At 69.0% G+C, this 57373-nt stretch carries 50 protein-coding genes and 4 pseudogenes (2 of these 54 running past the window's edge); 27 read left to right on the forward strand and 27 right to left on the reverse strand.

The features are described from left to right. Nucleotides 1-73, reverse strand: the start of a protein-coding gene (locus EJ357_RS01320; protein WP_126387797.1) for a polysaccharide deacetylase family protein. Its footprint begins 1388 nt before the window's first position; 73 of the gene's 1461 nt are visible here — the first part of the coding sequence; it begins with the start codon at nt 71-73; the stop codon falls past the left edge of the window. 876 nt (nt 74-949) lie between these two features. Then, nucleotides 950-2068: an AI-2E family transporter gene (locus EJ357_RS01325; protein WP_126387799.1), complete on the reverse strand. Its 1119-nt coding sequence runs from the start codon at nt 2066-2068 to the stop codon at nt 950-952. A gap of 313 nt (nt 2069-2381) precedes the next feature. On the opposite strand from EJ357_RS01325, the gene EJ357_RS01330 reads away from it, so the two are divergent. Both EJ357_RS01330 and EJ357_RS01335 read left to right on the forward strand, forming a co-directional pair. Continuing rightward, entirely contained in the window at nt 2382-4034 is a 1653-nt protein-coding gene (locus EJ357_RS01330) for a serine/threonine-protein kinase (RefSeq protein ID WP_175647260.1), read from the forward strand. Nucleotides 4035-4820: 786 nt separating this feature from the next. Further along, on the forward strand, nt 4821-7859 hold the full coding sequence (locus EJ357_RS01335; RefSeq protein ID WP_175647261.1) for a CHAT domain-containing protein: 3039 nt from the start codon (nt 4821-4823) through the stop codon (nt 7857-7859). A gap of 338 nt (nt 7860-8197) precedes the next feature. On the opposite strand, the gene EJ357_RS01345 is transcribed toward EJ357_RS01335, so the two are convergent. Then, nucleotides 8198-8713, reverse strand: a complete 516-nt coding sequence (locus EJ357_RS01345; protein WP_126387805.1) for a hypothetical protein — start codon at nt 8711-8713, stop codon at nt 8198-8200. 22 nt (nt 8714-8735) lie between these two features. Further along, entirely contained in the window at nt 8736-9806 is a 1071-nt protein-coding gene (locus EJ357_RS01350) for a DNA polymerase III subunit beta family protein (protein ID WP_126387807.1), read from the reverse strand. A 403-nt stretch (nt 9807-10209) separates the two neighbouring features. Between EJ357_RS01350 and EJ357_RS01355 the strand changes: the two are divergent. Continuing rightward, nucleotides 10210-10585 (forward strand): annotated as a pseudogene (locus EJ357_RS01355) (hypothetical protein); the annotation flags it as partial. Here the strand turns inward: EJ357_RS01355 and EJ357_RS01360 are convergent. Then, nucleotides 10569-10754 carry a hypothetical protein gene (locus EJ357_RS01360; protein ID WP_126387811.1) on the reverse strand — a complete coding sequence of 62 codons (186 nt, stop codon included), beginning with the start codon at nt 10752-10754 and terminating at the stop codon, nt 10569-10571. The pseudogene EJ357_RS01355 and the gene EJ357_RS01360 sit on opposite strands and share 17 nt — an antisense overlap. A 491-nt stretch (nt 10755-11245) precedes the next feature. Between EJ357_RS01360 and EJ357_RS01365 the strand changes: the two genes are divergently transcribed. After that, nucleotides 11246-12472, forward strand: coding sequence for a PP2C family protein-serine/threonine phosphatase (locus tag EJ357_RS01365; RefSeq protein ID WP_126387813.1), 1227 nt, complete (start codon nt 11246-11248; stop codon nt 12470-12472). Nucleotides 12473-12684: 212 nt separating this feature from the next. Next, nucleotides 12685-13053 (forward strand): hypothetical protein, encoded by a 369-nt coding sequence (locus tag EJ357_RS01370; protein WP_228472893.1) that lies wholly within the window; start codon nt 12685-12687, stop codon nt 13051-13053. On the opposite strand, the pseudogene EJ357_RS01375 reads toward EJ357_RS01370, so the two are convergent. Both EJ357_RS01375 and EJ357_RS01380 read right to left on the reverse strand, forming a co-directional pair. After that, nucleotides 13023-13304: pseudogene (locus EJ357_RS01375) on the reverse strand (transposase family protein); the annotation flags it as partial. The gene EJ357_RS01370 and the pseudogene EJ357_RS01375 overlap by 31 nt on opposite strands. Nucleotides 13305-13475: 171 nt before the next feature. Further along, nucleotides 13476-14030, reverse strand: a complete 555-nt coding sequence (locus EJ357_RS01380; RefSeq protein ID WP_228472894.1) for a hypothetical protein — start codon at nt 14028-14030, stop codon at nt 13476-13478. Between EJ357_RS01380 and EJ357_RS01385 the strand changes: the two genes are divergently transcribed. Both EJ357_RS01385 and EJ357_RS01390 read left to right on the forward strand, forming a co-directional pair. Further along, nucleotides 14010-15197, forward strand: a complete 1188-nt coding sequence (locus tag EJ357_RS01385) for a M20 metallopeptidase family protein (protein ID WP_228472895.1) — start codon at nt 14010-14012, stop codon at nt 15195-15197. The genes EJ357_RS01380 and EJ357_RS01385 overlap by 21 nt on opposite strands. Nucleotides 15198-15574: 377 nt before the next feature. Further along, nucleotides 15575-15940: a hypothetical protein gene (locus tag EJ357_RS01390; protein ID WP_126387815.1), complete on the forward strand. Its 366-nt coding sequence runs from the start codon at nt 15575-15577 to the stop codon at nt 15938-15940. A gap of 253 nt (nt 15941-16193) precedes the next feature. On the opposite strand, the gene EJ357_RS01395 is transcribed toward EJ357_RS01390, so the two are convergent. The 4 genes from EJ357_RS01395 to EJ357_RS01410 all read right to left on the reverse strand — a co-directional run bounded on the left by EJ357_RS01395 (nt 16194) and on the right by EJ357_RS01410 (nt 20163). Continuing rightward, nucleotides 16194-16961, reverse strand: a complete 768-nt coding sequence (locus EJ357_RS01395; protein WP_126387817.1) for a class I SAM-dependent methyltransferase — start codon at nt 16959-16961, stop codon at nt 16194-16196. A gap of 350 nt (nt 16962-17311) precedes the next feature. Then, entirely contained in the window at nt 17312-18148 is an 837-nt protein-coding gene (locus EJ357_RS01400; RefSeq protein ID WP_126387819.1) for an alpha/beta fold hydrolase, read from the reverse strand. Between the two features lie 165 nt (nt 18149-18313). After that, nucleotides 18314-18979, reverse strand: a complete 666-nt coding sequence (locus tag EJ357_RS01405; protein WP_126387821.1) for a DUF4097 family beta strand repeat-containing protein — start codon at nt 18977-18979, stop codon at nt 18314-18316. 701 nt (nt 18980-19680) lie between these two features. Further along, nucleotides 19681-20163 (reverse strand): MarR family winged helix-turn-helix transcriptional regulator, encoded by a 483-nt coding sequence (locus EJ357_RS01410; protein ID WP_126387823.1) that lies wholly within the window; start codon nt 20161-20163, stop codon nt 19681-19683. Between the two features lie 118 nt (nt 20164-20281). Here EJ357_RS01410 and EJ357_RS01415 point away from each other — a divergent pair, with 118 nt between their 5' ends. Then, complete coding sequence (locus tag EJ357_RS01415; RefSeq protein WP_126387825.1) at nt 20282-21016, forward strand: dienelactone hydrolase family protein; 735 nt, start codon at nt 20282-20284, stop codon at nt 21014-21016. Nucleotides 21017-21226: 210 nt separating this feature from the next. On the opposite strand, the gene EJ357_RS01420 is transcribed toward EJ357_RS01415, so the two are convergent. Both EJ357_RS01420 and EJ357_RS48940 read right to left on the reverse strand, forming a co-directional pair. Next, a complete protein-coding gene (locus EJ357_RS01420; protein ID WP_126387827.1) occupies nt 21227-22588 on the reverse strand; it encodes an MATE family efflux transporter in 1362 nt (453 codons plus the stop codon). A 92-nt stretch (nt 22589-22680) separates the two neighbouring features. Beyond that, a complete protein-coding gene (locus EJ357_RS48940; RefSeq protein WP_228472896.1) occupies nt 22681-22851 on the reverse strand; it encodes a hypothetical protein in 171 nt (56 codons plus the stop codon). Nucleotides 22852-23096: 245 nt separating this feature from the next. On the opposite strand from EJ357_RS48940, the pseudogene EJ357_RS01430 reads away from it, so the two are divergent. Continuing rightward, nucleotides 23097-23475 (forward strand): annotated as a pseudogene (locus tag EJ357_RS01430) (aminopeptidase P N-terminal domain-containing protein); the annotation flags it as partial. 101 nt (nt 23476-23576) lie between these two features. Here EJ357_RS01430 and EJ357_RS01435 read toward each other — a convergent pair. The 3 genes from EJ357_RS01435 to EJ357_RS01445 form a co-directional block, all read right to left on the reverse strand. Further along, the gene (locus tag EJ357_RS01435) at nt 23577-24140 is read right to left on the reverse strand and encodes a dihydrofolate reductase family protein (protein WP_126387829.1); all 564 of its coding nucleotides are present in this window, start codon (nt 24138-24140) and stop codon (nt 23577-23579) included. 210 nt (nt 24141-24350) lie between these two features. After that, nucleotides 24351-24584 carry a hypothetical protein gene (locus EJ357_RS01440; RefSeq protein WP_126387831.1) on the reverse strand — a complete coding sequence of 78 codons (234 nt, stop codon included), beginning with the start codon at nt 24582-24584 and terminating at the stop codon, nt 24351-24353. Nucleotides 24585-25145: 561 nt separating this feature from the next. Further along, a complete protein-coding gene (locus EJ357_RS01445; protein ID WP_228472897.1) occupies nt 25146-26312 on the reverse strand; it encodes a DNA topoisomerase subunit B in 1167 nt (388 codons plus the stop codon). 278 nt (nt 26313-26590) lie between these two features. On the opposite strand from EJ357_RS01445, the gene EJ357_RS01450 reads away from it, so the two are divergent. Both EJ357_RS01450 and EJ357_RS01455 read left to right on the forward strand, forming a co-directional pair. Further along, entirely contained in the window at nt 26591-26902 is a 312-nt protein-coding gene (locus EJ357_RS01450; protein ID WP_126387833.1) for an iron chaperone, read from the forward strand. Nucleotides 26903-27033: 131 nt separating this feature from the next. After that, nucleotides 27034-27522, forward strand: a complete 489-nt coding sequence (locus EJ357_RS01455; RefSeq protein WP_126387835.1) for a hypothetical protein — start codon at nt 27034-27036, stop codon at nt 27520-27522. 128 nt (nt 27523-27650) lie between these two features. Here the strand turns inward: EJ357_RS01455 and EJ357_RS48945 are convergent, their stop codons facing one another. From EJ357_RS48945 to EJ357_RS01470, 3 genes and pseudogenes are all read right to left on the reverse strand, one after another. After that, nucleotides 27651-27827, reverse strand: a complete 177-nt coding sequence (locus EJ357_RS48945; RefSeq protein ID WP_228472898.1) for a hypothetical protein — start codon at nt 27825-27827, stop codon at nt 27651-27653. 380 nt (nt 27828-28207) lie between these two features. Then, a pseudogene (locus EJ357_RS01465) lies at nt 28208-29103 on the reverse strand (RNA polymerase sigma-70 factor). A 161-nt stretch (nt 29104-29264) separates the two neighbouring features. Beyond that, nucleotides 29265-30452: an NAD(P)/FAD-dependent oxidoreductase gene (locus EJ357_RS01470; protein ID WP_126399068.1), complete on the reverse strand. Its 1188-nt coding sequence runs from the start codon at nt 30450-30452 to the stop codon at nt 29265-29267. Nucleotides 30453-30817: 365 nt separating this feature from the next. Between EJ357_RS01470 and EJ357_RS01475 the strand changes: the two genes are divergently transcribed. Both EJ357_RS01475 and EJ357_RS01480 read left to right on the forward strand, forming a co-directional pair. Beyond that, the gene (locus EJ357_RS01475) at nt 30818-31393 is read left to right on the forward strand and encodes a dihydrofolate reductase family protein (protein WP_126387837.1); all 576 of its coding nucleotides are present in this window, start codon (nt 30818-30820) and stop codon (nt 31391-31393) included. Between the two features lie 162 nt (nt 31394-31555). After that, entirely contained in the window at nt 31556-32326 is a 771-nt protein-coding gene (locus tag EJ357_RS01480) for a DeoR/GlpR family DNA-binding transcription regulator (protein ID WP_126387838.1), read from the forward strand. 213 nt (nt 32327-32539) lie between these two features. Here EJ357_RS01480 and EJ357_RS01485 read toward each other — a convergent pair whose 3' ends face one another. Then, the gene (locus EJ357_RS01485) at nt 32540-33154 is read right to left on the reverse strand and encodes a dihydrofolate reductase family protein (protein WP_126387840.1); all 615 of its coding nucleotides are present in this window, start codon (nt 33152-33154) and stop codon (nt 32540-32542) included. 323 nt (nt 33155-33477) lie between these two features. On the opposite strand from EJ357_RS01485, the gene EJ357_RS01490 reads away from it, so the two are divergent. Further along, the gene (locus EJ357_RS01490) at nt 33478-34410 is read left to right on the forward strand and encodes an alpha/beta hydrolase (RefSeq protein WP_126387842.1); all 933 of its coding nucleotides are present in this window, start codon (nt 33478-33480) and stop codon (nt 34408-34410) included. 47 nt (nt 34411-34457) lie between these two features. Here the strand turns inward: EJ357_RS01490 and EJ357_RS01495 are convergent, their stop codons facing one another. Further along, complete coding sequence (locus tag EJ357_RS01495) at nt 34458-36965, reverse strand: AMP-binding protein (protein ID WP_228472899.1); 2508 nt, start codon at nt 36963-36965, stop codon at nt 34458-34460. Between the two features lie 274 nt (nt 36966-37239). Here EJ357_RS01495 and EJ357_RS01500 point away from each other — a divergent pair, with 274 nt between their 5' ends. The 3 genes from EJ357_RS01500 to EJ357_RS01510 are packed head-to-tail and all read left to right on the forward strand — an operon-like array spanning nt 37240 to nt 40951. Then, on the forward strand, nt 37240-38280 hold the full coding sequence (locus EJ357_RS01500) for an iron ABC transporter substrate-binding protein (RefSeq protein ID WP_126387844.1): 1041 nt from the start codon (nt 37240-37242) through the stop codon (nt 38278-38280). A 5-nt stretch (nt 38281-38285) separates the two neighbouring features. Continuing rightward, the gene (locus tag EJ357_RS01505) at nt 38286-39908 is read left to right on the forward strand and encodes an ABC transporter permease (RefSeq protein WP_126387846.1); all 1623 of its coding nucleotides are present in this window, start codon (nt 38286-38288) and stop codon (nt 39906-39908) included. Beyond that, entirely contained in the window at nt 39905-40951 is a 1047-nt protein-coding gene (locus EJ357_RS01510) for an ABC transporter ATP-binding protein (protein WP_126387848.1), read from the forward strand. The genes EJ357_RS01505 and EJ357_RS01510 overlap by 4 nt, the downstream gene beginning before the upstream one ends. A gap of 19 nt (nt 40952-40970) precedes the next feature. On the opposite strand, the gene EJ357_RS01515 is transcribed toward EJ357_RS01510, so the two are convergent. After that, the gene (locus EJ357_RS01515; RefSeq protein ID WP_175647263.1) at nt 40971-42590 is read right to left on the reverse strand and encodes an ABC transporter substrate-binding protein; all 1620 of its coding nucleotides are present in this window, start codon (nt 42588-42590) and stop codon (nt 40971-40973) included. Between the two features lie 4 nt (nt 42591-42594). Then, on the reverse strand, nt 42595-44763 hold the full coding sequence (locus EJ357_RS01520) for a hypothetical protein (protein ID WP_126387850.1): 2169 nt from the start codon (nt 44761-44763) through the stop codon (nt 42595-42597). A gap of 308 nt (nt 44764-45071) precedes the next feature. Between EJ357_RS01520 and EJ357_RS01525 the strand changes: the two genes are divergently transcribed. From EJ357_RS01525 to EJ357_RS01535, 3 genes are all read left to right on the forward strand, one after another. Next, entirely contained in the window at nt 45072-46949 is a 1878-nt protein-coding gene (locus EJ357_RS01525; protein WP_126387852.1) for a sialidase family protein, read from the forward strand. Between the two features lie 101 nt (nt 46950-47050). Then, nucleotides 47051-47350, forward strand: coding sequence for a hypothetical protein (locus EJ357_RS01530; protein WP_126387854.1), 300 nt, complete (start codon nt 47051-47053; stop codon nt 47348-47350). A gap of 123 nt (nt 47351-47473) precedes the next feature. Beyond that, nucleotides 47474-48364 carry a GNAT family N-acetyltransferase gene (locus tag EJ357_RS01535; protein ID WP_126387856.1) on the forward strand — a complete coding sequence of 297 codons (891 nt, stop codon included), beginning with the start codon at nt 47474-47476 and terminating at the stop codon, nt 48362-48364. A gap of 18 nt (nt 48365-48382) precedes the next feature. Here the strand turns inward: EJ357_RS01535 and EJ357_RS47930 are convergent, their stop codons facing one another. Continuing rightward, entirely contained in the window at nt 48383-48559 is a 177-nt protein-coding gene (locus tag EJ357_RS47930; protein ID WP_145978900.1) for a lipase maturation factor family protein, read from the reverse strand. Nucleotides 48560-48592: 33 nt separating this feature from the next. Further along, the gene (locus EJ357_RS48045; RefSeq protein ID WP_175647264.1) at nt 48593-48751 is read right to left on the reverse strand and encodes a hypothetical protein; all 159 of its coding nucleotides are present in this window, start codon (nt 48749-48751) and stop codon (nt 48593-48595) included. Between EJ357_RS48045 and EJ357_RS01540 the strand changes: the two genes are divergently transcribed. Next, nucleotides 48750-49487 (forward strand): VOC family protein, encoded by a 738-nt coding sequence (locus EJ357_RS01540; RefSeq protein WP_126387858.1) that lies wholly within the window; start codon nt 48750-48752, stop codon nt 49485-49487. The two genes, EJ357_RS48045 and EJ357_RS01540, sit on opposite strands and share 2 nt — an antisense overlap. 201 nt (nt 49488-49688) lie before the next feature. On the opposite strand, the gene EJ357_RS01545 is transcribed toward EJ357_RS01540, so the two are convergent. Further along, nucleotides 49689-49898, reverse strand: coding sequence for a transposase (locus tag EJ357_RS01545; protein WP_228472900.1), 210 nt, complete (start codon nt 49896-49898; stop codon nt 49689-49691). 195 nt (nt 49899-50093) lie between these two features. After that, the gene (locus EJ357_RS01550; protein ID WP_126399074.1) at nt 50094-50477 is read right to left on the reverse strand and encodes a VOC family protein; all 384 of its coding nucleotides are present in this window, start codon (nt 50475-50477) and stop codon (nt 50094-50096) included. A 209-nt stretch (nt 50478-50686) separates the two neighbouring features. Between EJ357_RS01550 and EJ357_RS01555 the strand changes: the two genes are divergently transcribed. From EJ357_RS01555 to EJ357_RS01580, 6 genes are all read left to right on the forward strand, one after another. Beyond that, entirely contained in the window at nt 50687-52621 is a 1935-nt protein-coding gene (locus tag EJ357_RS01555; protein ID WP_126387860.1) for a tetratricopeptide repeat protein, read from the forward strand. Between the two features lie 476 nt (nt 52622-53097). After that, entirely contained in the window at nt 53098-53859 is a 762-nt protein-coding gene (locus EJ357_RS01560; protein ID WP_126387862.1) for a DeoR/GlpR family DNA-binding transcription regulator, read from the forward strand. A gap of 109 nt (nt 53860-53968) precedes the next feature. After that, the gene (locus tag EJ357_RS01565; RefSeq protein ID WP_175647265.1) at nt 53969-55324 is read left to right on the forward strand and encodes an ABC transporter substrate-binding protein; all 1356 of its coding nucleotides are present in this window, start codon (nt 53969-53971) and stop codon (nt 55322-55324) included. 112 nt (nt 55325-55436) lie between these two features. Continuing rightward, nucleotides 55437-56396: a carbohydrate ABC transporter permease gene (locus EJ357_RS01570; RefSeq protein WP_126387864.1), complete on the forward strand. Its 960-nt coding sequence runs from the start codon at nt 55437-55439 to the stop codon at nt 56394-56396. Then, nucleotides 56393-57277, forward strand: coding sequence for a carbohydrate ABC transporter permease (locus EJ357_RS01575; protein ID WP_126387866.1), 885 nt, complete (start codon nt 56393-56395; stop codon nt 57275-57277). The genes EJ357_RS01570 and EJ357_RS01575 overlap by 4 nt, the downstream gene beginning before the upstream one ends. Further along, a protein-coding gene (locus tag EJ357_RS01580; RefSeq protein WP_126387868.1) for a zinc-dependent alcohol dehydrogenase family protein crosses the window boundary here: on the forward strand, nt 57274-57373 show its start. 890 nt of this gene lie beyond the right edge of the window; the window shows 100 of its 990 coding nt (coding positions 1-100); its start codon is at nt 57274-57276; the stop codon falls past the right edge of the window. The genes EJ357_RS01575 and EJ357_RS01580 overlap by 4 nt, the downstream gene beginning before the upstream one ends.

Genomic DNA, 57373 nt, shown 5'->3' on the forward strand with positions numbered 1-57373 from the left:
GGGTCGCGCAGGCGGTTGTCAGGATCAGGATGCCGAACACCAGGAGTGCTGGGGCGAGGGTGTATGTGCGCATGGGCGACCTAGGGATGCAGGGGTGCGGACGCAGGGTGGGGACGCAGGGTTCGGCCTGTGGCCGAGACGGTGCGCATGGCCTCGTGTGGGCTCGGGCGGCGTCGCGCTCTTAAAGCGCTTCAATCGCCTGCCAAGTTATGTACTCGCGCAAATCTCCCGCAATCCCTGCCGCCCCACTTGAGACGACTGTCTCTCCCGCCGCAGGAGGACGTCCCACGGATTGTTCAGAGCTCCAGCAGGGCTTCTGAACAATCCGCAAGCACCCAAGACTCTCTTCCAGCCGGTGACGCCTCCCGTCGCCGGCACCCCACCCCCACCGCAAGCGGCCCCAGGCAATTCCCCCTTGCCTGGGTCCGCTTCGCCCACCGGTGCGTGCCACACGCCTCACCACCGACATCCCCGTCGCTCTCCTTCGGCCTCCAACGTGGCCGCACACCGACACCAAGCCTGTCACCAAGACCCTCACCTACCGCGACACCGGCACCAAGCAGCCGCTGTCATCGCCGAAACCCGGGTCGGCACCAAGGTCCGGTCCCGCGACGCCGGCTTCGGCGCCACGATCACGGCGGCACGCGGCGACCGGCGAGAGCGGCCGTACGAGCGTCGGGGCCGTGCGCGAGGTGGAATCGTACGACGTGACGCTGCCCGGCCCTTGTCCGGCGTGACCTCCCGTCACCTCCCAGACGGAGGATCCTCGTGCCCCATCCTCCGCCGGGGCCTGCGTGGCTCGACCAGGTCCATCCCAGCGACCGGCCTCTTCGCGCCGCCGGTCCGCCTCCTCCGGCCGCACCTCGAACCCGGCCCTCAGTGCTCAGCAGCCTGCCAGGCAAGGCTTACAGCGGCCCGAACGCCACACAGGCAGGTAACCGAGCGGGTGTCACACTCCCGGGGCAGCGACACCGGCCTGCGACTTGTCGGGCTCCGCCTCCTGCGGCGGGTCGGTGAGCTGCTCGCGCAGGTAGTTCCAGATCACCGCGATCAGTGCGGTGACCGGCACGGCGAGAAGGCTGCCCACGATGCCGGCCAGACTGCCGCCCAACGTCACCGCCAGCAGAATCACCGCCCCGTGCAGGCCGAGCCCACGGCTCTGGATCATGGGCTGGAACACGTTGCCCTCAAGTTGCTGCACCACGAGGATGATCCCTAGCACGATCAGCGCGTCCGTCGGACCGTTCGACACCAACGCGATGAGACACGCGACGAAACCGGCGAACACCGCGCCCACGATCGGCACGAACGCGGAGACGAAGGTCAGCACCGTCAGCGGGAGCACCAGCGGTACGTCCAGGATCCACAGGCCAAGGCCGATGAAGACAGCGTCGAGCATGCCGACCAGCGCCTGGGACCGCATGAACGCGCCCAAGGTGTCCCAGGCACGCTCGGCCAGGACCGGAACGTCGTGGGCGAGCCGGCCGGGCAACTGGCGGGTGAGCCACGGCAGGAATCGCGGGCCGTCCTTGAGGAAGAAGAACATCAGGAAGACCGCCAGGACGGCCGTGACCAAGCCGTTGAGCGTGGTGGCCACTCCCGTTGCGACGGTATTGACCAAACTTCCGACGCTGCCCTGGACTCGGGCGGCCGCGCTGTCCAGGGCAGCCGTGATCTGGTCGTCGCCGATGTTCAGCGGTGGCCCCGCGGCCCACTCGCGCAGCTTCTGGATGCCCTCGACCACACCGTCGGTCAACTCGCCGGACTGGGATGCCACCGGAACCGCGATCAGCGCCACGATGCCGAGGATGGCCAGGAGAAACAGCAGGGTCACCAGCAACGCAGCGAGCGCCGAAGGCCACCCACGCCGGCGCAGCGCACGGGTCAGCGGCCAGGTCAGTGTGGTGAGGAACAGGGCAATGATCACCGGCCACACGACCGACCACATCCGGGCCAGACCCCACAGAGCCGCCGCGACCGTCACGGACACCAACAACAACTCGACCGATACACGCGCGGACGAGGCAAGCGCGGCGCGGGCTCTCCCGGAACTCAACATGTCAGGCATGCGGTCACACTATTGGCACGCCAGTCACGCTTCGCCATCGCCGTCACCATCGCCACCGGTCAGGGACGGCTTGCACAGGTGCCGCATGAACGCGAGGTGCTTGTCCAAGACGTCGGCAACTGTCGTGTCATACCGCCCTGTTCGCATAGCGCCGCCCCCTTGCGAAACGTAGGGACGCCCCGCCATGCACTCAAGATATGAACTGATATGAATGCATCGCGTGCAGAACAGGCCCGCATGCGTCACGGGCGGTGTACGTCCCCGCATCCACGGTGTACCGCCCCTGCGGCCCGAGCAGCGACCGGAGAGATTCATGAGACGTCTGGATCCCACCGATCCGTCGGCCATCGGCGGCTACCCCCTGTTGGCGAGACTCGGCGCCGGCGGCATGGGGCAGGTGTTCCTCTCCCGTACCGCGTCGGGTCGTCCGCTGGCCCTCAAAACCGTACGCACCGAGTTCGGCCAGGACCCCGGGTTCGAGCAGCGGTTCGCCCGCGAGATCGCCAGTAGCGACCAGGTGCGCTCCCCGTGGACGGTGTCGGTCGTCGATTACAGCCCCGCGGGGCACCGGCCGCAATGGCTGGCGACGGAGTACGTGGCCGCGCCCTCTCTCGCCGACTGGATCGAGTCGGACGGCCCACTGCCCGAGTCCGCCGTCCTGGCTCTGGCGGCGGAACTCGCCGAGGGGCTGCGGGCCGTGCACCGGGCGGGGCTCGCGCACCGCGACGTGGAGCCGTCCAACGTGCTGCTCGCCCGCCGCCATCCGCTGCTCATCGACTTCGGAATCGCCCGAGCCGCGGACGACACCCGGCACACCCGTACCGGCGGTGTCATCGGCTCCCCCGGTTACATGGCCCCTGAGCAGGTCACCGCTGGGATATCGGCCGAGCCCGGCGACATCTTCTCGCTGGGGGCGGTCCTGGTGTACGCCGCCACCGGGACCGGACCCTTCCTGCACCCGGGCGAGGATCCGTCCGCCGCCCAACTGCTCTACCGCATCGCCCACGAAGCGCCCGTGCTGGACGGCGTTCCGCAGCCGCTCGTGCCCTTGCTGACCGCCTGCCTGGAGAAGTCACCGCAGGACCGACCCACCGCGGACGCGCTGTTGGAGAGGCTCGAGGCGAAGCCCGGTGTCTGGGCCTCGGTACGGCCGCCGGGCCTGGAGGCGGACATCGCCGCGCGGGAAACCGAGTTGGCGGCGCTGCTGGAACACTCGGCACACCTCCCCCCGGAGTCACAACCAGCGCCGGACCCGGCACCGCAGGCCGAGTTCGGGCCACCGCCCACGTACGGTTCGCCGATCGCGTACGGCCCTCCCCCCGCCCTTCCGTCGAGTCCTGCTCCCAACCCTGTGCCCCTCGCCCCGTCCGGGGCCGGTTCCGCGCCCGGTCGGCTTTCGGTGCGCACGTGGAAGGCCGTCGCGGCCGCGGGCGCGGTGGTGGCGGTGGTGACCGCGGCCGTCGTCACGGCGCTGGCCTGGCCCGACGGCTCTGATGACGCGGCGGGTGGGAACGGTCGTACGACCCCGCCCGCCTCCGCCTCTCCCTCCCCCACCGCTGCCGGGAATGCCCTGCCGTCGTCCTGGGTGGGCACTTGGAAGGGCACAGGCCCCGGCAGCCCCACGAGCGACGGCATCGTCAACGCGCGCACGACCGAGGTGGCCGTGACCGTCACCCTGCACGCTGCGGACCGGGGCGAGATCGTGGGCAGACAAGTCAGCCACGTGACCGAGGACGGCACAGGCCGGGATCTCGGGTGCACCGAGACGCTGCGTCTGCGGGAGACGCATGGAACGTCCATGGTCTTCGAGGCGGTCACCAGCGCACCCACGGATCCGTCGGCCGGCGTGCTGTGCGCGCGAGGCAACCTCTACACCCTGGCCAAGACCGGCGCCGACACCCTGACCCTGGGGAACGAGGGCAGTCAGACGACAGGGTCGCCCGCCCGGCTGACCCGCTCCTCCTGACATCTGACCGGCCGCACGGTCGCCGTCATATCCGCCCCCCCCTCCCGGGCCCTTCTAACACCTCCGACGGAGAACGCCGGAGGCAGAAGGATGGGCGTGCCGCGAGCTGGTCGAGCCACGCCGCCAGCCGTTCCACATCGAAAGACTGGACGCGGCCCAGGCATACGGCCACCACCAGCAGCGCGGTCCGCAGAAGGCTGGGCACGAGGAGGGCGTTAGCCCATCGGTCGCCGAGCCTCGTACCGATCGCGGCAAGGACGGAGTTCATCGATCGATCGGCGGGTAGGCATCGTCCGCCCGTTCGGGTCTAGGGTCGTCATACTTCCCGAACCGTAGCTGTTCCGGCTGGTCAGCCCGACCAGCCCCTGTCAGGCACAAGCTTGCTCAATTGCATCGAGCAGCTCGCTCACCCGCTGCACGTCGGGCTCCGTCTCGCTCGTGGGCTGCCTGAGCAGGTCGCGGAGCTCAGTTCGGCCTCCTCCATCTCGGATGGTCGCTTGTAACGTCGGCCATCGACTGAGTTGGCCGATAGCCAACCACACGCGCGCGCGTCATCGCGTTCATGTCCCCCCTCTCCCCTGGCTTGGCCGATGCCGATCATGCTGCCGGCACGATTCAGTTGAAGCACCTTCGCAATCTCAACATCGCCAAGAGAGTAGATCTCTGAACGGCGGAGCATAACTAGAGTCCATGCAAAGCGCCGTCGGTGAGCCACCATCTCCCCACACTGCTGTCCCGGGGTACTTGGAACCGAACGGTAGTGTTCAGCAACGGAGGATGACGGCCATGGCGTACCGCCTGTTACGCAAGGTGTTCAACAAACTCCTCCTGAAAAGTCCCAGCCGCACTGAGGTTTTGGGAAACCGCGCGGTAGACCTGTTGCTACAGTCCGAGCGCACGAACCAGGTCGATGTGGCGGAGATGGCGGTCGAGACAGGGCGTCAAGCACTAGCCGCCACACCCAACGACCATCCTCAGCGAGCTGCAGTGTTGGACATTCTCGCGGTTGCCCTGCTGCGCTTATTCGAACGTACCGGCCAGGTCGATGCGCTGGAGGAAGCGGTCGAGACAGGGCGCCAAGCACTGGCCGCCACCCCCCGCAACAATCCGCGTCACGCTGGAGTCGCGAGCAACCACGGGATGACCCTGCGGAATCTGTTCGAGTGCACTGGCCGGATCGATGTGCTGGAGGAGGCGATCGAGACCGGACGCCAGGCACTCGCCGCCACCCCCCACGACGACCCCGACCGACTGATACCCCTGAGCAATCTCGGGACCGCCCTGTTGGCGTTGTTCGAGCTCACAGGCCGGATCGATGCGCTGGAGGAGGCAATCGAGACCGGACGCCAGGCACTCGCCGCCACCCCCCACGACGACCCACGCCACGCTGGCGTCGTGAGCAACCTGACGCCCGCGCTACAAAGACTGTTTGAGTGCACTGGCCGGATCGATGCGCTGGAGGAAGCGATCGAGACCGGACGCCAGGCACTCGCCGCCACCCCCCACGACGACCCACGCCACGCTGGCATCGTGAGCAACCTCGGCGTGGCCCTTGTGCGACTGTTCGAGCGCACGGGTCAGACCAATGCGCTGGAGGAGGCAATCGAGACCGGGCGTCAGGCTGTGTCCACCACGACCCACAACAGCCGGGAGCGCGTTGTAGCCCTGAACATGCTCCAGGTCGCGCTCTTGAGGCTGTTCGAGCGCACGGGCCAGATCGACGTGCTGGAGGAGGCAATCGAGACCGGACGCCAGGCACTCGCCGCCACACCACTAAACCACCGCGGCCACGCCGACAATCTCACCAGCCTCGGCATCGCGCTACGACTGCTGTTCGATCACACGGGCCGCATTGATGTACTGGTGGAGGCGATCGAGACCGGGCGCCAGGCAGTGACCGCCACTCCTCTCAACCACCGCAATCGCGCCGACAATCTCGCCAACCTCGGAACCGCTCTGCTGAGGTTGTTCCAGCGCAACGGCCGAATTGATGTGTTGGAGGAGTCCATAGAGATGGGGCGTCAGGCCGTGGCCGCTAGCCCTCTCAATCAGCCCAAGCGCACATGGCACTTGTACAGCCTCGGGGCTGCTCTGAATCACCTCTTCGACCGCACCGGCTCCACCGAGGCACTGCATGAAGCGTGCCGTTGTTACAAGGAAGCTGCGGACAGCACGACCGGCGAGGCGTTTCTTCGATACATCGCGTACCGGCGGTTCGCCCACCTGGCAATCGTCCGCGGCTCACACCAAGCCGCCTTGCAGGCCATAGAGGATGCCATCGAACTTTTGGCCGCCGTCCTCCCCAACAGTCTGGTCCGCGCTGACCGCGAGTACCAACTCGGTCGCCTACCGGGTCTGGCCGGGGAAGCCGCTGCTGCCGCGCTGGCTGCAGATCAACCCATCCGAGCCGTAGAGCTTTTGGAGCGCGCCCGCGGCATACTTGCCGCCGAAACGCACAGTGCGCGCGGTCCGGACATGGTCCGTCTCCGCGGGCACGCCCCGCACCTCGCAGACGAACTCGAACAACTACGCAGTCGCCTCAGCGTGCTGGACCACCCCCCGGCGTCCGCGCAACTACCCGCAGAGGACAAGCCTTGGGACACGGACCGGGAGGCAAAGCAGCGCCTGGCGGAGGACCGCCGTGAGGCGTACGAGGCTTGGCGCCGCCTGCTCGATCACATCCGCAGTCTGCCGGGATTCACCCGCTTCTTTCAGTCACCCACACTTGATGAGCTTGTCCGCCACGCACACGGCGCTACGGTTGTTTTCATCACCGCCAGCCCGACCCGATGCGATGCGCTGATCCTCCCTGATACCGCTGAGCACGCCGTCCAGGTAGTGCCGTTGGTCTCGCTGACCCAGCACGCCGCAATGGAACACACGAACCGACTCTTCGGTGCCATCCACGCTGCCACTGACCCGCGGCTGGACCCCGCAGAGCGTGTCAAGGCCCAGCAGGAGATCCTCACAGTCCTGGCCTGGATGTGGGACACCATCACGGAACCTGTTCTGACCCACCTAGGCCACACCGCGACACCCGGCCCACACAAGCCCTGGCCTCGGGTGCGGTGGTGCCCCGTTGGATTCCTCGCCTATCTTCCCTTCCACGCCGCCGGCCACCACACCGACGACCCCGATCAATCGACCGCACCCCGCGCCGTCATAGAACGCGTCGTCTCCTCATACACCACTACTGTTCGCATCCTCGCCCAGCAGCCTGATGCCGACGGCCACGCCATGTTGATCGTCCCTGCCGCGGACATCCCCGGCGCCACCGCGCTGCCCGCGGTGCATGAAGAGACCACCGAGATCACCACGCTCGTCCCAGACGCCCACGTCCTCACCACCACAACCCGTGACGGAGTCCTTCGTGCGCTCCCCGACCACCAGATCGCGCACTTCGCCTGCCACGGTTCCAGCGGCTGGGCCGATCCCGCCCGGAGCTGCCTCCTGCTGAGCGACCATGACGTCGCACCCCTGACGATCAGTGACATCGGCGCGCTGCAACTGACCGCCCACTTGGCATACCTCTCCGCCTGCGACACCAGCATCACCTCCCCACTACTGGTGGACGAATCCCTCCATGTCACCGGCGCATTCCAACTGGCCGGATACCGGCACGTCATCGGCACTCTGTGGCACGTCGACGACCGCGCTGCCGCCCAACTCGCACGGGACTTCTACGCCCACCTCACCAACGACGGCAAAGTCCCACCGCAGACGCACCGCAGTTCCCAGGCCCTGCACTACGCCATCCAGCGACAACGTGCCCGCTACCCCAAGACACCGACCCTGTGGGCCGCGCACACCCACACCGGAGCGTAGTCCCGCGAGCCACCGCACGACGTCAGCCCCCGGACGCCCCGCGGTTCGCCGAAGCCATCAACAACATCACAGGCTGGTCCGAGTTCGGCCGCTGCGGTTCACTTCCCGGCCATGAAAGTACCGGACCTGCTCGCCGCCGACATCCAGGAGTCCTTCCACCGACTGGCGTAGCGGAGAGCCGGTGTCGGAGGGTGGGCTGGCGCCGGTATCGGTTGACCCGCTTCGACGCACACGCCCGGGAGATCCCCATCTCGGCTGCGCCGTGGGCGATGGGCCTCGTGCGACACCGCTCGACGAGGCGACGTCGTCCCTCCACGGTGAGGGTGCGTTCTTGTGCGTCACGTAGCGGAACCAGGCGCAGTGGCTCGCCGTGACCTTTCCCGCCCGGCGATAGCCTCGGCGACCCCTTGGATGGAGCCACGAAGAAGGTCACCGTACGGACCCTGAGGAAGGCTGGGGGTGTGCCTTCTGGCCGCGTTGATGTGCTCGGTGGCGGCTTCGAAGGAGCCGAGTCGGCGGTAGTTGTCGGCGAGGTTGAGGTGCAGGGAGGGGTAGAAGCCGGCGATGTGGAGGCTGGTGTGGTGCTCCTGGACGCGCTGCTCGGTCATGGCGTCGGCGGCGTCCAGGGCCCGTATGTCCCAGGCGAGGGCCTGGGCGGGATCTTGGTAGAGATCTGCCAGGTAGTGAGCGAGGGAGCAGCGGTGCAGGGGGTCGCCGGTGACACCGATCGCGGACCACAGTCCCAGCAGTTTATGGCGGGCGGAGTCGCTGTTACCGGCTCGGCCCTCGGCGACGGCGTGGCCGATGGCCTCCATGGTCGGGTCGGGGCCGGCGCCGGTGGGTGCGGTGGTCATGGGCATTTCCTCGTCGTTCTTCTCAGGCACAGGGGTCGGGCTTGACGGGCATGGCCAGGGTGGTGAGATCGCCGCGGTCGGCAGAGCGGATCGTGGCGGGCTGGTCGTGTCCCCGTAGGTCGAGCATCACGTCGGGGCCGATCGCAGTGCTCACTGCGGGATGGAGCGTGGTCAGCTCGAACCAGATCTGGAGGGCCTGGCCCGTCGCGGTGGCCGGGAGTGGGATGCTGGGGTGTTCGTCGTCCGCTGACACGACGTTCACTCCGTGGTCGGCAACGTGCAGCGCGACGCGCTCGCCGGACTGTTCTTCCAGCGCTCGCAGGAGCAGATTCTTCGAGACCGTCGCGCGGGTGCTGACCTCGCCCAACGACGCGAGCATCAGCCGGTAGTCGGGGAACTCCTCGGGCAGCAACCGACAGTGCCGGTCCTCCCGGTCGGCCACGCGGAACCAGAGCCCGTTCGATACCGCTTCCAGCCGCACCAACGGACTGCGGCGGCTGACGGCGACCGCGGCCCGCAGCTCGTCGCCGTTGACTGTGCCGGCCCATGTCCGACTCGGTGGTTCAGCCGGCACCAGGGTTCGAGTGGAGAGCCGGTAGCGGTCCGTCGCGGTCAGGGTGACTGCCTCCTGACGTGCCTCGATGCGGAGGCCGGCAAGTGCCGGCATCCCGGGCTCTTGCGCGGTCGCGGTCAGGACCTGCTCGACCGCATCCGCCAGCACGGGGCCCTTCATCACCGCGATGGGAAAGCCTGGCACGTTGCCGAGCGCGGACTTGATGACAGCAGCCTTCTGCTGCACGGACGCCGCATCCTCAACGACCTTTGCGACATGCTCATCGAGCAGCCGGGAGGCCTCGTCAGCCCCGGAACCGAGCACCGCCTCGACAGCAGCGAGGGGCATGGCGAGCTCGCGGAGCTGACGCAGCACGGTCGCCCGCGCCACCTGGTCGGCGCTGTAGTAGCGGTAGCCCGAAACCGGGTCGACTTCGGCAGGAGGCAGCAAGCCGGAGTCGGCATAGAAGCGCAACGCGCTGCTGGTCAGACCACTGCGTCGGGCGAAGGCCCCGATCGGCATCAGCTCATCATTTGACACCGCGTCATCATCGGACTTCAACCAACTTGAAGGTCAAGAACGACGAGCAGCGGCAGCAACGTCATGGCCGGCAACAACATAGCGACTGCGAAGTACGAGGTGGCGCACCCACTGCTTCTGGGGCGGCCCTGGCCGGGGCCGCGCATGAAGTGCGGGAGGTGCTCCGTGCTTTCGCGCTTGCCGGCCGGGGAGACCTTCCAACTGCGCGACGACCTGCTCGGAGCCTTCGGCCTCGGTGCTGGCATGCCGCGGGACCGTCACGGTCTGCGGGCTCTCCTCGGCAGACCGGTGCGGGATGAGGAGTTCCGCCACGGGGCGGCCACGGCGGGGCAGCCGGTTTGCAAGAGCTCGGCGATCTCTTCCAACGTGAACCGAGCCGCTGAGCAGCTTTGATCACCCGCAGCGCACGCATTCCTCACACGCAATCCGCAGCCGCCTACAGCGCCGGGGTATCCATGCGGTCATCCCGCAGCCGTCGGACCAAGTCGGCCACCTCCTGCAGCGAGGCCGGCGCGGTTGGCCGACCGCCCAGCTTCGACAGCGAGGCCCACAAGCAACGGAACGCCGTCGCGCAGTGCATCAACCGCCTCAAGCGGCGGCGAGGCATCGCCATCCCCTACGAAAAGACAGCCACCATCTACCTGGCCGGGCTCCAAATCGCAGGCATCTTCCTCCGGTCCCGCCCGATGATCCAATCGAAAGCCCCTAAGCCCTACACCGAGCGCCACTTGGACGACGCACCGGCGTTCGTGTGCGCGCCGTCTACATGCCGGTGGTGAGGTTCATGGGTGCCGCCGGCGGCGTCGGAATGTAGTGGTGGGCCAGGTTGGCGTCGCGGTTGTGGGGACCGTGGCGATGGGCCTCCGGGGCGCCGTACTTCTTGAGAACCTGACGTCCGGAAACGACGTCCCGAACGCGCATCACGACTCGGTCGAGCAAGGTCTCCATCAGTGTTCCCCCTTGGGTACATGGTCTTGTCGAGGAGGATGCACCTGCGTCCGCGGCAGATTCCAGCGAGTTGAGCCGATCTTGAGCCTCCGGCCAGTCCTCCAGTGGATGGTCAGCAGTGCAACTTCCCCATTCGGCCAGCCTCGCCCACACATCGGCGCTCGTCCCGTTCGGTCACCTCGTCTGTGAACTGATCCAAACGACAGGACGTGGGCCAGTACCAACTACCCCGCCTCTACGGCTCGCCATGATCGATCGCCGCACGGCCCCGATCGGCCCGCGCGTGGCCCTCATGGCTGCCCGTGGCCGCCCCTTACCGCCGACCCCGGGACGGCGTCCTCGTTGCCCCGGGTGGCCTGATCACTTCGCGCGGGCAGCGAGGGCCGACATGCTGCGCATGGAGTAATGAGCCGTTCCGGCGGCTTCCCAGGTCACGTTGTGCGGAGGCGGCGAGCGGTACGGGCAGCAGGGAGCAGGCGGCGAGGCGGGTCATGGGCAAGGAGAGCGTGGACCGGTCGGAGGGTTTCGGCGAGCGGCTGCTCGGACTGCTGCTGGACCGGGCACATCTGATGCCGCCACAGCTGATCGCCCCGTTGATCGCGGAGGAAGTGGCCAGGATCGGGGGTCATGACGTCTCCATCCTGCTCCAGGACTATGCCCAGGAAGTGCTCGTGCCGCTCGCGGGCAAGAAGCTGCATGTCGGCCAGCCCGAACCGATGGCCGAATCTCCCGCCGGCCGGGCCTTCCTGAGCTCGGACGTGGTCGAGGTACCGCAGGCCCGCGGCGGCGTGCGGATGTATCTGCCGCTGCTGGACGGCAGCGACCAGGTGGGGGTGATGGCCCTGACCCTGGCCACGGTCGGTGATGACGACCGGCGCCTGCTGCGCCGGCTCGCCAGCCTGGTCGCCGACGTGCTGGTCACCAAGAACGCCTACACCGACCTGTTCTTCCTGGCCCGGCGCCGGGAGCCGATGAGTGTCTCCGCGGAGATCCAGTGGAGCCTGCTGCCGCCGCTCACGATGACCGTGCCGCAGGTCGAGGTGGCGGGCATCCTGGAGCCCGCTTACCGGGTCGCCGGTGACAGCTTCGACTACGCCCTCAACGGCAACATCCTGCACATGGCCGTGATCGACGCGATGGGCCACGGCCTGGACGCCGCCGCGATGGCGACCATCGCCATCGGCGCCTACCGGCATGCCCGGCGCGTGTTCGTCAGCCTGGCCGAGAAGTACGCGTTCATGGACGACGCGATCTCCCGGCAGTTCGGACCCGACCACTTCGTTACCGCCCAGCTGATGCACATCAACATCGCCACCGGCGAACTGGAACTGGTCAACGCGGGCCATCCCGCACCGCTGCTGATCCGCGCCGGCCGGGTCGTGCGGCAGCTGGAGAGCGCGACGACGCTGCCCGTCGGCTTCGGCGGTGAGGAGCCCCGGATCCGAGAGCACACGCTCCAGCCGGGCGATCGGGTGCTGTGCTACACCGACGGCATCATCGACGAACACGTAACCGGCGGCGAGCCGTTCGGCGAGGAACGCCTCATCGACTGCGTCAATCGCCTGGGAGAAGGGCCCTCGCAGGGGGTGCGGGCGGATCTGCGTCAGCTGTCCCACACGCTGAAGGTGGAACGGGGCGGGCGCACCAGCGACGACGCCACCCTCTTCATGATCGAGTGGCACGGCGGCGTCGCCGACCACCTCGCGGTACTTGACTGAGCAACCCCGACCTCAGCCCAAATCAAACCGGATTACGCCGACCACGCGAACTGGGGTCGCCGTTCTGCGCCTGGCCGGCCGGCCTCCCAAGAAGAGTGATCCAAATCGGCAACAGGTGCGCACTGTGCCGACGTGGCTATGTTGACGCGGTGCTGGTCGTACTGCGATGAAATCCATGGCGCTGTTCGATTGTGATCGTCAGGATGAGGTGTGTGAATGAGCGATCGACGTGGCCGACCGACAAGCTGACCGCGCTGCGCCTTGGGCGCCCGCTGGTCACCGAGGTTGTGGCATCCCGACCCGGTCGGCGGGCGTTCGTGGACATCACGCCAGATCGCGTCATGCGTGATACGCAGGCAGCGCAGGAGGGATGGGTACGTGGTGATCGGTCACGTGGCTTCCGCCTGGAGCACTGGGAGTACGACGCTGACCGGATCGACGGCTTCGACTACGACGTGGGCGCAGTGCTGGTGCGCGCCGCCTCGGCAGCGGACGAGTCGGCGCTGGCGGGCGTTCTCGCCCTCTGGGGGCTGCGTCCGGACTGCTTCGGTTACCCGTGGGAAAGCGATGACCCCAGGTAACCGCTGGCTCGTGCGGATGCGTGGTGGAGCGTGAGGATCCCCTGCACGAGGCGAGCAATCCGGGTGGTACTGCAGCGCAGCTTGCGAAGCAGACGCCGGCCCTTGAGCGTGGCCATGACCTGCTCGCCGATGGCGCGGATCCGGGCCTGGGCGATATTCACCGTCTGCCTTCTGGCAGAAAGGTTGCGGTGCTTGACGCGGAACGGCACTCGCACGGTGCCGCCGGCACCCTGGTAACCCTTGTCGCCGAAAAGGCCAGCTCGGCGAGGGCGTCGATGATGGAGCAGCAACTCCGCGCTGTGCCGGTCGAGTTCCATGTTGCCGAGCTCATCCATGCATGAGCTTGCGTTTTGCCTCTGACTCGCCAGCTCTCAGCTGGCCGAGTCAGAGGGCAGTGGCACCACGTAGCTGACCACCAGCCTTCATTCTTCAGGCGTCACAACGAGCTCTTGACGCATGGTAGTTCTCATAGCCCGGAGGTTGTCCCAGACCTCGTACTGGGCCCGGGCTGCGGTCTCCATCGTTTCGCCTGGCTCGGGGGCGCCTCGTTCGAGGCGTTTCACCTGCCCGTACACCTTGTTCAGGGCTTGGTTGACGACACTCGCTTGCTTGAGTACTTCGTCAGGGGCGATCATCTGTGCTTCGGAGTATCGGCCACGGTGAGCGTCCTTTGCTGCTTCGAGTGCCTCTATATCCGAGTCCCCCACGCCGCGTTCCCTCATGACATGTAGGTGGTGGTTGAGTGCCGTGGTGAACTGGCGGGCATCTCGGTTGAGTTCCGCATAGCAGGTGCGTCGGAGCGAACGGTTCTCGCGGATCTCCTCATGGCCGCGAACGAGTTCTATCTCCCGGCGCTTCGCGCGTTCGGAGCCGCGCTGCGTAAGTATCGATCCGCCCAGTGAGCCTTGCTCAACTTCAAGGCCGGGTTGGAGATCGGCTCGTGTAGCCTCCGGCGCATGTCTTCCACGCTGGACCACGCGATGATCGACAAGATTGCGGCCGAGATCGACGATGAGCTGATCGGGATGCGCCGCGACATCCACCGGCATCCCGATCTTGCCGGTGCGGAGCGGCGCACATCAGCACTGGTCGCCGAGCGGCTTCGCGCCGCGGGTCTGGCCGTCGCAACCGGCGTGGGCGGCCATGGTGTGGTGGCGGTGCTCGACGGTGCGGGTGAGGGCCCGACCGTCGCCTACCGGGCCGACATGGACGCGGTCGACGACGACGAACTGTTCGACTGTGCCTTCGCCTCGCAGGTCCCGGGGGCGGCCCACCTGTGCGGCCACGACCTGCACACGGCGATCGGGGTGGGTATCGCCTTGGTCCTCGCACGGCTGCGGAAGCAGCTGAACGGCCGGGTCGTCTTCGTCTTCCAGCCGGCCGAGGAGACGTGCGAGGGCGCCCGGGCGATGATCGAGGACGGGGTCCTGGAGCGGACCCCGCCGCGGGAGATCTACGCGCTGCACTGCGGCTCCAATCCAGTCGGCACGTTCGCGGTCGGGCCGGGTCAGCCGGGGCAAGACCGCTTCCGGATCGAGCTGGCGGCTCCGGGCGCGGCCGACGACGCCAAGCGGCTCGTCGCCATGATCGACGGATTGTCGACTGTCGGGCGCCCGCAGACGCCCGGACAGCTCCAGCAGTTCATGGACGACATGCAGAACCCGGACGGCCCGCTGGCGCGCTTTGTCTACGCCCTGTCTCATTCGAGCTCGGGCGATGACGGCGCGCGCGTGCACGCCTATCTGCGGGCCTGGCCTGAGAGCCGGTACGCCGAGATCCGTGAGGAGGTGCGGCGCTGGATGGATGCGCTGCCCCGTGGGCGGGTGGAGTTCACCGAGCCTCCGTTGCCCGCCATGGTGTGCTCGCCGGAGCTCAACGCGGCGGCAGCCTCGTACCTGCGAGGCACCCTGGGTGCGGACGCGGTCATGGTGTTGCACGCGGCGTATCCGTTCAACGGCGAGGACTTCGCGTACTTCCTGCACCAGGTGTCCGGAGCGATGTTCTACCTCGGCGTCGCCAACCCGGAAGCGGGCATCAACGGGGTCCCCCACTCCCCGGACTTCGCTGCCGACGAGCACGCGATCGGGATCGGGGTCCGCGCGATGGCGGGGTTCCTGTCACACCGTCTCGATGCCCTCGCCTGAGCTGCATCCCGGTCGGCCGGGCAGCGTACCTCGCCAACATCCCGGTCGGCCGGGCAGCGCGCAATGTCCTCGCGTGTGCCCATCGCATTCCCCTCCTGGCCTGCACGTATGACAGGGCTCACCCGCGTCCGGCGGATGGGCCCTGACGCATCACACGCCCGTCTCGGCCCCGTCGGACACCGATGCCACCGGCAGCAGGTCACGAGTCCGAATGGACAGTACCGACGCGGCCGTCGGCCGCCGCACACGGCGTGCTGACCGCCTGGGCGAGGCCACGTCGGCAAAGCTCACTCCCCGAACCGGCAATGGAAACCAGGTCGTTCCGGGTGGGTGGGGTGCAGGGCGCCTCCCTCACCAGTGCGAGCAGCCACCTACGTGTGGCAAGTCTCAACGACACAAGGGCACGCCAAGTCATCGCCGAGCCGGGTGACAGGGCCTATTGGACTTGGAGCGTCACCGCGACGGAGCCGGGCGCCTACGAACTCGTACTGGGCCTCACCACATACCAGGGAGACTCCAACCGAGCCCTGCACACACTCAACCCGCCCATCACGGTTCACCTCCAAGTGGAGAACTCTTGGTCGAATCGCATCGCCTCGATGCGGGACTGGCTGATCGCCTTGGGCAGTGTCGCGGCAGCGCTTCTGGCCCTCTATGCGTTCCGCACACCCCTGACCGAGCTCGCGCGGGCCCGCAGGGAGGCCCGGCATGAGCGGACCGGGGAGCGCGACGGGTACCTGTGAGGCATGAGGTTGGGACGTGGGTCGGAGCACCCGATCCCTGGTGACTTGTCGCTGCGGCGCGAGCCGGATCCGGAACCGTCACACGATCTGCCGGACAGGGCCAAGCGCGGCTCCCTCGTCACCCGCTTGCGGCCGGGCAGTCCTGCTGGTGGTCGATGTCGCGGAACTGCTTCCGGCATGCGGACGGTGACAGTCCTCTGGTGACACGCCGGCACAGAGCCTCGGCGACATGCCTGGCAGGTGGCGGTCTCACCTACTCTCCGGCGCGGGCCACCAGCAGCGGCTGGAAGAAACCTGTCTCCTGCGGCATCCGCCACCCTGCGTCCACAAAGCCCGCGCCGGCCAGGAGGCCGGTCAGCCGGTCCCGGCCGAGCGCCCAGTAGGTGGTCCGGCGGACCCGGACGCGCCATTCTCCGTCTGCCGGGAGGAGCTGGAAGTGTTCCAGGTCGTAGTGCTCGCCGTCGTCGTGCCAGTGCCACAGCTGGAAGGTGACGGTCCGTTCCGCGTCATCGGCATGCCAGTGGACTTGCGGAGGCGTCGACGTGGGGCGCTCGCGCAGCAGTTCGTCGTAGGGCCGGGTGCTGAGCAGCAGCAGGCCGGCCGGGCGCAGCACGCGGCGCATCTCGATCAGGGCGGCGTGTACCTCCTGCTCCGTCAGAAGGTGGGGCAATGAGTTGTCGGCGCAGACGACTGTGTCGAACTGGCCGTGGGGGAACGGCAGGTGCCGCATGTCGGCGACGGCCGTGGGCAGCGTCAGCTTCCGGCGGGCGGCTTCACGGGCAGCGCGGGCGGCGGCGCGGGGGCTGAGGTCGGTCCCGGTCACATGGTGTCCGCGCAACGCCAGGCCGATGGCCTGTGTGCCGATGCCGCACGAGCAGTCGAGCACCACTGCGCTGTCCTTGCCGATCAGAGCGTCCAGGGCGTCCCCCTGCCGGCGGATGCTCGCCTCCCAGTCCGCGTAGATCAGGTGGTAGTCGTCGGCCAGTTCGTCGTAGAAGCGCGCCACCGATGTCTCGAGCATGGCGGGAGGCTACCGTTGCCCGACTCTCAGGCGGCACCTCCAGGCTCGCCCCGTATTCGCCGTGACCGCGTCTACTGGCACGACGGTGCGGTTGTCCCTCGGATTCCGGCTCAGTTTCGTGGGCGGCCGCTCTGCGCCGGCGCGGCGCCACGCATCAGGCGTACAGGGCTACGGAATTCGTGACGTGGATGTCGCCCGGCTCTCCCTGTGCAAGACCCGCGGCCTGCATGTGCTCGGCCACTGCAGCGGCACCGCGCCCGTCCCGCGCGCAGGCTGGTGGCCATTGCGCGGGACGGACGCGGTCGTGCCGGGAGGTGCTGACCACGGCCGGCGTGGATGTGTGGTTGTCGTCAGTTGACTGGTGGTGTCTTCAGCGCCTTCTCGCGGTCCAAGGCAGCGGCCTCTCGTACGGCGTCGGCGATGGCCGGGAAGTCCTTCTTGAGGATCGCGCCGTGGTTGCCGTCTACCTTCGCGCTGATCCGGATGCTGGGGTTGCGGGCGGTCACCGCATTGAGGCCGGCGCGGATCCGTTCCTGCTCGTCGCCGCGGCTTCCGAACGACGTTCCCGAGGCGACCACGTACCGCACCGGGACGGTGATGTTGTCCAGTACGGGGCCCAGCTCGCTCTCTCGGGAGAGCCTGCCGAGCTCGATGTTGCTGTCGGCCTGCTGTTCGGCGGTCATCCGCGGGGCCAGGCCCGTCGGGCGCAGCAGCGGCATGAACCAGCTCAGGCGCTTGAACAGCGTACGGATCCTTTGTTCCATGGCCTCGTCCAGCCAGTCGTAGGGGAACGCGCCGTCGACCAGGACCGCGCCCACCGTACGGTCCGGGTTGCGGTTGGCCCAGTGTGCGGCGACGACCGCGCCGTAGGACCAGCCGACCAGCAGGGCCCGGTCCACGTTCCTGGCCGCGAGAACGGCATCGACGTCCCGGACGGCTGCTTCGAAGGTGTAGTCGGCCGAGCGCTTTGATTTGCCGCGGGCGCGTTCGTCATAGGTGATGTGCCGCCATTGCGTCCCGAGTTCGGCGGTGACTCGCCGCCAGTAGCCCTGGGTGGCGAACTGGCCGTTGAGGTAGAGGACGGGGATGCCGGGGCCGCCAGTGTCGGTGACGGCCAGGGCCGTGTCGTCGACCGGCACCATGCCGGTCCATTTCGAACTGGTCGAGGAAGTGCTGTTCTTCGTCATGGTTTTCCCTTGGTCGCGTGTGGCGTCTTGTTTGACTTCTGCGGGCTATTGCTATGGGGGAGGCTCGCAGGCCCCTCGAGGACGGGCGGCCGGGTCCTGGGCGGCGGCCGGGAGGAATTCGGTCGCGGGTGGACCCGGCCAGTTGGTCCTGGTTGTCGTGCTCTTTCAGAGGCTGCGGGCGGTGATGTCGCCGTGGGAGGTGGTGGCGCGGATGTCGAGTTCGGCCGCGCCGTCGTTCTTGAGGGCGTTGCTGATGCGGCCGTGGTCGGTGCCGGCGTCCAGGGTGGCCGAGACGCCCGCGGCGGCGGTGACCGAGATGTCGCCGGACTGGGTGCGCAGCACGACCGTGCCGCGTGCTGCTTCGGTGATCCGGATGTCGCCCCTTGTGGTGGTGATCTGGGCAGGGCCGCTGAGTCGTCCGACCTCGATGTCGCCGTCGATCGCGGTGAGGCGCAGGCTCGCGGCCTCGTCGATCTTGATCTGGCGGTAGGCGCCGTCGAAGGTGACGTCGCCGAGGCGTCCGACACTGCGGAGTTCGGCGCTGGCGGCCTTGGCCTCGACATGGGAACCGGCGGGCAGTTGGACGGTGACCTCCACGGACCCGGAGGGGCCGAAGAGCCGGCTGTCGAGTGCCTCGGCCGTGATCCGCAGGACGCCGTCGGCGTAGGCGACTTCAGTCTGCTCGGCGGTCTTGGTGTCGCGGCTCTTGGCAGGGTTGAAGGGCCGGACCTCGACTGCTGTGTCGGCGCGGTCCGCGGCGATGAACTGGATACGTCCGGCGGGGATGTCCAGGACGGCGGAGATCGGGGCGGGGGTGTCGAACTTCTGCATCGCGTTCTCCAGTACTTGTTAGTTGCTTCCCACTTCGTTTCTGACATCGGAAACGCTACGTTGCTTTCCATGTTGCGACAACACTCTTGTTGCGCAGAACTGACATTTACGCAGGTAGATGGCGTTAAACTGTTGCAACAGCATTGGAGATAACGCAACGACTATCCGCAGTAGCGTTGCAATGGAAAGGAAGTGAACGCTATGGCGGCGTCAGGGACCGCCGTGCAGGACATCCGAGGAGAGCGCCCCGAGGAGACCGCTCCGCCGGGAGGTGCCCCCCTGACCCCAACCCCCGGCGACAGCGCAGGCACTGGCCCCCACGCTCCCCGGGGGCTTGCGCACGGCTGAAAGAAGGCACGTTCAACTCTCAAGCGAGTTTGGGGCACGAGCCGCAAGCGGGCGGTGCGGTACTGGATGGCCGTCGCGCCCTTCCCGGTGCGACTGGCGAGCCTGCTGGAGGGGTGCACGCGGACGGCGGGCAGGCGTGCGCTTCCACGCGCTCGAAGTCGCTGCTTCCGACCGCCGACCGTTTCCTGAGGGTGTCCCGGCCGTCCGGCCGATCGCAGCCACTCATGAAACGTGATCGCAGCAGGTGAACTCCACCACCCTGGGCGCCGTTTCGCAGGCGGCCGCAGGTGAACCGCCGCCGCCCGGGCCCGCTATTGATGCCGGATGCCGCTACGCGGGGTTGCCCGCCCGGCTCAGGAGGTCCGGGTGTGGTGGTCCAGCAGGCGAGTGAGCAACTGCACGAGCTGGTCGCGTTCGGCGGGGCTCAGCGGCGCAAGCAGTTCCTCGTGGAGGTCGTCGAGGACCTTGTCGAGGCGGCGTAGGTGGCGGCGACCTCGGGGCGAGATGGTGATGACGTTGCGGCGCCGGTCGCCGGGATCCGGCGCCCGCTCGACGAGGTCGCGCTCGGCCAGTTCGTTGAGCACGGCGACCATGTCGCTGCGGTAGATGCCGGAGCGCCTGCTCAGCTCCGCCTGGCTGCCGGGCCCGTACTCCTGCAGCGAGGCGAGTACGGCGTAGTGCCACTGGCGGGCGTCGGCCCGGGCCAGCCCCTCGCTGATCAGCCGGTCCGACCGCATGGCCAGTTGCGACAACAGCCGGCTCGCGCGCCGACGCAGCCTGCCGGGTGTCCTGGGTACGCCGGCGTCGGGCCCGTCCGCGGCCTCGGCTCTGATCATGCCACCCACTCTACCGTTGCGTTAGTCCGACTAACGATGTACGTTCACTCGCGCCGAAAACGTTAGTGCCACTAACGCAACTTGAGTGAACCCGAGTAGACCCACAGGAAGGAAGATCTTGCCCACCAAGTCAGTACGGATTCCCACCGCGGACGGTCACGCCGACGCGTTCGCCGCCTTCCCCGACGGTGGCGGGCGCCACCCGGGGGTGCTGATGTACGCGGACGGCTTCGGCATCCGGCCCGTACTGCGGGAGATGGCCCGCGAACTCGCCGGGCACGGGTACTACGTGCTCGTCCCCAACTTCTTCTACCGGCATGGCCCAGCACCGGTGATCGAACTTCCCGAGCACATCGGCGAAGAGGTCCGGCCCGCGGTCTTCGCCCAGCTGATGCCCTTGATCGAGGCGCACACCTCCGAACGTGTCCTGATCGACGCCGACGCCTACCTCCGGTTCCTCACCAGCCGGCCCGAGGTCGGTGCCGGACCGGTCGCGGTGACCGGCTACTGCATAGGCGGCCTCCTGGCGATGCGCACCGCCGTGGCCCACCCCGGCCAGGTGGCCGCCCTCGCCGCATTCCACGGCCCTGTGGGCGCGGACGGGCCCGACTCCCTCGCCCAGATCACCGCCCAGGTCCACTTCGGCCACGCCGCAAGCGACCTGACGCCGGAGGCATTGGGCGAGCTCAACCGGGCTCTGGACAGTGCGGGCGTCGACTACAGCAGCGAGATCTACCCCGGCACCGTCCACGGCTTCACCATGTCCGACACCGACGCCTTCAACCCCGCCGCACTGCAGCGCCATTGGGACAGCCTCCTCCCTCTCCTCGATCGCACCCTGACCAACCCCTGACACCCGGGCCGCCGAGCCACACCCAAGCGCGCGGCCCCACAGGCAAGCCGCAGCTGCACGCCGGCCGCAGCGCGGACGCGTCGGCCGGGACCTGGTGACGGTGGTCGGCTGAACACCTCCCGGCCACAAGAGGAGTCGCTCGATCGCTCGCCCGGGGGGTGCAGTGGCTGGGCGTCAATGACTGGCACGGTACTGGCCGGTGCTCCTCGCTCACGGGGTGGCCGGTGCGTGTTCGCGGTTCCCGGTGAAGGTGCTGTGCCGGTGGAAGGAGTACGCCTTGGCGGCTGCCTGGATGATGTTGGCAAGGGTGAGAGCCGTCCACAGGGCGGCAAGGCCCCCGGCCGCGGCGACCGGGGCGGCGAGGGCGGCCAGGGCTCCGTAAGCGATGAAGGTCGACACGAAACTCGGCACCGTGCGCTTGAGGCCGATCAGGCCGAACCCGACGACCGCCTGCAGCGCGTCGGTGACGACCACGGCCGCCACCAGCGGCAGCAGGTCCGTGACCTGCCCCCGTACAACGGCATCCCCGGTGAACAGCGCACCGACCCACGGACCCAGAGCGATCAACGCCGCCACGATGAGCCCCACCACGGCCAGCGCCAGCCACGTCCCCTCCCGAACACTGCGCCGGATGCTTACGCTGTCGCGCTTGTGCGCATAGCCGGCCACCAGCGGGACAGTGGCCTGGCCGACCGCCACCGCAGCCGTGAAGACAAGGTTGACCAGCGAGATCCCGACACTGTGCACCGCAGCGCTGTCCGTCCCGATCCGCGCCGCGGCGAAGGTCAGCACGCCCAGGACAGCGAACTTGACCAAGACCGTGCCGGCCAGCGGAATCCCCACCGCGCCCAGCTGCCACACCTGCCTCACATCCGGCCTGCCCGGCCACAAGGAACGGCCCGCCAGCACGGTGGAGCGGCCGAGGGCCACCTGGCTGACGCAGGCGCTGATCACACTGGAGGCGAGCATCGCCACACCCGCCCCGGCCAGGCCGTAACCCGGCAGCGGGCCTGGGCCGCCCACCAGCAGGATCGACAGCGCGGCGGAGGCGGCGGTGCCGAGCAGCCCGGCCCGCATCACCAGCTTCGAGTGGCCCAGCGCGACCAGGACGGACGTGGCCGACGAGCCGACCGCGACAGCGAGCACACTGCCGGCCAGCAACAACGGGAAGACCCCCAGCTCGTCCAGAGCGGCGCCCGGAACCCCGGCCACCCGGCCGATCACGGGTACCGACGCAACCGCCGCCGCGGCCACGGCACCCACGGTGATCGCGAGCCACATCCCGCCGCGCACCACCGGCAGCAGGCCGTCAGGATCGTCGCTGCGCGGCGCGACGAACGGCATCACCCCGCGCAGCGCACCCGCCACCATGGCCGCGGCCGGGCTGAACACCGCCATGGTCACCGCGAACGCGGCGAGCACAGTGGTGGCGTGATTGCCCAGCAGCGCGGTATCAACCAGCGCTCCTGCCGACGCGGCGATCATCGTCAGATACAGCGGGAACGCCGCTGCCGCTATCGCCCTCCATGTACTGCCTCTGCCCCCGGCCCGTCCGCTCCCCTTGCCGATCATGAGTCCGATCATCACACCGAGGAAGCCCGCACATCAGCAGAAGTGGCCAACGGCCCGGAGGGCAGGGGTAATCCGAGCAGCTTCGCTGGCGGTCAGGCGGGCGACGGAACGAGGGTAGAGGCGACGGACCGCTTGCGAAGTCCCTCCGCCGGGTGCGCCATCTCCACAGACGTGCCGACCAGACCGGCACCGCTCAGGTCTGCGGTCATCAGCCGGAAGTCGGCCATCGACAGGTGGCGCATCTCGCGCAGGGCACGCAACACGGGACGAGACTGGCCTCCTTGGTCGCCAGGCGAAGCCGAACGGCCACGCACTTGGCCATCAATGCCTGCCTGATCTCTTGGGGAGCCGGGCCGATGCCCGTCTCGCACCACGCGTCAGGGCAGGCTCGGCACTGGCCTTCCACGCCCCAGCGCGGCGATCCCCGCCCCGGCGACTCGGCCGGCTGACCCCTGGGTGAGTTTGATCCGTCCAACTCCCCTTCCCTAGAGGGTACTTCACGCCTCTTCGCGAGAACGGTCTGTACCCGGGCGTGTCCGACGAGCTTGCCGAGAACATGAAGTCCGGCTGGGCCGACACGGAGCTGCGTGACCTGGCGCCGGTCCCCCAGGCCGCCGAGACCGCCACGCGGCGTGCCGCGCTGTCGGCGCGGTTCCCGGGTGAGCGTCTGGTGATCCCCACGGGCAATCTGAAGACACGGTCGAACGACACGGAGTACCCCTTCCGGGCGGCGGTCGAGTACGCGTACCTCACCGGCGGCCGGCCCGATGAAAGCGCAGGCGGCGTGCTCGTCCTGGAGCCCGTCGCCGACGGCCTCAAGGCGACGATCTACCTGCTGCCGCGCTCCGACCGCGAGAACGGCGAGTTCTGGCTCTCCGGCGAGGCGCGGCTGGTCAAGGACGCGTTCGAGATCGGCGAGGCGCAGGTCACTTCGCTGAGAAAGGTCACTGGCCGGCCCATTCCTCGTAGGGCTCGGCGGACGAACCGGCTAACGCGCCACGCGGTGGCGGAGGTAGACGAATTTCGAGCTGAAGGTGCGGGTCTCGACGAGTTCGAGATCCACCCGGCGCTCGTGCCGGGGAAAGAACGGAGTGCCACCGCCGACCAGCACCGGGTAGACAACGGCCCGGTACTCGTCGATGAGACCCGACGCGGCCGCCTCGGCGGCGAGTGTCGCGCCGCCGATCGCGATCTCGCCCTCCCCCGGCTCGGCCCGCAACCGCTCGATCTCCTCCGCCAGCCCGCCGGAGACCAGGCGGGCATTGCCCTCCACCGACGTCAGCGTGGTGGAGAACACCACCTTCGGGAGCGGATTCCAGAGCCCGGCCCACTCGAGCCCCGCGTCGTCGAGCGATGGGTCCTGGTCGGCGGTCTCCCAGTACAGCATCGTCTCGTACAGCCGTCGTCCCATCAGATGGACGTCGACCCCTCGAATCTCGTCGATCCAGAAGCGAAAGACCTCCTCGTCGGGCGCCGACCAGTCGAAGCTGCCGTCCGGCCCGACGATGTAACCGTCCAGTGAGACGTTCATCGAATAGGTCACGCTGCGCATCAGAAGTCCTCCTCGGGAACGGGTTCCACAGTAGGACCGCCGGGCGCCGCAGAACTCATCGCGACTCGCGGATCCCCTGGGTCGAGTCACCTCACGGGATCATTTTCGTTGGGCGATCTTCGGCGACATGACCAAGGCTCCTGCCAACGGCTGGCAGAGGGCTCGGCGCAGCGATTCGGATGTGTAATTAATCTGGCGAGTTTCGAGGACCTATCCGCCGGGCGTGCCGTTGATAGCTGCCGTGCCGGCCTCATGCAGCCACTGACTTGCCATTGGTTCCGGGGCCCTCCCCAGCGTGCCCATGACGGCGTCGTACGCACGGCGCAGTGCTGTTGGGTTCGGCTGCTGAGCCGAGGCTTCATCGCGCAGCGCTGAGGCTTCTTCAACGAGTTCGGCCTCAAGCTCCAGTGGAATTCCTTCGAACGACGCCTCGAGAGAGCTCATGAAGGCATTGCAGGCTGGCGTATGGTTACCGTGCTGGGACTGCTGATGCACCCAGTGCAGGAGGGCATTGCGGGTGTAGACGTACCGGGCAGTCGCATTCTGAGCCACGCGAGCAAACGCGCCGCGCCTCACGTTCTTCCGATTCCCGTCGTCTCTCCGCGGCCCGCCTCGCCCTGTCGGCCGGAGACGGGGTAGCCGCTGTGGCCGCCGCCATCAACATACGGCCGATTCCTTGGAGGCCCCGGCGCAGTCCGATCGGCTGCTCGTTGGAAATGCAGGAATCGACGCCCGCAGTCACTTATGGACAACTCCCCCGAGGTCATGATGCGGTCATGCCGCCGGGTCGTCACCGTCGAGGAGCGGACGGTTCCTGCTCGCGCAGCACGGTCAAGGCGATGTTGGGCTTCGACTCGTACGTAGGACTCATCTCGGCGGCTCCTCCATGAACGAGGATCGCCTCTTCCATGACGTCCTCCCGGAGACAGTCGAGACACAAACCGTCACATGCACAACGAGCGGGCATCGCCCGGTTCCGCGGGGCCGTCCGCCGCAGCTCAGCGCTCAACCCTGGTGGATGCCCCGCACGATCCGGCCGACGACCTCCGCGGCCCGATCCGGCTGCTGCTCGAACCAGTTGCCGAGGTACTCCCGGACGGCCTCCCCCACACAGGCGCGTACATCGGTGTTGCCCAGCAACCCGTGCGTGGCGCCGAGGAACTCGGGACGCTCAAGTTTCACCGACACGACTGCTGTGAGGCCCTCGCCGATCCGGTCGGCGCCGGGATCAGGGTCTGCCGCCGTCAGCAGCCCGCTTTTCCGCGCGTACGCGGTGACCGCGGCCGCCACACCGTCGCGGAAACCGTCCACGTGCGTGCCGCCCTGGGCAGTGGCCCGGCTGTTGACGAAGCTGCGCACCCGCTCCTCACGGGAGCCGCCCCACAGCAGGGCCACCTCCATCGTCCCCGCCATCCGCGGGTCCTCCCGCTCGAACCCGATGACGTCCGGATGGAGAGCCGCCCCCGCCTCCGCGTCCAGGGCGGCCACGAAGTCCCGCACCCCGTCCGGGAACCGGAACAGCACCGCCCGGGACCCTCCCGCAGGACGTTCGTCGGTCAGCGACATCCGCAGGCCTCGGTTGAGGAAGGCCAACTGCCGGAAACGCTCTGCCAGAAGAGCGAACGAGTAGCGCGTCGTCTCGAAGATCTCGGCGTCGGGCCAGAAGGCGATGGTCGTACGGCTTCCGCTCGCGGGCCCCACAGTGGCAGGCGGGGCGAGAGCGACACCGCGCGCGTACTCCTGAACCCGGCGGAGCCCCTCGCACCGCACCTCGGCTGTCAGCCGGCTCGACAGGGCATTGGTGACGAAGAGCCCCCCACCGAAATGGGCCACGTCCGCGATGTACCGGCCACTGGGCTCGGACTCCGCACAGAAGCTGGTCAGCAACGCTTCGAGGCCCGGGCCGCCTGTCTCCCGGGCTGCCTCGAAGGGACCACCCGGCCCGTCGTCGGAGACCCTCACGCCGCCGTCGGGCGTGAGCGTGACGTCGACCGAGCCGCCGCGTCCGGCCAGGACCTGGTTCACCGCCCGACCCACCACCTCGAACACCAGATGATGCAGACCACGTTCACCGGTCGAACCGACCCACATCCCGGGCCGCTTGCGAACGGCTTCGGGCCCCTCCAGCACCTCGATCCGGGCAACGTCGTACCCCGCGCCTTCCCCACTCACAAGACCCTCCCCTGGCCTCCGGCAGACCTCCCCAGCCTAGCCAGAATGGAGGAAAACACCAGGTCAAAGCCAGTTCGCCGAAGCTGCGGACGGGCGGGTGAAGGCGTACCGGGAAGCGGTCCGCCCAGGAGGCGGGCAGCGCGCCCGGAACGTGTCCCAGGGCCCGCCGAAGGCGCGTACGACCGCGTTCCGGGCGGCCCTGAGGAGTCCAATTCCGGCAGCTGGCACCGGGGGCTTCCTCGCCGACTCCGAAGGGTCGGCAGTGCCACACTGGCGCCATGGGAAAGCCGCAGACGATCGATGAGTACATCGAGGGCTTCGAGGGGCAGGCCCGCGAGGTGCTCGAGCAGGTACGGCCGCTGACCCTCGAGGCGGTTCCTGCAGCGAATGAGGCGAGCCACGCGAAGCACGCCAACGTCGTGTTCACGCCCAGCACCCGCGAGGCGTTCGACGCCGACCTCGCCGACTTCACCACCGGCAAGGGCCCGGTCAAGCTCCCGTACGGCCGGCCCGTGCCGGGCGACCTGCTGCGCCAGATGATCGCGTTCCGCGTGCGCGAGCACGAGGATGACGGCGTGCTGTGGATGTAACGGCCGCGGAGGCGAAGAGAGAACTCTGACTCAGCCCTAAGTTCCAAGCCGCGGCTGCAGACCCCCATTCCCGCCGGTTCCCTTGCGATGGCAAGATGCCTGATCACGGACGAGCGGGCGCGGGAGACCTGATGAACGATCAAAGCACGCGTGGCTCGGCAGAAGGCTTCAGCGTCTTCGCTGTCGACGCCAACTGGCCGGAATCACGGCAGGTCACGGGTCACGGCCACAACCGAGTCACCGGCGATGCCCATGTGTACCTGTGGTTCGGCTCTCCCTACTTCGACCCTCAGGTCCAGCACCTCACCGTCTTCAGCGCCTCCTCGGGAAACGCAGAGGCCACCGAGGCCCTGGAACGGGCCTTCGAGATCTACTGCCACCCCGGCGAGGAACCCCCGGCCAGGCTGCCGGCCTCCGAACCCGTCACCATCACCACAGACGGTAGACCCATGACCTTCGAACTCTGGCGCAACACCAGCGACCGTTGCTGGGTCGCGCGGGGATGCGTCGACAACACCGAAGTCGTCCTGTCCGGCTCCGGGATCGAACCCAGCGACCTCCGTCTGGTCCGCGTGAGCGATCTGACCTCTTTCTCGAACCCTTTCGCGCCCCTCGGATAACTGGACTGCACGGCGGCCCTCATCCACCCCCGCCGTCTGAACCGCCGTGGTCGGATCCGGACGGGGGTGAACGAGACGGAGACTGAGACGGAGTCAGCCTCTCTCACCACGCAGGCTCAGGGGTCTGGCTACCACCAGTCCGTGCACTGCACCGCCTGGCCGCCCCCGCCGCCGCAGGCGCGGAACCGGTAGTTCGGGCTGTTGTCCGTCACTTTCGCGGCGCTGGTCAGCTGATGGCCGTCGAGGCTTGCCTTGAAGGGTCCGCACTGGACGTGGACATCCCTGCCGTTCAGCGTCCAGTCCATCCAGATCTCGTCTCCTGCACGCGGGACCGTGAGCGCGGCGAATCCGTGGATCCGACCGTCGATCCTGGCAGCTCGCAGACTGATACGCCCGACGAGCCCTTGCGGGTCGGAGGAGCGCAGCGTTTTGTCCTCCGGGCCGGCCGGGACACCGACCAGACTGTCGGAGATGTCGCGGAAGCCGTTGGCTCCACGCTCGCAATCAGACCGGGGCCGGACCCCGGCGGCGCCGCTGCAAGGCAACCATGGGAGACAGCACCACGGTCCTGACACTTGTCAGGGTGTGCCGGCTCGCTCACTTCTCGGCGGCCGTCAGCGGCTTGCTCCCCGACGCCTGCGCTACCGCGCACCCTCGGTAGGCCATGTCGCCCGGGGGAAGACGGTCAGCGGGAGGTGAGGGAGGTTTCGGTCTCAACACGGGTGAGTTTTTCGGGGTTGCGACGTAGTAGAGGCCGGTGACGCGGGCGTTCTCCAGGCGGAAGGCCAGCACCCCGTCGATCGCGCCGTCCAGGCGTAGGAGGAGTGCGGGGTTGCCGTTGACCGTCGTGGGCTCACTGGTGAGGGTGCCGCCCGCCTTGTTGATACTGCCGGCCATGTAACGGAGGGCCTTGTCAGCGCCTACGACCGGCTGCAGGGCCGCCGGCCTGAGGCCGCCTCCGTCGCTGACGAAGACGACGTCCGGGGCGAGTACGTCGAGCAGCCCCTGCAAGTCACCGGTCTCGAGCGCTCGCTGAAACGAACTCAACGCCTCGCGGGCTTCTTCCGGGGAGGCCGGTGTGCGCGGCCGACGGGCGTCGACGTGTTGGCGGGCGCGGTGGGCGATCTGGCGTGCGGCGGCGGGGCTCTTGTCGATCGCGGCCGCGATGTCGTCGTAGCCGAAGTCGAAGACCTCGCGCAGGACGAAGACGGCGCGTTCGGTCGGTGAGAGGGTTTCGAGGATGTACATGAGTGCCAGCGACAGGTTCTCGGACAGTTCGATGTCCTCGGCCACATCCGGTGCGGTGAGCAGGGGCTCGGGCAGCCAGGGGCCGACGTAGGCCTCCTTGCGCCGTTTGAGGGTGCGTAGCCGGTTGAGTGCTTGCCTGGTCGTGATCCGTACCAGGTAGGCCCGCTGGTCCTGCACCTGCGCCAGGTCGACCTTGACCCACCGCAGCCAGGCCTCCTGGAGGACGTCCTCGGCGTCCGCCGCCGATCCAAGCATCTCGTAGGCGACGGTGAACAGCAGGTCGCGGTGACCGACGAAGGCCTCCGTCGCGGGGTCGGTGACGTGGTCGTTCATGTCGTGCGCTTCGCTCTCTCCTGGTTGGCGCCCGTGCCCCCCGGCGCCCAGCCACGGCCTATGAGGTCGCGGCGTCTTGTGCTTGTCGCTCCGGATCGGTCCCCGAGAGGTTGGACCGTCCAGTCCGGCCCATGCAGGGGTCTTGGCGGCCAAGCCGCGCGTCAGCTGCCGGACGGCGTCGTGCGGTGTTCCGACTGAGGCGATTCCAGGCGGTCCGTGCTGTCCCCGTGGGATGCGCGGGAGCCGGCCTTGCGTGCCCCGGACACCAACTTGTTGAGGGTGAACCGACAGGCGATCTCCTTGACGCCGGCACCGGACCGCCCGCTGATGTGGAGCGCGTTCACCCTGTCGTTCGGGTAGGAGAACTGGGTGACGCCCTCGTTCCGGCCGAGGCTGAGGCACTGCCCGGCGAAGTACATCCGGACGGGGGCGGGTGACTTCCCCGCGATCCGGCGCAGGATCGTGGCGGCGGCTGCCGGGCCCAGTTGCACGGCGGCCTGGCAGCTCATCCGGAACGGCCGGTCCGTCATCACCGCCGCGTCCCCAGCGGCGACGATGCGCACGTCGCCCAGACTGGTCAGCGCCGCGTCGGTGACCAGACGGCCTTCGGTGTCGGTGCGCAGCCCGCTGCGGGCGGCCAGGTCCGGGACACGGAATCCCGCGGTCCAGATCGTCACCGCGCTGGTCAGCTCGCGGCCGTCGTCGAGCCGTACGGCGTCTTGTGTCACTTCCGTCACCCGCGCACGGGGACCTTCCATGACGGACACACCCAGCCTGGCGAGTCGGCGGGCGACCGGGCCGCGGCCCCGGGCATGCAGGGAGGGACCGAGCACGTCGCCGCAGACCAGGGTGACCTCCCGGCCCGCTTCCGCCAGCTCGGCGGCGGTCTCCAGGCCGGTCGGGCCGGCCCCGACCACGGTCACCGGCGCCGACGCGGGCGCCGCGGCCAGCGCCGACCGCAGTCGTTCCGCGCCCTCGAGGTCCGACACCGAATGCGCGAACTCCGACGCTCCGGGCACGCCGGGATCGGCGGCGCCGCTGCCCACCGCGTACACGAGGTAGTCGTACGAGAGCGTGCCACCGCCCGCCAGCGACACCCGGCGCTCGGCAGCGTCGATCCGGGTCGCGGTGTCGACCACCAGGCGGACGTTGCCGCCCAGAACCTCCGCGAATTCCTGGACCGCGTCATCGGAGCCGGTCACGAGCTGATGCAGGCGGATCCGCTCGACGAAGGTGGGACGCGGATTGACCAGGGTCACCGACACGCCATCGCGCCGAGCCAGGCTGTTGGCCGCCGTCACACCCCCGTACCCGCCGCCGACGACGACCACCTCGACGTTCCCGTTCATCATGTCTCCCTCGCGTTGTGGACTCGGCATGGAGACACCTGACGCGTGCTCGGTGTGACAGCCTGAGGATGAGACGTAGCGCACATCGGACGCGGCGGATACGCCGCCCCTTCCGCCGCGAGTGGCGTAACGCTGCCCTGGCGGCCTCCCCCGCGGGGTCGTGTCAGGCAGCGTCTCATTGATCACACGGATCACCTGGATCGCGTGGATCGCATGCCATTCGAGTGGTCCGGACCTCTTGTTGTCGGCATGGCGATGAGTTCCAGAAGCGTGCCGGGTCTATGGGTGCGACGGTCACCGAAGCCAACCCAGTGAAGATCGCCAGTCTGTACCCACGTCGATCGACCGCGCTCGAGGAGAACGACATGACCGCTACCTACACCTTCGACGTCTTTTCCAGCCTCGACGGCTACGGCGCCGCCGGCGGCAACTGGACCGGCTACTGGGGCAAGCAAGGCCCCGAGCTCCTCGACCACCGCCTCGCCCTGTACCGCGAGGAGCAGCGGATGGTCTTCGGGGCCAACACCTATCGGGCGTTCGCGCGGATGCTGGCCTCGAGCACCGCGGAGTCCGAAGTGCGCGACCCCTGGGTCACACGGATGAGGAGCCTGCCGGCGACGGTGGTGTCGACCACCCTGGAAGGGCCCCTTGACTGGTCGGACGCGACCGTCGTGAGCGGGGACGCCGTCGACGTCGTCGCCCGGCTGAAGGAGGAGTCCGAGGTGCCGTTGCGCTCGCACGGCAGCCTGTCCATGAACCGGGCGCTGATGGCCGCCGGTCTGGTCGACCGCGTCCAGGTGACCCTCTTCCCTGTCATCACCGGTCAGACCGGTCTGGACCCGATCTTCCAGGGTGCGGCCGACTTCGACCTCGAGCTGATCGAGCACAGGACTCTCGACAGCCACATCCAAGAGCTCGTCTACCGACCCACTCTGCACTGAAGTGCAGCAACTGTCGGCCGCAGGCGTATGGGAACCGACCGGCTGCTCCTGGGTTCGGTATCCGGCCCACGGGACGGCACCGCCACCGAGGCACGAGTAGCCCTCAACTGCGGTTGGGTATCAGCAGGTTGCTCCCGTCGGCAGCGTGTAGTGTCCCGTTGCGTGCTGGCTGAACGACGACACCAACTCATCCTGCGGGCCCTGCGTTCCGGCGGCACCGCCTCCGTGGCCGACCTCGCCGAGCAGCTCGATGCCAGCGCGGCGACCGTCCGACGTGACCTCCTCAAGCTGGAGGCGGACGGGCTGCTCACCCGCGTCCATGGTGGAGCGGTCATCGACGCGGAGCGAGCTCCCTTCAACGAGGCCGCCGAGGTTCTGGTGGCGGAGAAGGACGCCATTGCCGCCCAAGCGGCCACAATGATCGAGGACGGCCAGTCGATCATTCTGGACAGCGGCACAACGGTCCACCGGCTGGCACTTCAACTGCGTGGTCGCCGACTCACCGTGATCACCAACAACCTTGCTGTGTATGACGAACTCATCGATGACGAGAACATCGACCTGATGCTGCTAGGGGGCATGGTCATCCGTGAGTCGCGCATGCTGGACGGTTTCATGGCGGAGGACAACCTCCGCCAAGTTCACGCCGACTGGCTGTTCATGGGTGCTTGTGGGCTCCGCCCCGGGGGTCAGGTCATGGACACCACCGTGGCCGAGGTGCCCGCCCGACGCGCCATGATTGCGGCCGGCGACAAGGTCGTACTCCTGGCCGACAGGAGCAAGTTCCCTGGAACCGGCATGGTGAAGATCTGCGGGCCCGAAGACCTGGACGCACTCATCACCAACGCATCGGAAGACGATGCGACCTGTATGGCTCTGCGCGAGGCCGGTGTGAGGGTGATACCGGCCGGTGCGACCGCGGTCGGCGGCTAAGGCGTCTGCCCATGGGGCAACCGGACCGTCACATGACCTGGCGCTGCCGCGCAGGGGACCGGGCAGTCACTGCGCCCGGCACGGTTCAGAGCCACGCCGAGGTTGTTCTCCAAGGCTGCCACGGTGGGCTCCGAGCCCAGATGCTTCCTGCGGACCCCTGCAACCTTGATCAGGAACCGTCTGGACCGAGGCCTGTCCGTGTCGCCTTTCGGGTCACTTCACGAATCGGTACTTCAGGTGGGTGGCGAGGGGCGTGTCGACCACCCTCACCGGCTCCAGGTCCCGCCGCCCGGCGCCCAGCCCCTCGAAGAGCCGCAGCCCCTCTCCGAGAAGCGCCGGCACCACGTGCAGCTGCAGCTCGTCGATGAGCCCCTCCCGGAGGTACTGCTGCACCGTGCTCGCCCCGCCCGCGATGTCGACGTTCCGGTCCCCGGCGGCGGCCCGCGCCTGGTCGAGGGCGCTGTGGATGCCGTGGGTGACAAAGGTGAAGGTGGTGCCGCCCTCCTTGACGAGGGTGGGCCGGGGGCGATGGGTGAGCACGAAGACCGGGGCCTTGAACGGCGGGTTGTCGCCCCAGAACTCCTCACCCGTGTCGTACATCATCCGGCCCATGACCACCGCTCCGGTGGCGTCGAACCATTCGCGCATCAGCTCGGAGTCGCGGTTCTCCTCCCCGCCGGTCATGCCCTGGCGCTGCCGCCAGCTCGCCAGGTTGTGGATCCACTCGAAGAGCGGTTCGGCGCCGTCGCCTCCTGGGTTGTCGATGGTGACGTCGGTGCCGGCGATGTAGCCGTCGAGGGAGATGGCCAGGTCCGCGGTTACGGTCACGAGGGCTCCTGAAGTCCTGGGATGTGCTGCCTTCACTCTCACGTCGATCGGCAACCGGCCACTTCGACATTCCCAGCGAGATAGAGAGGACCGGCCGGGGCTGACGCCGCGAGCAGCCCGTCGGTCGGCCGTGCTCCACCGGACGGCGGAGCAAAAGTCCGCCCAGGTGGCCGGCGCCGGCTTCCGCACGAAGGATGGGGACGAGCCGGCTACTCCCCGTGGCTCGATCCCCATAATTCCCATGATCGCCCCAGGGACTGACGTAGAGGACCTACCGTGGATGTCAGCGCTTCGGCTCGGCCGGCGAGGTCGAGGACCGCCCCGTGACCGATACCTCCACCGCCCCGGCGCCCGCTCCGAAGCCATCGGTCACGCCGGAGCAGCGGCATGGGTGCCTCTCCCCCGGCGTACGTCCGGTCACCGTCGACGCGAACGGCATCACGCTCTCCGGCCTGCTGAGCGAGCCCTCGCACTGCTCGCCGCGTGCGCTCATCGTCGCTCTGCACGGCGGCGGGATGAGCGCCGGATACTTCGACGGCCAGGCCCACCCGGACGTGTCCCTGCTCTCCTTGGGGGCACGCCTGGGCTACGCGGTGCTGGCGCTGGACCGTCCGGGCTACGGGGCATCGGCCGTATGCCTGCCCCGGGGGCAGAGACTGACGACTCAAGCCGCCACCGTACGAGCCGCTGTCGCGGGGTTCACCGCACGCCACACACCAGGGGCCGGGACGATCGTGCTGGCGCACTCCTTCGGGGCCAAGGTCGCTCTGGTGGCCGCCGCCGGCTGGGACGAGACCGGGCTGCTGGGGGTGGATGTCTCGGGGTGCGGAGGCAGGCTGGCCGTCAGCCCCGCGCTGGTCGGCCGCGAAGGCGGCATGGGCGACCGGAGACTGAACTGGGGCCCGCTGAACCTGTATCCGCCTGACACGTTCCGCCTGGCCCGGACGGTCGTGGCGCCCATGCCCGCACTCGAGGCCGGCTCGGTGGGCGCCTGGGCGCGGCTGTCAGAGGCGGTTCTGCCTCGCGTCGGTGTCCCGGTCCGCTTCACCTTCGCCCAGTACGAAGCCTGGTGGAGCCAGGACGATGACGATCTCGCCGACCTGACCGCACGCCTGTCCTCGGCTCCACGGGTCGTCATGGACCGCCTGCCCCACGCCGGCCACAACATCAGTCTCGGCTGGGCCGCGCGCGCCTACCACCTCAAGGCCCTCGCCTTTGCCGAGGAATGCTTGAGTTCCAGCCCAGCACCGCGGTGACCGGTCGAGAGCGGTGCGCAGGGCCCAACCGCCCCAGTGCGTGTCCGTCAGAAGAGTTTGCGCGTCAGCCGTGTGGCCGCCGTGCCGTAGGCCACGCCGAACACCAGCGAGGCCGCCAGAGCTAGTACCGGGGAGTCGTCCCGCAGGTAGGGGTAGACGTGGAAGTGCGTCAGGTAGATGTACAGCGAGCTGCCCGCCAGGATGCCCGCGAGGCGGTTGAGGGGGTCCACGCTCGGCAGGGCCGGGATCCACAGCAGCAGGAGCAGGCCGCCCACCACGATCGAGGTCCGCAGGGGCTGCCCGCCGGGGAAGAGCCCCGGCACGGTCATCAACGCGACGGCGGTCAGCAGCAGCCGATGTCCCGTCGTACGGGCCCGCGCCGCGGCCCAGCCCAGTGCGAACAGGAAGAAGACGACGGTCGGGCTGAGGTGATGGCGGATGTGCGCGAGGTCCCAGGGGTCGTAGCGCCCGACAAGTCCCAGGGCGACCAGTGCCATGGCGAAACCGAAGGGGCTGTGCCGCTCCGCACGGTCGAGCAACGGCATCGCCAGCAGCACCGTCAGTCCGGTCAGGAAGTAGACCAGCGCCTCGACGAACCAGTACTGCCATTCCGGGTCGGAGTTGTCCTGAGCGAAGAGGCTGTTGGCCAACACGACGTTGGCCAGGTCGTATTCACGGGTCAGCAGCAGCGCGAAGGTGATCCACACGATGCTCGGTACGGCGATGCGCGCGATGCTGCGCCGCATCCGCCGCAGGCGCTCCTGGCGCTCGTGTGCGGTGAGGTGGAAGCGGGCGAAGTTGAAGCCGGCGACACCAAGCAGTACATGGGCACCGCCCTGGACGGTGAACACGGGGATGTGCGAACCCACGACGAGGACGATGCCCACCGCGCGCAGCGCGATGCCGGTCTCCAGGGTGCGCCGTAGCGGGCGCCTCGGACCGGTAGGGCCGTCCGTGCGGCGCGCGGCGTCCGGGTCGCGTAGGTCCCGGATCGGTGTGGTGTGCCAGTCGGCGGGCAGCTCTCCCAGCGTCTCTTCCAGCCGCAGCGACATCTCGACGTAGGACAGCGAGTCGCCGCCCAGACTCACGAAGCTGCTGTCCTCGGTGACATCCGTCCGGTCGAGTATCTCGGCGTAGAGAGCGCAGAGGTCATCGGTGTCGCGGCCGTGCCGGGTGGGCGGTGCTTCCGGCTCGCGCGCCAGCCGTCGTACGGCCTCGTAGTCGGCCTTGCCCGAGGCGAGTCGCGGGAGTTCGGGCACGGTCCGCGCCCGTATCGCGTGGGGCGGCAGACCACAGCCGTCCGCCACCAGCCGCCGGATGCGTGCCGCGTCGGCACCGCCGGCGGGGGTCGTGACCACGGCCAGCGTGTCGTCGTCGCCCGCGCAGAAGGCATGGATGCCGTGCTCCTCCAGGATGGCCTCGACGCGCTGCGGGTCTATGCGCAGTCCCAGGATCTTGGTGAACCGAGTCCGGCGTCCCACGATCTCGTACAGCCCGTCGGGGGCGCGCCGGGCGATGTCCCCGGTGCGCAGTTCCTCGACGGTGCGTCCCAGGGCGAGGTCCGCCGGACTCTCGGCGTAACCGAGCATGACGTTCGGGCCGGAGTAGACCAGTTCGCCGGTGTCCGGCTCGTCGATGCCGTCCACGGGTCGGAGCCTCAAGGAGCCGCCGGGGATGGGTACTCCGACGGCCTGCGGGCGCTCGGCCGCGCGGGCCGGGGGCAGATACGCCATGCGGGCCGTCGCCTCGGTCTGCCCGTACATCACGAACAGCTCCCAGCCCGCGCGGCGGCCCAACTCGACGTAGTGGCCGACCCGTTCGGGTGCCAGGCGCCCGCCGGCCTGGGTGATGTACCGCAGGTGGGGCAGTCGCATCTGCTCGAAGCCGACCCGGTCGAGCAGGTCGAAGGTGTACGGCACCCCGGCGAGCGAGGTGCCGCGGGCGGCGCGGAACTCCTCCCAGAAGTCGGTGTCGGCCACCGACCGGTCGGTGAGGAGCAAACCGGCGCCGCGCAGCAGATGGCTGTGGATGACGGACAGCCCGTAGCAGTAGTGCATGGGCAGGGTCGTGGCGGCGCGGTCGCTGTCGTGGATGCCCAGGTAGGTGGCGATGGACTCGGCGTTGGCCTGGAGGTTGTCGGCGGAGAGCCGGACCAGTTTCGGCGAGCCGGTCGAACCGGAGGTGGACAGCAGCAACGCCAGATCCGGGTGGAGGGTGTGGGCGCTCTCGGACCGCCGTTCGTCGAGCACCCAAGTGCCGTGGCCGTCCGGGCGCGCGACCACATCCGGGTCGTACGCGGCGGTCAACGCCTCTATGGTGCCCGTGCTGTCGCCGGGGACGAGCAGGACGGGGTGCCCGGCGGCCAGGGCCGCGAGGTGGACGACCAGGGCGTCGGCGCGGTTCGCCCCGGCCAGCAGGACCAGGCGGCGTACGGGGCCGAGGCGTTCGGCGGTGGCGGCGACCCGTTCCGCCAGTGAGCGGTAGCTGACCTCACCCGATGGCGTGATCAGCGCGGCGCGGTCGCCGTATGCCGCGAGGTGGCGTGCGAACGGCACCCCTCGCCGCCGTATGGGCGGTTGCGGGAACGGAATGGGGGCGATGCGCGGTATCGACGCTGTGAAAGGGGCCGAGAGAGGTGTGGACGGGTCTAGCACGGCGCGCGACCTTTCTGCGGCAGCGTCCGCAAATAACACAGGGCCCTTGACGGTTAGGCAAGCTTTACCTTATTCATAGCATGTTCACAGTTGGCTGGAAAGTATCGCTTCGCCGCTCGCTGACCGACGACGCGACCCGCGGCGTCACGGCGAGCCACGCAGGAAGGCACACCACATGCGACGCCCCTCGGCTCGCCGGATCACCGCGCTCCTCACGGCCGGTCTGCTCCTCCCCGCCCTCGCCGCCTGCGGCTCCGACAAGGGCGGCTCGGCGGACGGCGGCGACTCCGCCCTGGTCATCTACTCCGGTCGTAACGAGAAGCTGGTCAAGCCGATCCTCGACAAGCTGGAGAAGGCCGTCGGCAGCAAGGTCGAGGTGCGCTACGGCGACAGCGCCGAACTGGCCGCGCAGATCCTGGAGGAGGGCGACCGCACCAAGGCCGGGCTGTTCTTCTCGCAGGACGCGGGCGCGCTCGGCGCCCTGTCCAAGGAGGGCATGCTGGCGAAGCTGCCTCAGTCCAGCCTCGACGAGGTGGACCCGGCCTACCGGGGCAACGCCGGCGACTGGGTGGGGCTGTCGGGCCGCGTCCGCGTCATCGCCTACAACCCGGACAAGGTCGCCGAGGAAAAGGTCCCGGACAGCGTCCACGATGTGGTGAAGCCCGAGTGGAAGGGCAAGGTCGGCTTCGCCCCCACCAACGCCTCCTTCCAGACGTTCGTCACCGGCATGCGGGTCCTGGAGGGCGACGACGCCACGCGCGAGTGGCTCAAGGGCCTGAAGGCCAACGGCACGACGTACGCCAACAACCTGGCCACGCTCGACGCCGTCGAGGCCGGCGAGGTCGAGCTCGGTCTCGTGAACCACTACTACTGGTACGAGCGAGTCGCCGAGAAGGGCGCGGACAAGGTCAACGCCAAGCTCCACTTCCTGCCCGGCAAGGACCCCGGCGCGCTGATCAACGTGGCCGGAGTCGGCATCCTCAAGGACAGCGGCCAGACCGAGACCGCGCAGAAGGCCGTCGACTACCTGCTCTCCAAGGAGGCGCAGACCTACTTCGCCGACACGACGAAGGAGTACCCGCTGGCCGCGGGCGTCACCAGCAGCGTCGAGGGGTTGCCGGCGTTCGACTCGCTCCAGTCCCCCGACATCGACCTCGGCAAGCTGGAGTCCCTCCAGGAGACACTGGCCATGCTCCAGGAAGTCGGGCTGGTCTGACGATCGTGAGCCCCACGGAAACCGCGAGCACGGCGGAATCCGCGGAGCGTCCGGCCGGGGCACCTGCTCCGGCCGGGCGCCGGCGCGTGCGTACCGCCGCCCGCAGGGTCGACGCCGGTTCCAGCCGCAGACCCCCGCTGATCCTGCTCGTCCCCGCCTGTGTCGCCGCCCTGTTCGCCCTGCTGCCGCTCGGCTACCTCGCGGTCCGCGCGCTCGAACGCGGGCCGGGCTACGCCTGGGACGTCGTCGCCGACGAACGCACCCTCCAACTCCTGGGCCGCAGCCTCGGCCTGACAGTGGTCGTCGTGACGGCCTGCCTGATACTCGGCATCTCCCTGGCCTGGCTGACCGTGCGTACCGCCCTGCCCGGGGCGCGCGCCTGGGCGGTGCTGGCCACCCTGCCGCTCGCCGTGCCCAGTTATGTGGCCGCCTTCGCCTGGCTGGCCGCCGCGCCCGAGACCGCGGGGTTCACGGGGGCCGCGCTCGCGCTGACCCTGGTGAGCTTTCCGTACGTCCACCTGCCCGTCGCCGCGGCACTGCGCGGCATCGACCCCGCGCAGGAGGAGGCCGCCCGCTCCCTGGGCCATGGGCCCCTGCGCACCTTCGCCCGGGTCACCCTCCCCCAGCTCCGCCCGGCCGCCGCGGGCGGGGCGCTGCTCGTCGCCCTGTACGTGCTCTCCGACTTCGGCGCCGTCTCACTGATGCGGTACGACACGTTCACCCGCGCCATCCACACCTCCTACCGCGCCTCCTTCGACCGCACCCCGGCTGCCGCGCTCAGCGTCGTCCTGGTCGTGCTGACGGTGGCTCTGGTCGCCGGCGAGGCCCGCACCCGGGGCCGCGCGGGCCACGCCAGGACCGGCGGCGGGACGGCACGCCCGGCCATCCCGGTGCCGCTGGGGCGCTGGCGGATCCCCGCCCTCGCCTGGTGCACGGCGGTGGTGGCCGCCGCGGTCGCCTTCCCGCTGGGCACCCTCGGCTACTGGCTCGCCGTCGGCACCTCCGCGACCTGGGACCTCGGCGGGCTCACCGAAGCCGCCTCGGCCACCCTCGGTGTCGCCGCCGCCGGAGCCGCCCTGACGACCCTGCTCGCGCTTCCCGTCGGAGTGATCGCCGCCCGGCACCGGGGTCGCGGCGCCCGGCTGCTGGAGCAGGCCGCCTACGCCGGGCACGCACTGCCCGGCATCACGGTCGCGCTCTCCCTGGTCTTCTTCGCGGTCCGCTACGCCTATCCGCTCTACCAGCAACTCCCGCTGCTGGTCTGCGCGTACGCGGTCCTCTTCCTGCCGGTCGCGGTGGCTGCCACCCGGGCCGCCGTCCTGCAGGCGCCGCCCGTGCTGGAGGACGTGGCCCGCTCGCTCGGCCGGTCGCCCCTGCGGGTGCTGCGCGAGGTGACCGTGCCGCTGGCCGCGCCGGGCGTGGCGGCCGGGGCCGCCCTCACCTTCGTCGTCTGCATGAAGGAACTGCCCGCCACGCTGCTGCTGCGCCCCACCGGCATGGACACCCTGGCCACCCGTCTGTGGACCGAGACCGGAGCCGGGTCCTTCGCGGCCGCCGCGCCCTACGCCGCAGCCCTCATCCTGCTCGCCGCCGTCCCCTCCTACCTCCTGGGCAGGTCCCGCACATGAACGACCTCCACATCGAGCAGCTCACCAAGTCCTACGGCCCCGAGGCTCCCGTCCTCCAAGGGCTGGACCTCTCGGTGCCGGGCGGGTCGCTGGCCGCCGTGCTCGGGCCCTCCGGCTGCGGCAAGACCACCCTGCTGCGCATCGTCGCGGGGTTCCTGCGCGCCGACGCGGGCACGGTCACCGTCGGCGGGCGCACCCTGGCCGGCCCCGGCGTCCATCTGGCGCCGGAGCGGCGTCGCATCGGCATCGTCCCGCAGGAGGGCGCGCTGTTCCCCCATCTGAGCGTGGCGCGCAATGTGGCCTTCGGCCTGACCGGGCTCGATCGGGGGGAGCGGCGCCGCCGGATGGAGGAGATGCTCGACCTGGTCGGCCTCGCCGGGTACGGCGAGCGGATGCCGCACGAGCTGTCCGGGGGACAGCAGCAGCGCATCGCCCTGGCCCGGGCGCTCGCCCCACGCCCCGCGCTCGTCCTGCTCGACGAGCCGTTCAACGCCCTCGACAGCGCGCTGCGCACCGGGGTCCGGGCTGATGTGCGGGCCGCGCTGCGGGCGACCGGGGCCACGGCGCTGCTGGTCACCCACGACCAGCAGGAGGCTCTGTCCACCGCCGACCTGGTTGCCGTCGTGCGGCAGGGCCAAATCGCCCAGTGCGACACCCCGCAGGACCTTTACCGGCGGCCCGCCGACCCATGGGTCGCCGGTTTCGTGGGCGACGCCGTACTCCTCCAGGGCACGGTGGGCAACAGCGGCTCCACGGCCACCACACCGCTGGGAACCGTGGCGTTGGCCGCGCGACCGACGGACGGGCACACCGGCACGGTCGTACTGCGCCCCGAACAGCTGCGACTGACCGACGCGGACACGGCGGGGGCAGTGCGGGGCACGGTGACCGACGTGTGCTTCTACGGCCACGACGCCAAGGTGACCGTCTCCGTACAAGGCCTCGACGCCACGGTGGACGTCCGTGTGGCGGGCCCGCTGTCGGTCGGCCCCGGCGAGGAGACCGGCATCCACGTGACGGGCGAGGCCACGCTCCACGCGTAGGCGGGCAGTTGCTCAGCCCTCAGCCAGTGCTGCTGGGAATCACGCAGTTCTTCGGCTGTTCCCGGCCGGTGGGCCAGCCCAGTCCGACGAACCTCAGCTTGCCGGGGCCCTTCGGGCCCGGGTCCAACTCGACGACCGCGACCGGCTTGTCGTACGCGTTCCCGCCGCTGGTCAGGCATATCAGACCGCTCGTGCCCCGCACCCGGTGGCGGGACTGCAGCAACGACCACTGCCTGCCGACGTCCTCAAGGCTCGGCACCGCCTGGGCGCCGCCGCTCTGTGCCTGGTGCAGTGCCTTGCCGATGGTGACGAGGCCGTCGTACACGAGCATCGTCCGGGAGTCCTCCAGGTTCGGGTCGGCGCCGAGCTTCGTCTCCTCGCTGCGCGTGGTCTCGATCCACTTCCTCAAGGTGGCCAGGGCCGTCTTCGGCTCGGTGAGGTACTGGGGGAGTTCCTCGGGCATGGGCTCGCGGTCGTGGTCCGCCGCCCACTTCCTGTTCCAGGCGGCGAGCTCGGCGTCCCAGGCGTCCGGGTGCGCGGGGGCGGCGTACTGCACCGTCACCTTGGCCTTGCCGTCCTCACCGCGCAGCTGTGCCCAGTCCTTCTGCGACATGGCCTGCCGCAGCGAGGCGGCGTCGGAACCGCTGACGACGGTGTAGTGGCGGTCCTTGCAGCCGACCTGGGCCAGCTTGAGGGCGAAGATCCGCAGGTGCAGGGTGCGCCCCGCGAAGTAGACGGTGTCGGCCTCGGAGTCGCAGATGTTGTTGGCGATCTGGGTGAACTGGTTGCCGGTCGAGCCCGGCTCGTCGATCGCCGGGGACTCGAAGGACATCGCGGCGGGACCGGGCGGGCCCTTCTCCTCGATCCCGCTGAACGCCTGCGCCAGCGAGTCGGTGTAGCTGTCGTCGCGCTTGTCGTAGACGAGCACCGTCTTGAGGTTCTCCCGGCCCCGTTCGCCGTTGAACTTGGCCAGCGCCTGGGCCGCGTCGTGGTTGGTGGGGATGATCCGGGCCAGGCCGGGGAACTTCAGCTTCGCCATCCCGTCCGCCCCGTCTTTGTTCGCGATCCCGTCCCCACTGATCCGCGAGGCGAGCACCGGGACCTCGTGCTCCGTCAGGCGTGCGACGGCTTCCTCTGTGGCATCCAGGCTGAGGTTGAAGCCGGTCACCGCCCGCAGCCGCTCTGTGTCCGAGGCGGCCATCCGCAGCAGGGTGTCCACGACCTCGGTCTGCTGCCCGTAGTTCCGCCCGGGGTTGGCGAGCACCAGCCGGATCTTCGGCGGTTCCCCCTCGCCCTCGTTGGCCTGCCGCTGCCCCAGATACGCGCCCTGGAGGTCGCTGCGCATCTGGCGGCGCAGCGCCGCCTTGTCCGACTGGAGCGGCAGCATCACCGCCACCGTGACATGCGGCTGGCCCTCGATCCTCTCGTTCTCGTCCGCGATGGCCCGGGCCACGTCGCGTATCTCCGGCGTGCCGAAGTCGTAGCCGTCGCCGTTGACGCCGATGCACTCGCCGTCGATCCGCTCGACCCCGTCGGTGCAGGTGTCCGGTTCCCGGGCGATGGACCAGACGAGCCAGGCGCACACCGTGGCCGCCCCCACGGTCAGCAACGTGTAGAGGAACTTCTTCCACCTTGGCATCCCGTTACCTCCTTCGCCCGAGCTGACCGGTACAGGTGCAGCGCAGCAACGGCTGCTCGTTCTCCGCCAGGCCGCTCCACTCGGTGGCCGTCTTGTCGAGCTCTCCCGCGCCGTCGAAGTCCATGATCGAGAGTCGCTCCAGCAACTTGGCGAGCGTGCCGGCCGTCTCCTTTCCGGTCGGCCTGGTCCGCTCCTCGCACAGCCACACCGCGTGCAGCAACTGGTCGACGCTGCGGCGCAGCGCCGGTCCGTCCACGGTCACCAGGCCCTGAGCGCGCTCGCGCCGGGCGTCCGCCCCACCGGGATACGGCGCCTGGGCGATCTCCAGCAATTCCGCGCACCACTCCTCGGAGCGACCGGGCAGCGTGGCGGCCAGATGGCCGACCACGTCGTCCACGCCGCCGGAGACCAGGTGGTGGTTCATCCGGTGCGCCGTGACCGTGCGGAACGCCCCGCCGACCGGCGCCCCCTCGCCGACCGCGCGTCCCGCGTAGTGGTCCCGCAGCAGGTGGTGGTCGGCGTACCAGGCGCCGCCGCCGTCACGCAGCCCGTACAGCCGGTGCACCAGCAGCTGGCGCAGCCCGAAGTCGCCGATGAAGTGCCGCTCGCAGCCGGGCCATCCGGTGTCGATGAGCAGCTGCGATATCTGATGCGCTGTCAAGTGGTGGACCCGGCCCGACTGATGATGCCGGAGCAGGACGTTCGCGCACTCCTCGTCGTGTGCCACCGACAGATGGGTGAGCAGGTCGAGCCACTGGTCACGGTGTACGTCCGGCAGCCGAACCGGCAGCTGATCGAGGATCAGCTCCTCCAGCAGTACGTCCGCCACCGGCCGTTCGAGGCCGCCGTTGCCGGGGAGTCGTAACGGGGCATCGAGTATGTCCCGGTCATTGGAGTCCGCCGGCATGCGGAACGCGGCTGCGGCCGCCGCCAACCGGATCACCGTATGGGGCCGTCCGCCGCTCAGCCGTGCCACGGCGGCGTCGATACGGCGGCGATTCGCGCCGCCCTCCGGCTCCGCGCGCTGCTGTCGGCGCTGGGTCTCCCGGCGGAGCTGGTCGCCGGTGAGAAGCGGCATGCGCAGCAGGAGTACCCCGTCGGCCAGCGGCGCCTGGTCCGCTCCCGCGCCTGTGCGCCGCGACCAGTCGGGAGGGCCGCCGTCGGCGGGCCGGAACTCCGCCGGGGTGACCACCTGCTGCTGTGGCACGCCGCCGTGGAGGAAGACGCCTCCGTCCGCCCGGCGCGCCGTACCCACGATCACCACGCGGTCGCGCTGCCCGCTCCGGCGGTCGGTGAGCACGGCGCGCAGCAACCGCTCCCCCAGCGGCGACTCGGCGTGGCCCAGCAGCAGCCCCGGGCGGCCCACCCGGCGCAGCCAGCCGACCGGAGAGGCGTACGCCGCCTCGAGGTCCTCGCGCAGCGCCCGGAAGAGGAAGCTCTCCGCCAGTTCCCGGTCCTCGCCACCGGCCTGGAAGTCGGCGGCGAGGTTACGCAGGCCGTGGCCGGACTGACCGGCGGCGCCGGGATACGCGCCGTAGATCCGCTCCAGCTCCGCCCTGCCCCGGGGTGCCAAGCGGTCGAAAATAGCGCCCAGCAGCGCGTTGCTCACCGCCGCCGAGTACGGGCCGAGCACTTGCCCGGACAGGGTGCCCAGCAGGTTCTGGATGGTTCCGCCGAGCACGCCCCGCCAGAAGTCACCCGCTCCCAGGCCGCGGAAACGCTGCCGCTGGGGCAGCATCTCGTATCGCTCGATCTCCGTCGCGACCGCGCTGGGGCTGCCGTCCCCGACACCGGTCGCGACCATCGCGAGGCCCGTGAACAGGCGGGGGAAGGCGAACGAGCCGCCCGTCCCCTGCCAGGTGGACAGCCGCCGGGCGGCCTCGACCAGGGCCTCCGTCGCGGCCGAGCGGGCGCCCGGCTCCGGCTGCGCCCGGTCCGCGTACACCGGCGAGCCGCAGTCCAGATGGATCACGGGCACCTTGGTGGCGAAACCGTCCCGCACCGCGCGCAGCAACCGCGCCTTGCCCATGCCCGGTCCACCGGTGAGCAGCACCACGGGAAGATCGGGGCCGTACAGCGGCTCCCGGCCGGCACCCGACGGTGACCGCGCGAACAGACGCGCGAAGAAGCCCTCTTCTCCGAGGAGTTTCTCGAACCCCAGGTCTTCACACACGGACCCCCCATGAAGAGCTCGCCCGCTCGGGAGCGGATGACCGGTGACCGATGTGCCAGAAAACAATCAGTGGAACACGAGTCCTTCTGTCGGACAACGATGCCTACGTGGAAAAGCAACGGAGCTTATATGGAAGGGGAGTTGAGATGACAGCTCGTATCGCCGCAGTCGGCGTCTCCGGCCATTGCTGCGCCGGGGCCGAACTGCCGCTGCACGTCCTGTGGCGCGTCACTGCCGCCGAATGGCAGTAATCACCCATAGATTGGACATGGGATGTCCAGACGTACGGATAAAATGAAGGGCCCTCTATGTCGTCGAGACTTCGCGTACGCCCGAGAGCCGACCTCGCCGTATGCGTCGCCATGGCGACCGCGGCGATCCTTCCCGGCCCCGCGCAGGCCCTGCCCGCCAAAGCCGCGCCGCAGTTCGAGCAGCGGGTCATCTTCAGGGCGTCCCAGGATCCCGGCTACGCGTGCTTCCGGATTCCGTCGATCGTGCAGACCACCCGAGGCACGCTCCTCGCGTTCGCCGAGGGCCGCGTGCGCACCTGCGGTGACGCGGGGGACATCGACATCGTGCTGAAACGCTCGACCGACGGCGGCCGCACCTGGGGACCGCTCCAGGTCGTCAGCGAGGGCGCCGGCGACACCCACGGCAACCCGGCCCCGATCGTGGACCGCACGACCGGCCGCATCCTGCTCCCCCAGACGCACAACCCGGCCAGTGCGGACGGCACCAGCTGTGCCGTCCCGTGCGCCCGCCGCCCCCATCTGCAGTACAGCGACGACGACGGCAGCACCTGGACCCGGCCGCGCGACCTGAGCGCGCAGATCAAGCCCCCGCACTGGAACTCCTGGTACGCCACCGGCCCCGTCCACGGCATCCAGCTCACCCGCGGCAGCCACCCCGGCCGGCTGGTCTTCAGCGTCAACACCGAGACCTGGAACGGCAGCCGGGTCACCGCCAATCACGCGGCCCTCATCAGCAGCGACGACGGCGGTAACACCTGGCGACGTCGCGCCACCGACTCCTGGCTCATCGCCACCGACGGCACCTTCCGCCAGAAGCCGTCCGAAGTCACCCTCACCGAGCACACCGACGGCACCATCCTGGTCAGCGGCCGCGAGCAGGACGGCACCGATCTGGGCCACCGCGCCCAGACCTTCAGCCGGGACGGCGGAGACAGCTTCGCCACCCGGTTCCGTTCCCTCCCGGACCTCTACACGCCGCAGGTCCAGGGAGCGACGCTGCAGCTGGGCAACCGCATCCTGCTGTCCTGCCCCGGCGATCCGGACCGCCGCCGGACGATGATGATCCGCTCCTCCTACGACGGCGGCGCCACCTGGGAGAGCGTGGACCGCGGCACCGTCGTGACCCAGGACTGGTCGGGCTACTCCGACATGGTGCACATCGGCGGCGGCGTGGTGGGACTGATGTACGAGGGCGGCACCGTCGACGCCCGTGACGAGATCCGCTTCGCCCGCTTCAACGAGGAATGGCTCACGCCGCGCCGCGGCCCCGACCCGACCACGGCCGACAACGCCCCGTCCGCCCAGCGCGCATCCGTGCTCGGCGGGGCCTCGCCCACGGTCGGCGTATTCGGCGGCGCCCTGGCCTTCGACGGAAACGACGACGCGGTGCGCCTGCCGTTCCGCACCCAACTGCCCCTCGGCACCCAGAACTTCACCGCATCCCTGTGGTTCCGCTACACCAGTCGCACCGGCGAGCAGCCACTGCTGTGGATGGGCGGCATCGGCGGCAGCCAGCCCCAGATCTGGCTGCGCGGCGAACCAGCGAGCAACCGGGTGCGCGCCCTGATGACGGTGCGCAGCGGCGCGACGGTCGTACGGTCGGCGTCCGTCAGCACCACGGCCGCGCACAACGACGGCCGGTGGCACCACCTCGCCCTGCGCCGCGGCGGCGGACGTCTCACCCTGTTCATCGACGGCAGCCCGATCAGCACAGCGGACGTGGCCGGATCCGTCAGCCGCAACTCGCCGTTCGGGGTGCACATCGGCCAGCGCATGGACAGCCGGGCCTTCTTCACCGGCGCCATCGACGAGGTCCGGCTCTGGAACCGGGCCCTCACCGATGCGGAGCTCACCCGCGTACGCCAGACGAACACCGGCCCGTCCTCGAACACCGTGGTGTGGCTGCCCATGAGCCAGGTGACCGCAGGCGGCTGACATCCCGGAGCCTGCGCGCCAAGCACTTTTCAACGCAACCTGCTCTGTTGTCCGTCGTCGAGTGTGGGCAACAATGCCCGCACAGATGACAAGGGGGCGGCGTGGACCGGGATGTCACCAAGGCCTGGTGGGCAGGGCTCGTCACCTGCATGGCTGTCGCCGTGCTGGGGTCGGTCGCTCTCTCGCTCCTGACCTCGATTTTTCTCATGGGTCTGCCTCACGGCTGGGAGACAGCAACGTCCTGGGCCGACATCCGGCTGCGCTTTTCATGGATCGCCGGCGTCCTTGTCCCGGTCACCGTCGGCACCTACCTCGTGAACCGGCTCTCTCACCGCGGCCGGACCCCGACGCATGGTGCCGACCGACCCGGCCCCGCTGAGCGTGGCGGCCGGCATCGTTGACCTTGCGGGAACACCCGCCAACATCGTCTCCCCCTTCCGTTCCGCCGAATTCCCAGCCCCCGCAGCCGATCGCGTGGTCAACTGTGGCCGTACCCCACCCCCATTGACCACACCGGAGCTGCCTTGCCCATCCGCATCACTGCCCTCACCGACCCCGACCGCACCGCTTCCGGCTATCGCCTCGCATGGCTGGCGAGCGGTGATGACGGCGAACCGCTCGGGTCCGCGTTTCTACGGATGTTCACCCGCGAGGGCCAGGAACACCTGGCCGAGCTTCAGTTGAACGTGCACACGGCGGAGCGGCGCAAGCGGGTCGGGTCGCGGCTCCTCGAGACGGTCGTGGCGGCCGCGCGGGCAGAGGGTCGGCGGTCGGTGATCGCGCAGGCCGACGCGGGCACGCCGGGCGATCACTTCCTTGCCGCGCGTGGCTTCCGCAGGGTGCTGACACTGACGTATGCCCGCCTTGCGCTGGACGAGTTGGACACTGGCAAGGCCGACGAGATCAACGCGCTCGTCGAGCAGCCGCACCCTGGCTACCGTCTCGCGTCATGGCGCGGCACCGTCCCCGAGGAACTGGCCAAGACCTTCGCCGACTCGCGCCGCGCGATGGACGACATGCCGATGGACGACACCGATTACGGCGTCGTGGCCTGGGACGTCGAGCGGGTCCTGGCCGCCGCCAAGGCCATCGCCGACCGCGGGGAGCTGCTCACCACGGTCGTCGCCGTCGACGAGTCGGACAGCTCGATCGTCGGCTTCTCGGAACTCGTCGTGCCAGGCGACGGCAAGGGCGAAGGGCAGCACTACGGCACCGGCGTACTCCCCGAGCACCGCGGCCACGGCCTCGGCCGCTGGATGAAGGCCGAGATGATCCGCGTCGCCCGCGCCAACCACCCCGAACTCGCCGGCCTGATCACCGATACGGCGAACAGCAACACACACATGCGGCGCATCAACGACGCACTGGGGTACGTCCCCACGCACCAGGCCCTGGAGTACCAGCTCAACCTTTGAGGCCATGCTGCCGGGGGCCTACAGCACTCGGGTGGTGTACGCGTCGTTGCCCGGCGTGATGGTGGTGAAGCCGCGCATCGGAGACCAGGTCGTGCCCCCGTCGGCGCTGCCCTCGACCCAGATCTCGTCGCCGGGCGCGCCGCCGGTGATGCGACCCCCGGCGCACTGGGTGGTGCTGTTGTGGCGCAGCTCCACGGTGCGGCCGAAGACGGTGGTCGACTTGGCCGTTCAGGCGCCCGCTGTGTTGAGTTCCGTACCGTCGCCGCAGGAGGTGTCGTTCTCCGCGCCGGCCGGTGTGCCGCCCATCTCCGGGAGGCACACTGGCCGGCGCACATGCGTGATCGCGGCGGCCAGCGAGCCGGCGGCAGCTTCTAGGATCTGCGGCATGGCAACACGACTTGTGCAGATCAATATGAAGGCCCAGGACGACTCCGTGCTCGGCCGGTTCTGGGCGGAGGCACTCGGCTGGGGTGTCGACAGCGAGGGACCCGGTGTGACCAACCTCGAACCCGTGGGGTTCGCCTACCCCGACCCCGCGGCCGTCTGCATCGACATCGTCGCCCGCCCGGAACCCAAAACGGTCAAGAACCGGGTGCACGTTGATCTGGCCACCACCTCGACCGCCCATCAGGCGGAGTTGGTCGCACGCCTGAAGGATCTCGGCGCGACGCTCGCCGACGTGGGTCAGGGCAACGTCCCCTGGACGGTCATGGCCGACCCGGAGGGCAATGAGTTCTGTGTCCTGGAGCCCCGCCCGATCTACCGGAACACCGGGCCGATCGCCGCGGTGGTGGTCGACTGCACCGACCCACGAGAGATGGCCCGGTTCTGGGGCGAGGCGATGGACTGGACCCTGCACGAGGTCACCGACGACCACGCGACCATGCGCTCCGCCAAAGGCGTCGGCCCCTACCTGGAGTTCCTCCGCAACCCCGACACCAAGAGCGTGTGGAACCGCGTCCACCTTGACGTCTGCCCCTACCCCTGTGACGACCTGGAAGCAGAGGCGGCCCGACTGCGTGCCCTGGGAGCCGCCGACCCGGGTATCGACCAGTCCGCCATCTCCTGGACGGTTCTGGCCGACCCGGAGGGCAACGAGTTCTGCCTCCTCACCCCTCGCTGACGGCACCACCCGCGGGCCCTCGGCCACCAAGGACACTCCGCCCGCCCCCGGAACAGGCAGTCCATCGGGCGGCCGCCCCTGTGACGCCCGGTCAGGTCAGGCATGAATGGGGAGACCCATCGAGCATGTGGGGTGACTCCCCATCAGGGGCGGCCGTATTCAACGAGCCTCATCATGGCCGGGCCAGGCGGCGGTTGCGCATCAGGTGGGCGAAAGGCGCTCGACGATCCACCGCTTGGGCACCACCACGAACCCCACCGCGTCCAGCATCGCCCGGTGGCAATACGCCTCCGGCTGCCCGCCCCCGACCCGCAGCGGGCCGGGCACCGGCAGCAGCAGCCGGACCACAGCCCACCCCGTGTCCGTCAGTCCGAGGGATACCGCCGAAGACGTTCCGGTGATCGGCCGCATTCCCGAACCGGTGAGCGACACAATCACACGTCGGTGCGGCCGAGTTGAGTTCCAGTTGAGTTCCAGTTGAGTTCCACCGACGCGAGCACATACTGCGGCAACAGGGTCTCCTGGATCTCGGTTGGCTTCGCAACCTCGAACCCGAGAGGCCCTGCCTTCATGCCCGCAGCCTCCGGCCAGGACGGCACATGAGCGTCAGGAATTCACGCTCGCCCGGTCGGACTCGCTGCGCAGAACGCAGAATTCGTTGCCCTCGGGATCAGCAAGGATCACCCAGCCTGAACCATCGGGATCGCGGTGATCGGCGACAAAGGCGGCACCGAGGTCCAGCAGCCGGTCCACCTCCTGGTCGCGCGAGGTCTCGGGGCGCAGACACAGGTGGATCCGGTTCTTGATCGTCTTGGCCTCGGGTACCTGGTTGAAGTACAGCACTGGGCCCTCCGCCAGCAGCACCTGCGTCTCCCGGTCACCCGGCCTGGCCTCCGGATCGAGCGGACGGCCTGTCACATTGCTCCAGAACCGAGCCAGCTCGTAGGCATCCGCACAGTCGATCGCCACGTTCTGCAATACCGAGACCATGCCCACGAGCCTTCCTGATCTCCACGCCGAACGCCACCGAGTTGCCCCGTGGCTTGGCCTCGTCGTATCTGCCCTCGGGGACCGATGGCCCAGGCTCGGGCCCCATGACGCCCCAGCCGCCGACTCACCACCCAAGTGCGGGCATGGCGATCTCTTGTACCGGGGATCCATAGAAGCACGTGCTGGGGGAGCATACGGGGGGATATGTCATGGTGCCGGAATTCGCCGCGCCCGCGGCCACTGACGGCGGCGGCTTCTGGGAGGGTTTCTGGGAACAGAGCGGCGGCACAGCCGTGTGGGTGCTCGGCATCTTCGCGGTCATCGTGGTCATCGTCGCCGTACGCCTGGGGTCCGGGCTGCTGTTACGGCACCGGAGCAGCCGGCTGCTGCCGGTGGTGGTGTGCGAGGACCGCGGTCTTCTTGGCAGTCAGGGCAACGGTCACCGGGGCAACGGCAACGGCAACGGGCCCGGCGGGGCGGGCCACGGCCAGCAGTCCGCGCGTACCGGGGAACTGGCCGCCCACATCACGGAGCACATGGCCGCCGACGGGCTCGGCCCGCGCGTCCTGACTCCCGGAAGCGGCACCACCACCGGCCCCGACCCGGTCCCGGAGACCGCCTCCTCCCCGCACGGCTGGGTGGACGTGATGAAGCGCCTCGCCTTGTTCCAGCCCCGGGCGTACCACGTGATGCTGCACTGCCTGTCGGCCGGCAATGCGCACCCTCGCTTCTCGGTACGGATTCTGTACATGCCCAAGAACATCGTGGTGGCCGCCGCCGTCGTGGAGGGCGAGCCCATCAGGCTCTGGGCGACGGCCGAGGAGAGGCGCAGGCGCGACAAGAACCTGTACGAGCGGATCGCCTGCTACTGCACCGTCAAGATTCTCGGCGACCCGCGCTCGCAGGACCGCATCCCTCGCTGGGAGAGCTGGGGTGACGACCTCGACTCCTACCGCTTCTACCGCATGGGCATCAGGGCCCAGGAGAAGGCACTGGCCGCGAAGAAGCGCAACGACCCCGCTCAGGAGCGCGCCCACTACCGGCACGCCCTCAAGCACTACGACGATGCCGCGGGGCTGGTCCCCGGCAACCTCACGGTTCGGCTCCAGCAGGCCGGTGTCCGCGAACTCATCGGCCAGGACCACGGCGCGGAGGAACCCGCCACCCACATCCGGCGTGCCATCGAGATCTACGAGGACTGCGTCCAACTGTGGCCCGAACACGTCGAGACCGCCTACCGGCTGTCCATCGCCTGCGCCGAGCAGAACCGGGGCCGAGACCGGAACCGGAACCCGGACCTGGGGCAGGCAAACCACTGGCCGGCCGACTACGAACGCGCTTCGCGCGAGCACCTGAAGCTGCTCCTGAAGCGCCTGTCCTGGCCGGTCATGGTCCGCCGCTACGCCCGCACCTGGCTTCCGGGCCGCCGCAACCTCGGCGAACGGCGTTACTGGCGACAGTGGTTCAGCTTCGAGCGGCCCCACCCCTCGCTGCGCACCCGCCGCCGTTCCTTCCTCGCTGCCGTGCGGATCGCCGAGGCCGCCGAGGAACTGCGGATGAACCGCCAGCCGGAGCCCGACAGGCTGCGGGAGGCTTTCAACACGGTGGCCAAGGAGGTGACCGGCGGCGTGTGGGCTCGCTGGGGCTGGCTGTGGGGCGGCCCGGACTGGGGTATACGCCGCCTGCTCCACGCCGACCACCGGCTCGGCCGCGGCCACGCGGGGCACGAATTCCCCGAGCCGACAGGATGGCGCCGGCGAGCGCGCATACGTACCCACGCCGAGGCGCTGATCGCCGGGCCGTCACCGCGGCACCGCGTGCCCACCCGCGCCTCCACGGGATATCTCGTCTACTACAACGCTGCCTGCTTCCTCAGTCTGGCACTGCGTGTGCAGCCCCCTGCGGGCTCCACGACCTGGTCCGGCGACGAGTGGCGCGAGGACTGCGCCAGAGCCGCCGTGGCCCACCTCAACAGCAGCCTGCGGGTCACCCGCAGCCAGTTCTCCGCGGCCTGGGCCGAACGCGACACCGACCTGCGGCCGCTGTTCACCGGCCGCCTGGGTGACGAGCCTGCGGCCCCTCGGCGCTGGGGCCGGATCGGGCGCAACTGGGCCGGTTTCGCGGGGATCGACGGCACGGACTGACGGGACGGGCTGACGGGACGGGCTGACGGCACGGGCTGACGGCACGGGCTGACGGCACGGGCTGACGGCACGGGCTGACGGGTTCGACATCCGCGCCGGCGGGGCCGGCAGTCCCAGTCCGGGAGCGGCCTCAACCGTGGCACACCGTGGCAAGGAGCCGAGTCCTCGCGCGTGGCTGAATCCGCACCTTTTTCGGTCCGGTGCTCGGATCCGGCCGGCATAACAGGCAGCGAATGGGCACGTCGAGCGGACAAGCGGGCAGCGATCTTCTGCGCCCCGGGGCCCTTCACCGCATTGTCCAGGGGCTCCGCATTCCGGAATCCGGGCACATTCGGTCATGAACTGCTTTACGACGAACCTGGTCAGTATGCGCAATCGCCCTATAGAAATTTGGCCACCAGAGCCCGAACGGGCCGGGCTCCGGAAAACAGCCGGCGCGGGCACGACGCGCAGAGCCGTGAAACGGAGGTGTCGCCGTGGACGCCGAGGAACGAAGACGCGGAATTCTGGAAACGGCACGCCGCTCGGGATCCGTGGACGTAGGAAGGCTCGCCGCCGACCTCGGGGTCTCCAAGGAGACCGTGAGACGTGATCTGAACCTTCTGGAGGGGCACGGCCTCGTCCGACGTACCCACGGCGGTGCCCATCCCGTGGAGAGCGCCGGCTTCGAGACCACGCTCGCTTTCCGTACCACCATGCACGTCCCCGAGAAGTCCCGGATCGCGGCCGCCGCGGCCGAACTGCTCGGGGACGCCGAGACCGTCTTCATCGACGAGGGCTACACCCCGCAGCTCATCGCCGCCGCCCTTCCCCGCGACCGGCCACTGACCATGGTCACCTCCTCGCTGGTCACGGCAGGTGCCCTGACTTCCACCGAGAACGTCACCGTGCTGCTGCTCGGCGGCCGGGTGCGTGGCGGGACGCTGGCCACGGTCGACCACTGGGCGACCCGCATGCTGTCCGGCTTCGTCATCGACCTGGCGTACGTCGGCGCGAACGGCATCTCCCGCGAGTACGGACTCACCACCCCGGATCCCGCGGTCAGTGAGATCAAGTCCCAGGTCCTCCGGAACGCAAGGCGCCGCATCTTCTCCGGAGTCCACACGAAGTTCGGTGCCGTGAGCTTCTGCCGCTTCGCGGCCGTCACGGAGTTCGAGGCGATCGTCACCGACGCCGGGCTGTCCGCCTCCGAGGCACACCGCTACTCGCTGCTGGGCCCCGAAGTCATCCGGGTCTAGAGCGGCGCCGCGGTTCGCCTCCCCTTTCACTCGCTTTCCGATCCCCTTTCAACTCTCGCAAGCCGGGGGCCTGGTTCCCCACGCCCTCGAACGTCTCCTGGAGTCAGTCATGCGTACACGAAGAATGACCCATGTCCTCGTCACGGCCACGGCCGCGGGCTCGTTGCTGGTCGCCTGTAGTGGGGCAGGCGGTTCCTCGAGTTCCAGTGGCGACGGCAAGAGCATCAATGTGCTGATGGTCGGAAATCCGCAGATGGAGGACATCGCGAAGCTCACCAAGGACACCTTCACCAAGGACACCGGGATCAAGGTGAACTTCACGGTCCTTCCCGAGAACGAGCTGCGCGACAAGGTGACCCAGGACGTCGCCACCCAGGCCGGCCAGTACGACGTCGCCACCATCGGTGCCTACGAGGTCCCGATCTGGGAGAAGAACGGTTGGCTGCACGAGCTCAGCTCCTACGCCGACAACGACGCGAGCTTCGACAAGGCCGACCTGCTCAAGCCGATGGTCACGTCCCTGTCCGGCTCCGACGGCAAGCTCTACGCCCTGCCGTTCTACGGCGAGTCCTCGTTCCTCATGTACAACAAGGACGTCATGAAGGCGAAGGGCATCACCGTGCCCGAGCGTCCGACCTGGCAGCAGATAGCCGACATCGCCGCCAAGGTCGACGGAGCGGAACCCGGGATGCGGGGCATCTGCCTGCGCGGACTGGCCGGTTGGGGCGAACTCGGCGCGCCACTGACGACCATGGTCAACACCTTCGGCGGCACCTGGTTCACCAAGGACTGGAAGGCCCAGGTCAACAGCCCGGAGTTCAAGAAGGCGACGAACTTCTACGTCGATCTCGTCAGGGAGCACGGAGAGGCGGGAGCGGCGCAGGCCGGCTTCACCGAGTGCCTGAACGCCATGAGCCAGAAGAAGGTCGCGATGTGGTACGACGCGACCAGTGCGGCCGGGTCGCTGGAGGACGCCGGCTCCAGCAAGATCGCCGGTCATGTCGGGTACGCGTACGCTCCGACCGTCGAGACCAAGAGCAGTGGCTGGCTGTGGAGTTGGGCGTGGGCGATGCCCAAGACCACGAAGAACGCCGACGCCGCCTCGAAGTTCATGCTGTGGGCCTCCAGCAAGGAGTACGAGAAGCTGGTCGGCGAGAAGCTCGGCTGGTCCCGCGTCCCGGCCGGCAAGCGGGCCAGCACCTACGAGCTCCCGGAATACCAGAAGGCCGCCGCGTCGTTCGGTGACATCACCCTGAAGTCCATCGAGGGAGCCGACCCGGCCAACCCCGGCACCCAGCCCAGGCCGACCGTGGGCGTTCAGTATGTGGCCGTCCCCGAGTTCCAGGACCTGGGCACCAAGGTCACCCAGGAGATCTCCGCCGCCATCGCCGGCAAGACCAGCGTGGACAAGGCCCTCGACGACGGCCAGAAGCTCGCGGAGGACGTCGCCAAGAACTACCAGTGACCGTCACCGCCCGGCCGGCCTCGGCGCCGGCCGGGCACCGCTTCCCACCCTGGCCGTCACCGGTGCCGGGCACCGCTTCCCACCCTGGCCGTCACCGGCAGAGGAACTCTCCATGACCACGCTCACCGCTCCCCCCAAGACCGCATCACCACCCAGCCGCCCGCGCACCACCGGAGGCGCGAGCAAGTGGCGCCGCCGTATCCCGCTGCTGCCCGCGCTGGTCTTCACCATCGTCGTCACCCAACTGCCGTTCGTGGCCACGCTCGTGATCTCCACGTTCCAGTGGAACATCCTGCGGCCGGGCGAGCGGCACTTCGTCGGACTGTCCAACTTCACGTTCGTCTTCACCGACGAGCGGCTGCGTACGGCGGTGCTCAACACCGTCGTGCTCACCGCCTCGGTGGTGCTCATCAGCGTGCTCCTCGGACTCGGGCTGGCGATGCTGCTCGACCGCCGGTTCATCGGCCGGGGGCTGGCGCGGACGATGCTCATCGCGCCGTTCCTGGTCATGCCGGTCGCGGCGGCGCTGCTGTGGAAGCACGCCATCTACAACCCCGACTACGGCCTGCTCAACGGCACCCTCAACGCCGTGTACCGCTTCTTCGGCGCGGACAACGGCCCCACGATCGACTGGGTGTCCTCCAACCCGATGCCTGCCGTCGTGGTGTCGCTGGTCTGGCAGTGGACGCCGTTCATGATGCTGATCCTGCTGGCCGGTCTGCAGGCGCAGCCCGGTGACGTCCTGGAGGCGGCCCGCATGGACGGAGCGTCGGCCATGGCGACGTTCCGCTTCATCACGCTGCCGCACCTGCGCCAGTACATCGAGCTGGGCATCCTGCTCGGCACGATCTACGTCGTGCAGACCTTCGACGCGGTCTACAGCATCACCCAGGGCGGCCCCGGCTCGCAGACCACCAACCTGCCCTACGAGATCTACCTGACCATGTTCCGCAAGTACGAGTACGGCCAGGCGGCCGCCGCCGGCGTGGTCGTCGTACTCGGCTCGATCGTGATCGCGACCTTCGCGCTGCGCACCATCGCGTCGCTGTTCCGCGAGGAGGTGTCCCGATGACTCACGCAGCAGTCTCCGCGCCCGGGGCGAGACTCAAGAAGCTGATCCGCCGCAACGACGACCACGCCGGTACGCCACGCCTGTCCCCCCTGTGGACGTTCGTCGCCTGGCTCGCCACGCTCGCGTTCTTCGCACCGGTGGCGTGGATGGTGCTCACCTCCTTCCACCAGGAGGCGGACGCGGCCACCAACCCGCCCACCCCCTTCGCCGCCCTCACCCTCGACCAGTACAAGCTGCTGTTCAGCCGGGACATCACCCCGTTCCTCCTCAACTCGGCGATGGCCAGCGTCATTTCCACGGTCCTGGTACTCGCCCTGGCGGTGCCGACGGCCTACGCGCTGTCCATCAAGCCGGTCCAGAAGTGGACCGACGTGATGTTCTTCTTCCTGTCCACCAAGTTCCTGCCGGCCATCGCGGCCCTGCTGCCGGTGTACCTGATCGTCAAGGACGCCGGGATGCTGGACAACGTATGGACGTTGATCATCCTCTACACCGCCATGAACCTGCCGATCGCGGTGTGGATGATGCGCTCGTTCCTCGCCGAGGTGCCCAAGGAGATCCTGGAGGCCGCCGAGGTCGACGGCGCCAACCTGCTCACCGTGCTGTGGCGGGTCGTCGCGCCGGTCGCCATGCCGGGACTCGCCGCCACCTCACTGATCTGCTTCATCTTCAGCTGGAACGAGTTCATGTTCGCGGTCAACCTCACCGCGACCAACGCCTCGACGGCGCCGGTCTTCCTCGTCGGGTTCATCACCAGCGAGGGCCTCTTCCTCGCCCGGCTCTGCGCCGCCGCCACCTTGGTCTCCCTGCCGGTCCTCATCGCCGGTTTCGCCGCCCAGGACAAACTGGTCCGCGGCCTGTCCCTAGGAGCAGTCAAGTGAAAGCCGCTGTCATCGAAGCTCCCGGCAAGGTCACCGTCACCACGGTGCCCGACCCCGCTCCCGGGCCGCGCGAGGTCGTGGTCGATGTCGCGGCCT

Source organism: Streptomyces cyaneochromogenes (genome assembly GCF_003963535.1).
Lineage (GTDB): Bacteria > Actinomycetota > Actinomycetes > Streptomycetales > Streptomycetaceae > Streptomyces > Streptomyces shaanxiensis.

Coding starts and splice junctions, on each gene's coding strand:
- EJ357_RS01345 (WP_126387805.1), bottom strand. CDS start 8,713: ATGACCACCGCACCCACCGGCGCCGGCCCCGACCCGACCATGGAGGCC.
- EJ357_RS01525 (WP_126387852.1), top strand. CDS start 45,072: ATGTCGTCGAGACTTCGCGTACGCCCGAGAGCCGACCTCGCCGTATGC.
- EJ357_RS01405 (WP_126387821.1), bottom strand. CDS start 18,979: ATGCAGAAGTTCGACACCCCCGCCCCGATCTCCGCCGTCCTGGACATC.
- EJ357_RS01400 (WP_126387819.1), bottom strand. CDS start 18,148: ATGACGAAGAACAGCACTTCCTCGACCAGTTCGAAATGGACCGGCATG.
- EJ357_RS01575 (WP_126387866.1), top strand. CDS start 56,393: ATGACTCACGCAGCAGTCTCCGCGCCCGGGGCGAGACTCAAGAAGCTG.
- EJ357_RS01515 (WP_175647263.1), bottom strand. CDS start 42,590: ATGCCAAGGTGGAAGAAGTTCCTCTACACGTTGCTGACCGTGGGGGCG.
- EJ357_RS01335 (WP_175647261.1), top strand. CDS start 4,821: ATGGCGTACCGCCTGTTACGCAAGGTGTTCAACAAACTCCTCCTGAAA.
- EJ357_RS01330 (WP_175647260.1), top strand. CDS start 2,382: ATGAGACGTCTGGATCCCACCGATCCGTCGGCCATCGGCGGCTACCCC.
- EJ357_RS01500 (WP_126387844.1), top strand. CDS start 37,240: ATGCGACGCCCCTCGGCTCGCCGGATCACCGCGCTCCTCACGGCCGGT.
- EJ357_RS01420 (WP_126387827.1), bottom strand. CDS start 22,588: ATGATCGGCAAGGGGAGCGGACGGGCCGGGGGCAGAGGCAGTACATGG.
- EJ357_RS01410 (WP_126387823.1), bottom strand. CDS start 20,163: ATGATCAGAGCCGAGGCCGCGGACGGGCCCGACGCCGGCGTACCCAGG.
- EJ357_RS01395 (WP_126387817.1), bottom strand. CDS start 16,961: ATGCTCGAGACATCGGTGGCGCGCTTCTACGACGAACTGGCCGACGAC.
- EJ357_RS01470 (WP_126399068.1), bottom strand. CDS start 30,452: ATGAACGGGAACGTCGAGGTGGTCGTCGTCGGCGGCGGGTACGGGGGT.
- EJ357_RS01510 (WP_126387848.1), top strand. CDS start 39,905: ATGAACGACCTCCACATCGAGCAGCTCACCAAGTCCTACGGCCCCGAG.
- EJ357_RS01540 (WP_126387858.1), top strand. CDS start 48,750: ATGGCAACACGACTTGTGCAGATCAATATGAAGGCCCAGGACGACTCC.
- EJ357_RS01475 (WP_126387837.1), top strand. CDS start 30,818: ATGACCGCTACCTACACCTTCGACGTCTTTTCCAGCCTCGACGGCTAC.
- EJ357_RS01565 (WP_175647265.1), top strand. CDS start 53,969: ATGCGTACACGAAGAATGACCCATGTCCTCGTCACGGCCACGGCCGCG.
- EJ357_RS48945 (WP_228472898.1), bottom strand. CDS start 27,827: ATGGACTGGACGCTGAACGGCAGGGATGTCCACGTCCAGTGCGGACCC.
- EJ357_RS01550 (WP_126399074.1), bottom strand. CDS start 50,477: ATGGTCTCGGTATTGCAGAACGTGGCGATCGACTGTGCGGATGCCTAC.
- EJ357_RS01570 (WP_126387864.1), top strand. CDS start 55,437: ATGACCACGCTCACCGCTCCCCCCAAGACCGCATCACCACCCAGCCGC.
- EJ357_RS01545 (WP_228472900.1), bottom strand. CDS start 49,898: ATGCGGCCGATCACCGGAACGTCTTCGGCGGTATCCCTCGGACTGACG.
- EJ357_RS01385 (WP_228472895.1), top strand. CDS start 14,010: ATGTCTTCCACGCTGGACCACGCGATGATCGACAAGATTGCGGCCGAG.
- EJ357_RS01435 (WP_126387829.1), bottom strand. CDS start 24,140: ATGCGCAGCGTGACCTATTCGATGAACGTCTCACTGGACGGTTACATC.
- EJ357_RS01440 (WP_126387831.1), bottom strand. CDS start 24,584: ATGAGCTCTCTCGAGGCGTCGTTCGAAGGAATTCCACTGGAGCTTGAG.
- EJ357_RS01325 (WP_126387799.1), bottom strand. CDS start 2,068: ATGCCTGACATGTTGAGTTCCGGGAGAGCCCGCGCCGCGCTTGCCTCG.
- EJ357_RS01455 (WP_126387835.1), top strand. CDS start 27,034: ATGAACGATCAAAGCACGCGTGGCTCGGCAGAAGGCTTCAGCGTCTTC.
- EJ357_RS48045 (WP_175647264.1), bottom strand. CDS start 48,751: ATGCCGCAGATCCTAGAAGCTGCCGCCGGCTCGCTGGCCGCCGCGATC.
- EJ357_RS01450 (WP_126387833.1), top strand. CDS start 26,591: ATGGGAAAGCCGCAGACGATCGATGAGTACATCGAGGGCTTCGAGGGG.
- EJ357_RS01365 (WP_126387813.1), top strand. CDS start 11,246: ATGGGCAAGGAGAGCGTGGACCGGTCGGAGGGTTTCGGCGAGCGGCTG.
- EJ357_RS01360 (WP_126387811.1), bottom strand. CDS start 10,754: ATGGAGACCTTGCTCGACCGAGTCGTGATGCGCGTTCGGGACGTCGTT.
- EJ357_RS01555 (WP_126387860.1), top strand. CDS start 50,687: ATGGTGCCGGAATTCGCCGCGCCCGCGGCCACTGACGGCGGCGGCTTC.